This is a genomic window from Streptomyces sp. NPDC005898, from assembly GCF_040629635.1.
Taxonomy (GTDB): domain Bacteria; phylum Actinomycetota; class Actinomycetes; order Streptomycetales; family Streptomycetaceae; genus Streptomyces.
On record NZ_JBEXWC010000001.1, the window covers coordinates 454721 to 511915 of the forward strand.

At 72.8% G+C, this 57195-nt stretch carries 52 protein-coding genes and 1 tRNA gene (2 of these 53 only partly in view); 33 read left to right on the plus strand and 20 right to left on the minus strand.

The features are described 5' to 3' along the window. Positions 1-418 carry the 3' end of a phytanoyl-CoA dioxygenase family protein gene (locus ABZ385_RS01785; RefSeq protein WP_358590278.1) on the plus strand. 443 nt of this gene lie to the left of the window's left edge, so only the last 418 of its 861 coding nucleotides appear in the window; its start codon lies off the left edge, out of view; the stop codon is at positions 416-418. Positions 419-436: 18 nt separating this feature from the next. Here the strand turns inward: ABZ385_RS01785 and ABZ385_RS01790 are convergent, their stop codons facing one another. Continuing rightward, a complete protein-coding gene (locus tag ABZ385_RS01790) occupies positions 437-1387 on the minus strand; it encodes a Gfo/Idh/MocA family oxidoreductase (protein WP_358909101.1) in 951 nt (316 codons plus the stop codon). Positions 1388-1412: 25 nt separating this feature from the next. Continuing rightward, on the minus strand, positions 1413-2414 hold the full coding sequence (locus ABZ385_RS01795) for a zinc-binding dehydrogenase (RefSeq protein ID WP_358909103.1): 1002 nt from the start codon (positions 2412-2414) through the stop codon (positions 1413-1415). A 236-nt stretch (positions 2415-2650) separates the two neighbouring features. Between ABZ385_RS01795 and ABZ385_RS01800 the strand changes: the two genes are divergently transcribed. Continuing rightward, positions 2651-4162, plus strand: a complete 1512-nt coding sequence (locus ABZ385_RS01800) for a glycoside hydrolase family 3 N-terminal domain-containing protein (protein WP_358909105.1) — start codon at positions 2651-2653, stop codon at positions 4160-4162. Positions 4163-4193: 31 nt separating this feature from the next. On the opposite strand, the gene ABZ385_RS01805 is transcribed toward ABZ385_RS01800, so the two are convergent. Together ABZ385_RS01805 and ABZ385_RS01810 are read right to left on the minus strand one after the other, a co-directional pair. Beyond that, positions 4194-6527 (minus strand): collagenase, encoded by a 2334-nt coding sequence (locus ABZ385_RS01805; protein ID WP_358909107.1) that lies wholly within the window; start codon positions 6525-6527, stop codon positions 4194-4196. A 299-nt stretch (positions 6528-6826) separates the two neighbouring features. Continuing rightward, positions 6827-8017 carry an MFS transporter gene (locus tag ABZ385_RS01810; RefSeq protein WP_358909306.1) on the minus strand — a complete coding sequence of 397 codons (1191 nt, stop codon included), beginning with the start codon at positions 8015-8017 and terminating at the stop codon, positions 6827-6829. Between the two features lie 633 nt (positions 8018-8650). Here ABZ385_RS01810 and ABZ385_RS01815 point away from each other — a divergent pair. The 12 genes from ABZ385_RS01815 to ABZ385_RS01870 all read left to right on the plus strand — a co-directional run bounded on the left by ABZ385_RS01815 (position 8651) and on the right by ABZ385_RS01870 (position 18367). Further along, on the plus strand, positions 8651-9445 hold the full coding sequence (locus ABZ385_RS01815) for a helix-turn-helix transcriptional regulator (protein WP_358699741.1): 795 nt from the start codon (positions 8651-8653) through the stop codon (positions 9443-9445). Positions 9446-9584: 139 nt separating this feature from the next. After that, positions 9585-10763 carry an FAD-binding oxidoreductase gene (locus ABZ385_RS01820; RefSeq protein WP_358909308.1) on the plus strand — a complete coding sequence of 393 codons (1179 nt, stop codon included), beginning with the start codon at positions 9585-9587 and terminating at the stop codon, positions 10761-10763. 175 nt (positions 10764-10938) lie between these two features. Further along, positions 10939-11229, plus strand: coding sequence for a (2Fe-2S)-binding protein (locus ABZ385_RS01825; protein ID WP_358909310.1), 291 nt, complete (start codon positions 10939-10941; stop codon positions 11227-11229). Next, entirely contained in the window at positions 11210-12937 is a 1728-nt protein-coding gene (locus tag ABZ385_RS01830) for an NAD(P)/FAD-dependent oxidoreductase (protein WP_358909109.1), read from the plus strand. Before ABZ385_RS01825 ends, ABZ385_RS01830 begins: the two co-directional genes overlap by 20 nt. Then, complete coding sequence (locus tag ABZ385_RS01835) at positions 12934-13842, plus strand: dihydrodipicolinate synthase family protein (protein ID WP_358909111.1); 909 nt, start codon at positions 12934-12936, stop codon at positions 13840-13842. The genes ABZ385_RS01830 and ABZ385_RS01835 overlap by 4 nt, the downstream gene beginning before the upstream one ends. A gap of 81 nt (positions 13843-13923) precedes the next feature. Further along, complete coding sequence (locus ABZ385_RS01840; RefSeq protein WP_358587867.1) at positions 13924-14928, plus strand: proline racemase family protein; 1005 nt, start codon at positions 13924-13926, stop codon at positions 14926-14928. 127 nt (positions 14929-15055) lie between these two features. After that, the gene (locus ABZ385_RS01845) at positions 15056-15718 is read left to right on the plus strand and encodes a GntR family transcriptional regulator (RefSeq protein ID WP_358587869.1); all 663 of its coding nucleotides are present in this window, start codon (positions 15056-15058) and stop codon (positions 15716-15718) included. Between the two features lie 142 nt (positions 15719-15860). Continuing rightward, positions 15861-16082, plus strand: a complete 222-nt coding sequence (locus tag ABZ385_RS01850; RefSeq protein ID WP_358909113.1) for a hypothetical protein — start codon at positions 15861-15863, stop codon at positions 16080-16082. After that, positions 16066-16590, plus strand: coding sequence for a DUF6879 family protein (locus ABZ385_RS01855; RefSeq protein ID WP_358697762.1), 525 nt, complete (start codon positions 16066-16068; stop codon positions 16588-16590). Before ABZ385_RS01850 ends, ABZ385_RS01855 begins: the two co-directional genes overlap by 17 nt. Next, positions 16580-17422, plus strand: a complete 843-nt coding sequence (locus ABZ385_RS01860) for a helix-turn-helix transcriptional regulator (RefSeq protein WP_358909115.1) — start codon at positions 16580-16582, stop codon at positions 17420-17422. The genes ABZ385_RS01855 and ABZ385_RS01860 overlap by 11 nt, the downstream gene beginning before the upstream one ends. Positions 17423-17580: 158 nt before the next feature. Further along, positions 17581-17811: a DUF397 domain-containing protein gene (locus ABZ385_RS01865; protein WP_358909117.1), complete on the plus strand. Its 231-nt coding sequence runs from the start codon at positions 17581-17583 to the stop codon at positions 17809-17811. An 85-nt stretch (positions 17812-17896) separates the two neighbouring features. Continuing rightward, on the plus strand, positions 17897-18367 hold the full coding sequence (locus tag ABZ385_RS01870; protein ID WP_358909119.1) for a hypothetical protein: 471 nt from the start codon (positions 17897-17899) through the stop codon (positions 18365-18367). Positions 18368-18443: 76 nt separating this feature from the next. Here ABZ385_RS01870 and ABZ385_RS01875 read toward each other — a convergent pair. After that, a tRNA-Leu gene (locus tag ABZ385_RS01875) sits at positions 18444-18531 on the minus strand. Positions 18532-18806: 275 nt separating this feature from the next. On the opposite strand from ABZ385_RS01875, the gene ABZ385_RS01880 reads away from it, so the two are divergent. After that, on the plus strand, positions 18807-19235 hold the full coding sequence (locus ABZ385_RS01880; RefSeq protein ID WP_358587877.1) for a PaaI family thioesterase: 429 nt from the start codon (positions 18807-18809) through the stop codon (positions 19233-19235). Between the two features lie 58 nt (positions 19236-19293). Here ABZ385_RS01880 and ABZ385_RS01885 read toward each other — a convergent pair whose 3' ends face one another. After that, positions 19294-20241 (minus strand): beta-ketoacyl-ACP synthase III, encoded by a 948-nt coding sequence (locus tag ABZ385_RS01885; RefSeq protein ID WP_358587879.1) that lies wholly within the window; start codon positions 20239-20241, stop codon positions 19294-19296. Positions 20242-20568: 327 nt separating this feature from the next. On the opposite strand from ABZ385_RS01885, the gene fdhD reads away from it, so the two are divergent. Beyond that, the gene (gene fdhD, locus ABZ385_RS01890; protein ID WP_358587881.1) at positions 20569-21417 is read left to right on the plus strand and encodes a formate dehydrogenase accessory sulfurtransferase FdhD; all 849 of its coding nucleotides are present in this window, start codon (positions 20569-20571) and stop codon (positions 21415-21417) included. Between the two features lie 122 nt (positions 21418-21539). Here the strand turns inward: fdhD and ABZ385_RS01895 are convergent, their stop codons facing one another. Next, positions 21540-21980 (minus strand): MarR family winged helix-turn-helix transcriptional regulator, encoded by a 441-nt coding sequence (locus tag ABZ385_RS01895; RefSeq protein ID WP_358909120.1) that lies wholly within the window; start codon positions 21978-21980, stop codon positions 21540-21542. A 107-nt stretch (positions 21981-22087) separates the two neighbouring features. Between ABZ385_RS01895 and ABZ385_RS01900 the strand changes: the two genes are divergently transcribed. From ABZ385_RS01900 to ABZ385_RS01910, 3 genes are all read left to right on the plus strand, one after another. Continuing rightward, a complete protein-coding gene (locus tag ABZ385_RS01900; RefSeq protein ID WP_358909122.1) occupies positions 22088-23011 on the plus strand; it encodes a zinc-binding dehydrogenase in 924 nt (307 codons plus the stop codon). A 338-nt stretch (positions 23012-23349) separates the two neighbouring features. Continuing rightward, the gene (locus ABZ385_RS01905) at positions 23350-25251 is read left to right on the plus strand and encodes an exo-alpha-sialidase (RefSeq protein WP_358909124.1); all 1902 of its coding nucleotides are present in this window, start codon (positions 23350-23352) and stop codon (positions 25249-25251) included. Between the two features lie 10 nt (positions 25252-25261). Continuing rightward, the gene (locus tag ABZ385_RS01910; protein ID WP_358909126.1) at positions 25262-26527 is read left to right on the plus strand and encodes a hypothetical protein; all 1266 of its coding nucleotides are present in this window, start codon (positions 25262-25264) and stop codon (positions 26525-26527) included. Here ABZ385_RS01910 and ABZ385_RS01915 read toward each other — a convergent pair. After that, the gene (locus ABZ385_RS01915; protein ID WP_358909128.1) at positions 26463-27560 is read right to left on the minus strand and encodes a bile acid:sodium symporter family protein; all 1098 of its coding nucleotides are present in this window, start codon (positions 27558-27560) and stop codon (positions 26463-26465) included. The two genes, ABZ385_RS01910 and ABZ385_RS01915, sit on opposite strands and share 65 nt — an antisense overlap. Positions 27561-27727: 167 nt before the next feature. On the opposite strand from ABZ385_RS01915, the gene ABZ385_RS01920 reads away from it, so the two are divergent. Further along, entirely contained in the window at positions 27728-28633 is a 906-nt protein-coding gene (locus ABZ385_RS01920) for a LysR substrate-binding domain-containing protein (RefSeq protein WP_358584415.1), read from the plus strand. On the opposite strand, the gene ABZ385_RS01925 is transcribed toward ABZ385_RS01920, so the two are convergent. Further along, complete coding sequence (locus ABZ385_RS01925) at positions 28630-29610, minus strand: AsnC family transcriptional regulator (protein WP_358909130.1); 981 nt, start codon at positions 29608-29610, stop codon at positions 28630-28632. The genes ABZ385_RS01920 and ABZ385_RS01925 overlap by 4 nt on opposite strands. A gap of 121 nt (positions 29611-29731) precedes the next feature. On the opposite strand from ABZ385_RS01925, the gene ABZ385_RS01930 reads away from it, so the two are divergent. The 3 genes from ABZ385_RS01930 to ABZ385_RS01940 all read left to right on the plus strand — a co-directional run bounded on the left by ABZ385_RS01930 (position 29732) and on the right by ABZ385_RS01940 (position 34364). After that, positions 29732-31243 (plus strand): MFS transporter, encoded by a 1512-nt coding sequence (locus ABZ385_RS01930; RefSeq protein WP_358909131.1) that lies wholly within the window; start codon positions 29732-29734, stop codon positions 31241-31243. 289 nt (positions 31244-31532) lie between these two features. Continuing rightward, positions 31533-33356, plus strand: a complete 1824-nt coding sequence (locus ABZ385_RS01935; RefSeq protein WP_358909133.1) for an AMP-dependent synthetase/ligase — start codon at positions 31533-31535, stop codon at positions 33354-33356. 216 nt (positions 33357-33572) lie between these two features. Then, positions 33573-34364 (plus strand): aldo/keto reductase, encoded by a 792-nt coding sequence (locus tag ABZ385_RS01940; protein WP_358699707.1) that lies wholly within the window; start codon positions 33573-33575, stop codon positions 34362-34364. Positions 34365-34467: 103 nt separating this feature from the next. On the opposite strand, the gene ABZ385_RS01945 is transcribed toward ABZ385_RS01940, so the two are convergent. The 4 genes from ABZ385_RS01945 to ABZ385_RS01960 all read right to left on the minus strand — a co-directional run bounded on the left by ABZ385_RS01945 (position 34468) and on the right by ABZ385_RS01960 (position 37159). Further along, positions 34468-34830, minus strand: coding sequence for a CU044_2847 family protein (locus ABZ385_RS01945; protein WP_358699706.1), 363 nt, complete (start codon positions 34828-34830; stop codon positions 34468-34470). A gap of 136 nt (positions 34831-34966) precedes the next feature. After that, on the minus strand, positions 34967-35809 hold the full coding sequence (locus tag ABZ385_RS01950) for a class I SAM-dependent methyltransferase (RefSeq protein WP_358909311.1): 843 nt from the start codon (positions 35807-35809) through the stop codon (positions 34967-34969). Positions 35810-36095: 286 nt separating this feature from the next. After that, positions 36096-36845: a class I SAM-dependent methyltransferase gene (locus ABZ385_RS01955; RefSeq protein WP_358909135.1), complete on the minus strand. Its 750-nt coding sequence runs from the start codon at positions 36843-36845 to the stop codon at positions 36096-36098. Between the two features lie 8 nt (positions 36846-36853). Beyond that, a complete protein-coding gene (locus ABZ385_RS01960; RefSeq protein WP_358584406.1) occupies positions 36854-37159 on the minus strand; it encodes a 4a-hydroxytetrahydrobiopterin dehydratase in 306 nt (101 codons plus the stop codon). 65 nt (positions 37160-37224) lie between these two features. Between ABZ385_RS01960 and ABZ385_RS01965 the strand changes: the two genes are divergently transcribed. Further along, a complete protein-coding gene (locus ABZ385_RS01965; RefSeq protein WP_358909137.1) occupies positions 37225-38079 on the plus strand; it encodes a helix-turn-helix transcriptional regulator in 855 nt (284 codons plus the stop codon). 63 nt (positions 38080-38142) lie between these two features. Here the strand turns inward: ABZ385_RS01965 and ABZ385_RS01970 are convergent, their stop codons facing one another. Next, positions 38143-38559: a hypothetical protein gene (locus ABZ385_RS01970; protein ID WP_358700397.1), complete on the minus strand. Its 417-nt coding sequence runs from the start codon at positions 38557-38559 to the stop codon at positions 38143-38145. 280 nt (positions 38560-38839) lie between these two features. Here ABZ385_RS01970 and ABZ385_RS01975 point away from each other — a divergent pair, with 280 nt between their 5' ends. From ABZ385_RS01975 to narI, 4 genes are read left to right on the plus strand one after another with little or no spacing between them, the layout of a single operon-like run. Next, positions 38840-42523: a nitrate reductase subunit alpha gene (locus ABZ385_RS01975; protein WP_358909138.1), complete on the plus strand. Its 3684-nt coding sequence runs from the start codon at positions 38840-38842 to the stop codon at positions 42521-42523. After that, entirely contained in the window at positions 42524-44164 is a 1641-nt protein-coding gene (narH, locus tag ABZ385_RS01980) for a nitrate reductase subunit beta (protein ID WP_358909140.1), read from the plus strand. Further along, positions 44161-44736, plus strand: coding sequence for a nitrate reductase molybdenum cofactor assembly chaperone (gene narJ / locus ABZ385_RS01985; RefSeq protein ID WP_358909142.1), 576 nt, complete (start codon positions 44161-44163; stop codon positions 44734-44736). Before narH ends, narJ begins: the two co-directional genes overlap by 4 nt. Continuing rightward, positions 44736-45458, plus strand: coding sequence for a respiratory nitrate reductase subunit gamma (narI, locus tag ABZ385_RS01990; protein WP_358909144.1), 723 nt, complete (start codon positions 44736-44738; stop codon positions 45456-45458). The genes narJ and narI overlap by 1 nt, the downstream gene beginning before the upstream one ends. A gap of 97 nt (positions 45459-45555) precedes the next feature. Here the strand turns inward: narI and ABZ385_RS01995 are convergent, their stop codons facing one another. From ABZ385_RS01995 to ABZ385_RS02005, 3 genes are all read right to left on the minus strand, one after another. Continuing rightward, complete coding sequence (locus tag ABZ385_RS01995; RefSeq protein ID WP_358698906.1) at positions 45556-45981, minus strand: OsmC family protein; 426 nt, start codon at positions 45979-45981, stop codon at positions 45556-45558. 196 nt (positions 45982-46177) lie between these two features. After that, on the minus strand, positions 46178-47752 hold the full coding sequence (locus ABZ385_RS02000; RefSeq protein WP_358584398.1) for an MFS transporter: 1575 nt from the start codon (positions 47750-47752) through the stop codon (positions 46178-46180). 69 nt (positions 47753-47821) lie between these two features. Then, positions 47822-48295, minus strand: coding sequence for a MarR family transcriptional regulator (locus ABZ385_RS02005; RefSeq protein WP_358584397.1), 474 nt, complete (start codon positions 48293-48295; stop codon positions 47822-47824). Positions 48296-48446: 151 nt separating this feature from the next. On the opposite strand from ABZ385_RS02005, the gene ABZ385_RS02010 reads away from it, so the two are divergent. The 3 genes from ABZ385_RS02010 to ABZ385_RS02020 all read left to right on the plus strand — a co-directional run bounded on the left by ABZ385_RS02010 (position 48447) and on the right by ABZ385_RS02020 (position 52003). Next, positions 48447-49124: an SAVMC3_10250 family protein gene (locus ABZ385_RS02010; protein WP_358909146.1), complete on the plus strand. Its 678-nt coding sequence runs from the start codon at positions 48447-48449 to the stop codon at positions 49122-49124. After that, positions 49125-51158, plus strand: a complete 2034-nt coding sequence (locus ABZ385_RS02015; RefSeq protein ID WP_358909148.1) for a HEAT repeat domain-containing protein — start codon at positions 49125-49127, stop codon at positions 51156-51158. A 119-nt stretch (positions 51159-51277) separates the two neighbouring features. Next, on the plus strand, positions 51278-52003 hold the full coding sequence (locus ABZ385_RS02020) for a hypothetical protein (protein WP_358909150.1): 726 nt from the start codon (positions 51278-51280) through the stop codon (positions 52001-52003). On the opposite strand, the gene ABZ385_RS02025 is transcribed toward ABZ385_RS02020, so the two are convergent. The 3 genes from ABZ385_RS02025 to ABZ385_RS02035 all read right to left on the minus strand — a co-directional run bounded on the left by ABZ385_RS02025 (position 51916) and on the right by ABZ385_RS02035 (position 56124). After that, positions 51916-53328 carry an amino acid permease gene (locus ABZ385_RS02025; protein WP_358909152.1) on the minus strand — a complete coding sequence of 471 codons (1413 nt, stop codon included), beginning with the start codon at positions 53326-53328 and terminating at the stop codon, positions 51916-51918. The genes ABZ385_RS02020 and ABZ385_RS02025 overlap by 88 nt on opposite strands. Before the next feature lie 83 nt (positions 53329-53411). Then, on the minus strand, positions 53412-55562 hold the full coding sequence (locus tag ABZ385_RS02030; protein WP_358909154.1) for a phage holin family protein: 2151 nt from the start codon (positions 55560-55562) through the stop codon (positions 53412-53414). Positions 55563-55695: 133 nt separating this feature from the next. Then, complete coding sequence (locus ABZ385_RS02035) at positions 55696-56124, minus strand: hypothetical protein (protein ID WP_358701599.1); 429 nt, start codon at positions 56122-56124, stop codon at positions 55696-55698. An 82-nt stretch (positions 56125-56206) separates the two neighbouring features. On the opposite strand from ABZ385_RS02035, the gene ABZ385_RS02040 reads away from it, so the two are divergent. After that, on the plus strand, positions 56207-56983 hold the full coding sequence (locus ABZ385_RS02040) for an MBL fold metallo-hydrolase (protein ID WP_358590577.1): 777 nt from the start codon (positions 56207-56209) through the stop codon (positions 56981-56983). Then, a protein-coding gene (locus tag ABZ385_RS02045) for a DedA family protein (RefSeq protein ID WP_358590579.1) crosses the window boundary here: on the plus strand, positions 56980-57195 show its 5' end (the start). 402 nt of this gene lie beyond the right edge of the window; only the first 216 of its 618 coding nucleotides appear in the window; its start codon is at positions 56980-56982; its stop codon lies beyond the right edge, outside the window. Before ABZ385_RS02040 ends, ABZ385_RS02045 begins: the two co-directional genes overlap by 4 nt.

A 57195-nucleotide genomic window follows, 5' to 3' on the forward strand; every position in this document is an offset into this window, starting at 1 on the left:
CGCCTCGCGCGCCCATGTCGACTTCGACTACATGGACCGGGGTTCGCCGCGCGTCGTCACCCTGTGGATCCCCGTCGGCGACTGCCCGCCCGCGACCGGCGCGCTCGTGTACCTGGAGGGCTCGCACCGGCTGGCACCGGAGGAGTACGCGCCGCTGCGCGACATCACCGACCGGCCGGGCGACCGCCGCCAGATCTGCCACGACCTGGCGCTCACCGCCCGTACGCTGGGCCGCCGCTGGCTCTGGGCGGACTTCGCGGCGGGCGACGTGATGGTGCACCTGCCGCACATCATCCACGCGTCCCTGGACACCACGACGGACGCGATGCGCCTGTCCGTCGACGCCCGCTTCGTACGCCGCGACGACCGACCCGACCCGCGCTGGCTGCGGCCCTGGTCGGCGGACGACGGGGCGTGAGGTGCCCGTCGTGGGCGATCAGGTTCCGAGCCGGATCGGGCGGGCGCCCATCGCGTTCGAACGCTGTGCCGCCGTGATCACATCATCCACCAGCCGGGCCTCCGCCACCGGGCACACCGGCGCCCGGCCCTGTCCGACGGCCGCCGCGAAGTCGGCGAGCAGCGGCTGGTGGGGGTTGGCCGCCGGGGGCAGGTGGAGCGGGGCCCCGGTCAGCCCCACGAGCCGTCCCGCGTCGAGCGGGTCGAGCGTCACGGCGCGCCCGCCCCCGGTCAGCTCGACGCGGTCCACGGGCGGGCCCTCGCCCCACTCCAGGAGGCAGCGCGCCCTCAGCCCCGACGGCCAGGTCAGGGTGAGGTCGGCCCGCCGCTCCGCGCCTTCGGGGAAACGGTCGCCGAGCCGCGCCGTCAGTTCGTACGGCTGCCCGAAGAGGTGGAGCAGCAGGTCGACGCGGTGGCTTCCGGCGTCGGCGAGTACGCCACCGCCCGAGACGGCGGGGTCGGTGCGCCAGCGCATCGGGTCGCCGGGGCCCGGATCGAAGGGGCACCGGAAGCGCACGTCGACCCGCTCGGGCGTCCACCGGGCGAGTTCCGCGCGCAGTCGGCGCGGGGCCGGCGCGAGCCTGCGGTAGTACGCGACGCCCGCGCACCGCCCGGCCGCCGCCAGCGTGCCGCCGGTGGCGAGGCCCCCGGCGAGCGGCTTCTCGACGAGGACCGGCAGCCCGGCGTCCAACGCGGCGCGGGCGAGCGGCACATGGCTCGCGACGGGCGTGGCGACGTACACGGCGTCGACGCCCGTGAGCAGCAGCCCGGGGTCGGCGCCGGACCTGGCGACGCCGAACCGCCGGGCGACGCGCGCCGCGCGGTGCGGGTCGCGGCCCCACAGGGCGGCCGGTTCCTCGCCGAGCGCGCGCAGGGCCGGCAGCGCGCGGCGCGTCACGATGTCGCCGTATCCGGCGATGGCCCACCTCACGGGTTCAGGGCGCACGCCCGCGGGTTCACGGGACGATCGCCACCTTCAGCGTCTCGCGCGGCGGCCCGGCGTAGGGGGCGTGCTCGCCGTCGGGGTACAGGGCGCGGCTCGCGGAGAGCTGCTCCATGGCCTTCGGCAGCTCGTCCAGGGGGTAGGTGTGCGTGTGCAGGTCGGGAAGGCGCAGGGCCTCGGTGCGGCGGTGGGCGAGGCGTTCGGCGGCGGCGAGGGCTTCGGCGCGCGCGGTGTCCAGGGGTTCGGCGGAGCTGTGCACCCGCAGTCCCTTGCGCTCCCAGGTGACCAAATCGAGGGTGACGTGCGTGTCGATGTGATGGGTGCCGAGGAGGACGACGAGACCGTTCTGGCGTACGAGTCCGACGCAGGCGTTGAGCGTGGTGGGCGTGCCGACGGCGTCCACGGCGACGTCGAAGTCCGCGCCGATCGCCGCCAGTTGTTCGCTGCCGCCGTCCACGCGGCGTACCGCGTCGGCGCCCGCGGTGGACGACCGTTCGAGGCGCCACACGTCGAGGTCGGCGACGACGGCCTCGGCGGCGCCGCGTGCCAGCGCGACACGCAGCGCCAGCTGCCCGACGGGACCCTGTCCGACGATCGCCACACGGTCGCCGAGCCGCACGCCGCGGGTGGCGTGCACGGCCAGCGGCAGCAGTTGCAGGATCGCGCCCTGCTCGAAGGGGACGGCGTCGGGCAGCGCGCCCACGGATATCTCGCGGGCCAGCGCGAAGTCGGCGTACCCGGTGGTGAGCGGGGTCCGCACGAAGACCCGCTGCCCGGGCACGACCCGGCTCACGCCGGCGCCGGTCGCCTCGACGGTCCCGGCGATCTCATGACCGAAACAGCCCTCGGAGCAGTGCGCGCGCAGGCCGTAGTAGTGGAAGTAGGCGAGGTCGCTGCGGTTGCAGACCGTGCAGGCGCGCACGCGCACGAGCACCTCCAGCGGCCCCGGCTCCGGCACCGCCACGTCGGTGACCAGTCTGATGTCGCGCCTGCCGACGAGTTCATACCTGCGCATGGCCTTCCCCCCACCGGTTGCGATCAGCGGACGACTCCAGCATCGCCCAACTTCTCCTCGCGGGAGCTCGATTCGCCCGCCTCGGCCGGTTCCGGCTTCTTGACAGCTCCGATCGCCGCGCGCCAATATCCACTATCCGATTGGCCTGGACCAATCTGCAGGAGCCCCGCTGGGTGCCCCACGTCCCACGGGCCACGCCCCGTACGCCACGTACCCGCACCTTCGGAGGTCGCGCCATGGCACCGAGCAGTGACCCCACTCTGGAGCAGCTGGCCAACTCCGTGCTGCAGCCCGGCTTCGAGGGCACCACGGCCCCCGACTGGGTGCGCCGCCGCATCGCCGAGGGCCTGCGCTCCGTCGTGCTGTTCGCGCGGAACATCGAGACGCCCGAGCAGGTCGCCCGCCTCACCGCGAGCCTGCGCGCGGAGAACCCGGACCTCATCGTCGCCATCGACGAGGAGGCGGGCGACGTGACCCGTCTGGAGGCGTGGACGGGCTCGTCCCGGCCCGGCAACCTCGCCCTCGGCGCGGTGGACGACATCGACCTGACCGAGCGCGTGGCGCACGACATCGGCCGCGACCTGCACGCCGCCGGCGTGTCCCTCAACTTCGCGCCCAGCGCGGACGTGAACTCCAATCCCCTCAACCCGGTGATCGGCGTACGCTCCTTCGGCTCCCGCACCGACCTCGTCTCCCGTCACACGGCCGCCTGGATCCGCGGCCTGCAGAGCGCCGGCGTCGCCGCCTGCGCCAAGCACTTCCCCGGCCACGGGGACACGGTGGTCGACTCGCACTACGGTCTGCCGCAGGTGCGGGGCTCCGCCGAGGAGATCGCGCTCACGGCGCTGCCGCCGTTCATCGCCGCGCAGGAGGCGGGCGTCCGCGCGGTGATGACCGCCCATGTGCTGGCTCCCGCGTACGACCCCGACCTGCCGGCGACGCTCAGCCACCGCATTCTGGTGGACCTGCTCCGCGGCGAGCTGGGGTTCGACGGGCTCCTGGTCACCGACGGCATCGAGATGGGCGCCGTCACCGACCGCTACGGCATCGACGGGGCCACCGTCCGGGCGGTCGCGGGCGGGGTGGACGCGGTGTGCGTGGGCGGCGAGAGCGCCGCGGAGGCCACGGTCGACCTGCTCGCCACGGCCCTGGTCAAGGCCGTGCTCGGCGGCTCGCTCCCCGAGGAGCGGCTGGCGGCGGCGAGCGCCCGGGTCGCCGCGTTCGCCGCGTGGTCGGGCGAGCGCTCCCGGGCCGTGGCGGGGGCGGTGCGGGACTCGGACATCGGCCTGGTCGCGGCGCGCCGCGCGGTCCGCGTGCGCCACCGCTCCAAGACGGTGCTGCCCCTCACGGGCGCGCCGCACGTGGTGGAGCTGTCCCCCACGATGAACCTCGCCGTCGACGGCCACACCCCCTGGGGCGTCGCCGGCCCTTTGCGCGACCTGCGTCCGGGCACGACGTCCGTACGCCTGACCGAGCCTGAACTGGCGCACGAGGGCGACCTTTTGGAGCGGGAGGCCCTGGCTCCGGCGACGGGCCGGGCCTTGGTGGTGGTGGTCCGCGACGCGGCCCGCCACCGCTGGATGACCGACACGCTGACCCGCCTCCTGCGCAGCCGCCCCGACGCGCTGGTGGTCGAGATGGGCGTCCCGGGGGGCGACACGCCGGGCGCCGCCCATCTGATCACACACGGGGCGACCCGGGTGTCCGGGATCGCGGCGGCGGAACTCCTGGTGGGGGCCGGCGCCTGACCCGCCCCGCCGGGCGCCGGCCCCGTACGGTTCAGCCCTTGAGTGGGCCCTCGCAGTCGTAATCGGCGCTGCCCGCCCGGCCGTTGGACCAAATCTCCACCTGGCCGAACGAACAGTTCATGTCGGCGAGGTTGTTGTGCCCCGCCTCGGCACGGTCGAGCAGGTAGTAGTCCACCGTCTCCGACATGTCCTCGAACACGGCGTCCGGATCACCGGACGCGCTCAGGTTGGCGGTGATCCGCCCGGTGCAGAGGTAGCGGGGGCGCTCCGGGGCGCCGTTCGAGCGGCACTCGGGCGTGCTGCCCGTCGTCGCCTTGAAGGAGTCGCGGACCTGGGCGGCCGTGGTGTCGCGCAGCCGCGCCACCGGCACGTACGTCGTGTCCGGCACGAACAGCTCGTCGACGTGGGCGATCTGCCGGTCGAGGAAGGCGTCGTACGCGCTCTGCAGCCCGCTGTCCTTGCCGAGCCGGTCGCGCCAGGCGTCGAAGCCCGCCGGGTCGTCGGCGCGCAGCAGGGCGTACATCTCCCGGATGAGGGTGGGCCGTTCGCTCCACAGGAACTCGAAGAAGGTGCCCGCGTAGTCGTAGAAGCGGAAGCCGTCCCCGTCGTACGTGGCGTGCAGGAGCCGGTCGACGCTCATCCTCGGGCCGCCGCCCGCCGTGTCGTCGATGATGCCCTGGACCAGTGACTTGCGGACCTTGACGCCGTCGTCGCGGGTGGCGCCGTCGAAGAACTCGGCGGTGCCCTCGTCCATCGCGGTGGTCCGGTCGCCCTCGTACCAGGGGCCCTCGCCGAAGAAGCCGGGCACCGCCCAGCGGCCGTTGAGATAGTGCGTGTACTCGTGCCGGAAGAGCTCTTCCAGGGTCAGTGTCGAGTCCTGCGGGACGCGCCGCTGGTAGGTGTAGAAGGTCGCGCCCTGCTCGATGTAGACGCCGCCGTTGTTCGTGTCCATCCCGGTGAGCAGCGGGTGGTAGTTCTCGTAGTCGGCGCGGGAGGCGTAAAGCACCGTGGTCAGAGTGGTGTTGGGGTCGCCGGCGAGTGGTTCCCGGGTGCCGATGACGCGGTGGAACTGGGCCTTGACCTGCTTGCTCGCGTAGTAGAGCTGGTCGACGGTCCCCCGGTCGAGTGCGGTACGGGCCTTCATCCCGCCCTTGTCGTACGTGAAGGTGCGCGGGAAGAGGCGGCGTTCGATGTCCGCCTTGCAGACCTTGTACGGCGCGCAGGCCCCGTATTCGTTCAGCCAGGTGGCGACCTTGGCCCAAGGGGCGCTGCCCTCGCCGAAGTTGCGCGTGGTGACGGCGACCAGGCCGCCGAGTCCGGAGACGATCTCGTTCCTCAGCCCCTCGACCTGGCCGAACCTGCCGTACTCGCTGAGCGCGTCGCGGACCACCCAGGCGTTGGCCGTGCCCTTGAGGTGGGTGTGGCCGGCGAAGGCCTTGAAGGCGGCGCGGTAGGACGGGTCGGCCTTGACCGCCGCGTGGAAGGCGGTGTCCTGGTTGCCGGGATACACGCCCAGGTAGTTCAGCGACAGCGCGGCGAGCGCCGACCCGGCCCAGGAGGTGTCCTTGGCGGTCTCGGGGTGCGCGGCGTCCATGGTGGCCAGCACCCTTTTGACGAGCGGGAGTTGGTGCTGGCGCAGCCCGGGGGCGCTCGCCGCGTAGAGGGCCTCGCGCAGGGACTCGGCGTTGGAGCGGGTCACGTCGAAGGTGCGGGGGGCCGTGCCGTACGCGGCGACGGCCCGGCGCATGGCGTCGACGGTCGGGGCGTCGGTGACGTCGATCTCGTCGTGCGAGAAGTCCTGGTAGGCGACGGCGTGGAGGTAGGTGAGCAGCTCCAGGAGGTTGCTGCCGTTCTTGCCGTCGTGGGTGGCGGCGAGCCGGGTGACGCGGGCGGAGACGGCCTGGACGTGCGCGTCGGACATGACGGGGGCGAGTCGCTGGTCCCAGTTCCAGATGAGCCCGCTCAGACAGCCGTTGGCGGTGACGGCAGGGTCGGCGAGGAAGTCGGTGAACCGCTCGGGGGACAGACCGGTGACGCCGTCGAGGGTGCAGGGGGCCACCGCGCCTTTCGCCCCGGCGCCCTGCGATTTGGCGGTACGGCCGGGGGTGCCGCCGCCCGTGAGGCCACCGGGCGCCGGGATCTTGTACACGCCGGGCCTGAGGGCCTTCGCCCGGCGGTCGACGATGTCCAAGGGGTTCGGTTCGGCCGCCTTGCCCGTGGCGACGGAGGCGGAGGCGTGGCGGGGGGCCGCGGGGGCGGGGTCGGCCGCCGCGTATCCGTACTGGGCGGCCGTGGCGCAGAGGGTCGCCGCTATCGCGCCGGCGAGCGCGGATCTGCGCAGAGTTCGTGGACGTGGCTGGGACACCGATGGCTCCTGTGTGGGGTGGGGAGGTACTGCCTCGGTCAACTGCCTTGTGCGCGACGGCCCTTGAGGTTGCGTGCGGGTGACGTGTGCATGGCTGCCGCCTGACCATGTGATGCGTAACGTAGTAATGTGATATTGCACTGACAACCCCTCAGGAACGAGGAAACGGGAAATCTCCCGGGTCCCGGGGACTCTGCGGATCGCCCCGCTCGGGGTCACGCGGGGTCACGTGGGGCGGGGCGTGGCCGGTCAGGGCGGGTCGGGGCAGGTCAGGTCAGGTCAGGGTCATTCATGGCCGGTCATGGCTGCGAGGCGGCCTTCTCACCCGGCTCTCCCGGCTCCCCCAGCTCTCCCGGCTCTCCCGGCTCTCCCGGCTCGCGCAGGGTGCGCAGCAGGAACCGGCCGAGGGCGGGCAGGGCGATCAGCGGTACGAGGGCGGTGCGCAGGGAGGTGGCGTCGGCGAGTGCTCCGACGAGGGGACTCGCGAGGCCGCCGATGCTCACCGTCAGACCGAGCGTGACCCCGCTCGCGGTGCCCACGCGGTGGGGCAGATAGTCCTGGCCGAGGGTGATGTGCAGGGAGAACGGCACGTAGAGGCCGGCCGACGCGAGAACGACGAAGGGCAGGAGCAGCGGCGCCGGGGCGAGGACGACGCCCGCCACGGCGAACACCGTCAGGGTGTACGACCAGCGCACCACCGGCAGGCGTCCGTGGCGGGCGGCGAGCTTCCCGCCGGCGACGGTGCCGACGGCGCCGCCGAGGTAGAGGACGAAGAGCGCGAGGGTGCCCGCGGTCTCCCCGCCGCCGGTGCGCTGCCGCACGTACAGGGCGATGAACGTGCTCAGCCCGGTGAAGACGATGGAGCGGCAGGCGATGGCCGCGGACAGCCGCCGGAATGAGGGCCAGTCGTCCTCCGCGAGGACGGGGTCCGGCGCCCCGCTCGGGGCGGCGGCCGTCTCGACCGCCCGGATGCCCCGCAGTGCCGCCACGCACAGCGCCGCCCCGGCGAGGGCCGGGACCACGAGGAGCGGGGAGGCGCGCAGGCCACCTGTGGCGACGACGGCGGCGGTCAGCAGGGGCGCGGTCGCGAAACCGAGGTTGCCGCCCAGGGAGAACCAGCCCATGGCGGTGTGATCGCCCCGGCCGGCCCGCCGCGCCACGCGTGCCGCCTCCGGGTGGTACGCGGCGACGCCGATCCCGGACACGGCGACGACGAGCAGCGTCAGGACGTAGTGCCCGCCGACCCCGGCGAGGGCCACCCCGGCCCCGCCGACCAACGTGCTCACCGGCAGCAGCCACGGCATGGCCCATCTGTCGGTCAGCGCGCCGAACAGCGGCTGCACGAGGGAGGAGAGCAGGGACGCGGCGAGCACGATGCCGGACGCGGCGGCGTAGCTGTAGGCACGCTCCGCCACGAAAAAGGGCACGAGCGCGGCGACGGCGCCTTGATAGACGTCCACGCAGGCGTGACTGAGGGCGAGGAGGAGGATGGGGCGGGGGCGGCGAGTGGGGCGGGGGCGGTCGACGGTTCGGGAACGGCGGGTAAGGCGGGGGCGGCGAGTGGGGCGGGGGCGGTCGACGGTTCGGGAGCGGCGGGTAAGGCGGGGGCGTTTGGTGCCGGTGCGGCGAGTGGATTGGGGTCGTTGGGGGCGGCGGGTGAATTGGGCGTGGCGGATGCTCCGCAGAGGCCCGCCGACTCGGGAATGGTTCACCGCCTCATCGTCGCGACCCGTTCCGCTGGCGCGCTTCCGATAAAATGCCAACTCATGCCGGACAACCGCCACTCTTCGCCGGAGCCGGACATTCACCATCCCGGGCCAGTGCCGGGCACCGCCCAGCCCCCGCTTGTGCCGGGCACCCACCACGCCCAGCCGGCGCCGGATGTCGCCCACGCCCCGCCCATGCCGGACGTCGCGCACTTCCCGCCTGTGCCGGGCACCCGCCACGTCCAGCCAGTGCCGGACGCCGCCCATCGGCCGCCTCCAGGTACCCAACACCCCCAATCAGCACCGGACATTGGCCACACCCACCCAGCACCGGACGTCGCCCATCAGCCGCCTGTGACGGGCACCCACCACCCCCAGCCAGTCCCGGGCACCCACCACCCCCAGCCAGCGCGCGACATCCCCCACCCCCAGAATCCAGAGCCGGTCACCCCCACCGCCCAGCCGGCCCCCGGCATCCGCCACACCCCCGAGGCTCCCACCCGCACCCAGGCCCTGGCCCCCGGCGAACGCATCGACGCGCACCGCCACGACGACCACCAGATCATCTACGCGGGCTCCGGCGTCGTGGCCGTCACCACCGGCGCCGGCACCTGGTTCGCGCCCGGCACCCGGGCCCTGTGGGTTCCCGCCGGATGCGTCCACGCCCACCGCGCCCACGGCCACTTGGCCCTGCACCTGCTGGGCCTGCCCGCCACCACGAACCCGCTGGGCCTCGATGCCCCGACGGTCCTCACCGTCGGCCCGCTGCTGCGCGAACTGATCCTCGCCTGCACACGGGAGCCGCACGAGGACACCCCTGAGCGCCGGCGCCTGCGCGCGGTGCTCCTGGACCAACTGCGCGCCTCACCCCAGCAGCCCGTCCAGCTGCCCACCCCCTCGGACCCCCGCCTCGCGACCGTCTGCGACCTGCTGCGCGACGACCCCGCCGACCCACGCGGCCTGGCTGAACTGGCCGCCGATGCCGGGGCCGGCGAACGCACCCTCAGCCGCCTCTTCCGCCGCGAACTGGGCATGACCTTCCCGCAGTGGCGCACCCAGCTCCGGCTCTATCACGCCCTGCGGATGCTGGCCGACGGACTGCCGGTCACCACGGTCGCGCACCGCTGCGGGTGGTCGTCCACCAGCGCTTTCATCGACGTGTTCCGCCGCGCGTACGGCTACACCCCCGGCACCCACAACCGACGCGACTGACCACTCCTCCCGACCGCCCCGCCCTCCGCCTGCGCCAACTCCCGTCCCCGCACGCACCCTTGGCAGCACCAGTGCCATGTGAAATATTACTGCCGTGCTGACGGGACACCTTTGCGGACGGCCGGAAACCTCGGATCTCATCGTCGTGGGAGCGGGAGTCGTCGGCGCGGCCTGCGCCTACTACGCCTGCCTCTTCGGCCTCGACGTCACCGTCGTGGACCGCGGCCCCGTCGCGGGCGGCACCACGGGCGCGGGCGAGGGAAACCTCCTCGTCTCCGACAAGGAGCCGGGCCCGGAACTCCAACTGGCCCTGTTGTCGACCCAGTTGTGGCGCGACCTCCCGACCTCGCTCCCCGCACGCGTCGAGTACGAGAGGAAGGGCGGCCTGGTCGTCGCCTCCACCGAGGCCGGGCTGGCCGCGCTGCGGGACTTCGCGGCAGGACAGCAACGTGCGGGCGTCGAAGCGGCCGAGGTCCCGGCCGACCGCCTGGCCGACCTGGAACCCCACCTGGCCCACGGTCTCGCGGGCGGCTTCCACTACCCACAGGACGCCCAGGTCCAACCGGCCCTGGCAGCAGCGCACTTGCTCCGAGCGACGGCCTTGGAAGGAAAAGAGGACGGCGGCGACAGGGGACGCCTCACACTGCGGCTCGGCGAGGAAGTCACCGCGGTACTCACCGGGTCCGGCGGCGCGGTACGAGGAGTGCGGACGCCCCGGGGCGACCTCCGCGCACCGCACGTCGTCAACGCCACCGGCACCTGGGGCGGCCGGCTCGCCCGCCTCGCGGGCGTCGAACTGCCGGTGCTGCCCCGTCGCGGCTTCGTCCTCGTCACCGAACCCCTGCCGCGCGTGGTGCGGCACAAGGTGTACTCCGCCGACTACGTCGCGGACGTCGCGAGCGGCTCCGCCGCCCTCCAGACCTCCGCGGTGGTGGAAGGCACCCCGGCGGGCCCGGTGCTCATCGGGGCGAGCCGGGAGAGAGTGGGCTTCGACCCCACTCTGTCCGTGGAGGTCCTGCGGCGCCTCGCGACCCAGGCCACCCGGCTCTTCCCCGCCCTCGCCGAGGTGCGGGCGATCCGTGCCTACGCGGGCTTCCGGCCCTACCTCCCCGACCACCTCCCCGCGATCGGCCCCGACCCCCGCGTCCCCGGGCTGCTGCACGCGTGCGGCCACGAGGGCGCGGGCATCGGGCTCGCGCCGGCGACGGGCCTGCTCATCGCCGCGATGCTGACGGGCCGTGAACCACCGCTGGACGTGACGCCGTTCGCCCCCGAACGCTTCACGGGAAAGGCCGACGAGAAGGTGCGGGACACATGAGAAGCACGAGGCGCACGAGACGTACGGGGGCGAGCGAATGAGCTGGGCGAGAGGGGCCGGGCCCATGGCAGGTGACGACGTAACATCCACCACCCGAAGGCCCGACGACCGGGACCGGGACGCGGACCAGGACCAGGACCAGAAGTACCCCGGCGGCCGCTCACCCGCAGCGCTCGTGGGCGCCACACCGGACGCCGCCTTCACCATCACCTTCGACGGACGCGAACTGACCGCGCTGCCCGGGCAGTCCCTCGCCGCCGCTCTCTGGTCCGCGGGCATCCTCGCCTGGCGCCGTACCCGGATCGGCGGACGGCCGCGCGGGGCGTTCTGCGGCATCGGCCAGTGCTACGACTGCCTCGCGACCGTCAACGGACGCCCGAACCGGCGGGCGTGCCTGGTCACCGCGCGGCCCGGTGACGCGGTGAGCACACAGGAAGGGGACGGCCATGCCGGGCTCGCCGTCTGAGACGTACGATCTCGCGGTACTCGGCGCCGGTCCGGCGGGCCTGGCCGGCGCGGTGACGGCCGCCGAACTTGGCCTGAGGGTCGCACTGTTGGACGCCGCCGGTCAGCCGGGCGGCCAGTTCTACCGGCACCCCTCACCGGCCACGGGCGCCACCCGCCCCGAGGCCCTGCACCATGACTGGTCCACGTTCGCCGGGCTGCGCGCTCGACTGGCGGCGAGCGACGTCACCCTGCTCTTCGGCCACCACGTCTGGACGGTGACACGCGAGGCGGCCGCCGGCCTGGCACCGTCTGGGGCACCCCTACCGCCCCAGTGGGCCGTCCACGCCCTCACCGGGGATGACCCGGATCACCCGTCCGCCGGGGAAGAGCCCGGCTCGGGGAGGGAGCCGGTCATCGTGCGGGCCCGAACGGTCCTCCTCGCGACCGGTTCGTACGAGCGCCACCTGCCCTTCCCCGGCTGGACCCTGCCCGGCGTCGTCGGCGCGGGCGGCGCCCAGGCCATGCTCAAGTCGGGGCTCGCCCTGCCCGGCCGCCGTGTCGTCGTCGCGGGCAGCGGCCCGCTGCTGCTCGCCGTCGCCGCCTCGCTCACCGCGGCCGGGGCCCGCGTCCCCGAGGTGATCGAGGCCTCGGGATACCTCGGCTACGCCCGCCGCCCCGGCGCCCTCGCCGCCAACCCGCACAAGCTCGCGGAGGCCGCGCTCCACGGCACGGCCCTGCTGCGCCACCGGGTACGCCTGCGCACCCGCACCGCCGTGACCCGAGCGCACGGCACAGACCGGGTGGAGGCCGTGACGGTCACCCGCCTGGACCGCGATTGGCGGCCGATCCCGGGTACGGCGCGCCGCATCGCCTGCGACGCGCTCGCGGTGGGCCACGGCCTCGTCCCGCAGATCGACCTGGCCACCGCACTCGGCTGCGCCACCCGCCGCACCGCCGACGGAACCCACGCCCTCGAACTGAGCCCCCTTCAGGAGACCTCGCTCCGGGGCCTCTGGGCGGCGGGAGAGACGTCAGGCATCGGCGGCGTCCAACTGGCCATATCCGAAGGCGCCTTGGCGGCCCACGCGATCGTGTCCCGCCTGACCGGCGCCCCTCGGGCCCCGCTGTCCCACCTGCGCGCCCTGCGACGGCGTCGCGACCGCGGGCGCGTCTTCGCCGAGACGATGACCGCCGCGCACGCGCCGGGCCCCGGCTGGACGCGGTGGCTGCCCGACGACACGGACGTATGCCGCTGCGAGGAGGTGCCGGCCGGGCGCGTCCGCGAGGCGGTGGCCGACTACGGCGCCCGTGACGCCCGTACCGTCAAGCTCCTCACCCGGGCGGGCATGGGCTGGTGCCAGGGCCGCATGTGCGGGACCGCCGTGGCCTGCCTCGCGGCGCAGCCCACCGGCACCCCCGCGACCTCCGGCACCCCCGTGACCTCCGAGACCCCGGCGCCCCCCACCACCACGCCCCCCGACCGGCGCCCACTGGCCGCGCCCGTCCCCCTCGGCGTCCTGGCCCGCCTGCCCGAGCCACGCCCCGCCCCTCAGGACCCGCCCCCCGCACAAGCCCCACCCGCCACTTCCAGCTCACCCCCGACGACCTCCACCACGCCCAACACACCCGACGCACCGACCCACCCCCCTAAGCGCACACCCCGAACAGAGCCGGACCACCCCACGGGCCACCCCGCCGACGACCCCACAGAAGGGCACCCCTCATGACCTCCGCCACCTGGACCCCGGACCGCCCCTGGCGCGGCATCATGGTCGCCACGGCGCTCCCCCTGCGCGAGGACCTCTCGATCGACTACGACGCCTACGCCGAGCACGTCCGGCACCTCCTCGCGAACGGCTGCGACGGTGTGGTCCCCAACGGCTCCCTGGGCGAGTACCAGACCCTCACCGACGACGAACGCGCCCGCGTCGTCCGCACCGCCGTCGACGCGGCGGGCGACGGAGCGCGCGTGATGCCCGGCGTGTCCGCCTACGGCAGCGCCGAGTCCCGCCGCTGGGCCGAGCAGGCGGCGGAGGCGGGCTGCGGCTCGGTGCTCCTCCTGCCGCCGAACACCTACCGCGCCGACGAAGGTGCCGTGCGCGCCCACTACGCCGAGACGGCCAAGGCGTGGGTGCCCGTGGTCGCGTACAACAACCCGCTCGACACGAAGGTCGACCTGACGCCCGACCTGCTGACCCAACTGCACGCGGACGGCAGCATCGTGGCGGTGAAGGAGTTCAGCGGTGATGTGCGCAGGGCGTACGAAGTCGCCGAACTGGCGCCTGAGCTGGACCTGTTGATCGGCGCGGACGACGTCCTCGTCGAACTGGCCCTCGCGGGCGCGGTCGGCTGGGTCGCCGGCTATCCGAACGCCTTTCCCGCGTCCTGCGCGGAGTTGTACCACGCCGCCTGCGCGGGCGATCTGGAAACGGCGCTCCCGCTCTACCGGTCACTGCACCCGCTTCTGCGCCAGGACTCCAAGACCGAGTTCGTGCAGTCCATCAAGTTGTCGATGGACATCGCGGGCCGCTTCGGCGGACCGAGTCGCCCCCCGCGTCCCGCGCTGACCGGCGCCACGGAGGCTCTGGTGCGGTCGGCCACGGAAAAGGCACTGGCGGCCGGCCACCACTAGCCCACCAACCACCAGCCACCCGCCCCCCCTATCCCCCTGCCCCGTCACGTTTCCACGTCTCTACACTCCAAGAGGAGACGCATGCGCACTCGTCACGTCTTCCACGCCGTCGACTCGCACACCGAGGGCATGCCCACCCGGGTGATCACCGGGGGTGTGGGGGTGATCCCCGGGGCCACCATGGCCGAGCGCAGAGTCCACCTCATCGAGCACCTCGACCACCTGCGCACCCTCCTGATGCACGAGCCGCGCGGGCACTCCGCGATGAGCGGCGCGATACTCCAGCCCCCGACACGCCCCGACGCCGACTACGGCGTCCTCTTCATCGAGGTCTCCGGGGTGCTGCCCATGTGCGGGCACGGCACCATCGGGGTGGCCACCGTGCTGGTCGAGACCGGCATGGTCCCGGTCACCGAGCCGGTCACCACGGTCCGCCTGGACACACCGGCGGGCCTGGTCCGCGCCGACGTGCAGGTGGCCGACGGCGTGGCGACGTCCGTCACCTTCACCAACGTGCCGGCGTTCTGCGTGGCCCTGGACCGCGAGGCCGAGGTGCCGGGCCTCGGCACGGTGGCGTATGACCTGGCCTTCGGCGGCAACTTCTACGCGTTCGTCCAGCTGGACGCGCTGGGCCTGCCGTTCGACCGGGCGCACAAGGACGATCTCCTCGCGGCGGGACTGGCCCTCATGGAGACGATCAACGCCTCGCCGGACCGTCCGACGCACCCCGAGCAGCTCGACATCGCAGGGCTGAAGCACGTCTACCTGGCCGCGCCCGGCTCCGACGCACAGCGCTCGCGGCACGCGATGGCGATCCACCCCGGCTGGTTCGACCGCTCCCCGTGCGGGACGGGCACCTCCGCGCGCATGGCGCAGCTGCACGCGCGCGGCGAACTCCCGCTGGACCGGGACTTCGTCAACGAGTCCTTCATCGGTACGGAGTTCACCGGCTGCCTGATCGCGCGCACGGAGGTGGCGGGCCTGCCGGCGGTCGTGCCCCGGATCACCGGCCGCGCCTGGATCACCGGTACGGCCCAGTACTTCCTGGACCCCACCGACCCGTTCCCGGCCGGCTTCACCCTCTGACCCCCGGCCGGAACGGTCCCGGCCGGAACGGTCCCGGCCGGAACGCTCCCCGCCCCCCCGCAACTCGCAACGTGACATTGTACTTTGGTGATCCGCGCGGGCGCGGGCATCACCGGAGGGGAGCACCATGGGGCACCTGAAGCAGAAGAACCTCATCACGACCAGGGAGCGGCTGCGCGACCAGGTCGCCCATGCTCTGCGCGCCGCCCTGATCTCCGGCGAGCTGCGGCCGGGCGAGATCTACTCCGCGCCGGGCCTCGCCGAGGACTTCGGCATCTCGGCGACGCCGGTGCGCGAGGCGATGCTCGATCTGGCCCGCGAGGGCCTGGTCGAGCCCGTCCGCAACAAGGGCTTCCGCGTCACGGAGGTCAACGAGCGCGACCTCGATCAGTACACGGAGATCCGGGCCCTGATCGAGATCCCCATGGTCGGCCGGATCACCCGCACCGCGGCCCGCGAGGACCTGGAGGTGCTGCGCCCGGTCGCGGAGGAGATCGTCCGGGCCGCCCGCGAGCACGATCTCATCGCCTATCTGGAGGCGGACCGCCGCTTCCACCTGTCGCTCCTCGCCCTCTCGGGCAACGACCGCCTGGTCGAGACCGTCGGCGAACTCCGCAAGCGCTCCCGCCTCTACGGTCTCACCGCCCTGGACGAACGGGACCAGCTGACCCCGTCGGCCGAGGAGCACATCGAACTCCTCGACCTGATGCTGTCGGGCGACGCGACGGCAGCGGAACAATGCATGGCCCGCCACCTAGGCCACGTCCGCTCCCTCTGGGCCACGTCCTGACGCCCACCTCCTGCGGGGGGGCCAGCACTTCAGGTTTATGCGACAACGCAAATATTGGCGCGATCGCGTGGACGGCGATGGGACACCCTCCGTACGGTCATGGAGCCGCCCCGCGAAGGGGCGGGGGACAGGGGGTTTCACCATGGCTCGTGAGGAACTTACCCGGCTCACCGGAAACGGCAACGGAAATGGCAACGGGGGGCCGTGCGGAAAGGACGACTGCCCGAACGTCTACCGCACCGCGTCCGGCTCCATCGTCGTCCAGGGCGACGTGTCCAAGGCATTCCAGCCCGCAAAGGGGGAAGGACTTGTCGAGATCCCCGAGGACGTTCTGAGGGAGGCTGTCCGTGCTCTTGGCTGGTGAAGACTGGGCCGCGCGCTTCGAGGGCTTCCAGCGGGAAGCATGGCGTCTTGAGACCCTGCCGCAGTACCTCATGCCGCAGGAGGCCGAGGAGCTTCAGGCGTTCCGCTACGGTGCGCGCATCGACCCCGCAACGGTCCACAACGAGTACACAGACCGGCTCCGCAGACAGGCCACGGAGGGCCGCGTTCAAGGACGCGTCCATATCGTCACTCAACCTCTGTCCGAGTACCTGCGGTTCGAGTTCTCCCAGTACTACCGGCCGCACCTCTTGGCCGGGGAGCAGATCCGCATCCTTGACGTGACCGACAGAACCAACCCGCTTGAAGGGGTCCAAGACTTCTGGATGTTCGACCGATCGGAAGTCGTGCTCATGAACTATGAACCTGACGGGAAGCAGATCAACCGCGAGATATTCGTGGGCGACGTGGCCCCGTTCATCGAATACCAGCGAATCGCGGTAGCTGAGTCCGTGCCCTTCGAGGAGTTCGTGAAGGGTCTTGAACTTTGAGCCTGAACGGCTAGGCCAGTCCAGGTCGGACCTAGCGGAAGCATTGCGAAGCCTGCGGAAGCGAGCCGGGAAGACTCAGACCTGGCTCGCTCGCCGCTGCAACATGTCACAAACCAAGATCAGCAACATGGAGAGCGGGAAACTCACTCCCGTCGTTGTCGACGTAGAGCTGATTCTTGAAGCACTTGGGACCGATGACCCGGCAGCCTCGCAGATCCTCGAACTGGTTCGCACCGCGAATACCGAGTGGCAGGATCATTGGTCTTCACGGCGTCGAGGCCTGGACAAGAAGCAGAATGAGCTGGCCAGGATCGAAACGGTCACAACAGAGTTCCGATTCTTCCTCCTCTCGGCGATCACAGGGCTACTGGCGACGCCGGAGTATGTGCGTGCCAGCATCGCGGACACTCCCGGAGACCAGTCCAAGACCATTGCGAAGAAACTGGAACGCCAGAGCGTCCTCTATGACTCGTCGAAGTCTTTCACGTTCCTACTGACGGAACAGGCCGTTCGCTGGCCCTTGCTGCCACCTCTCGCCATGGCAATGCAGCTCGACCGACTGGCTTCGGTATCTCGAATTCCTGGCGTTCGGCTCGGGGTCATCCCCTTGGCGGGCCACATTTCGGAGATGCCGCTGAACACTTTCACGGTATACGACCGGCGACTGGCCACCGTGGAAACCGACACCGGTGCATTGATCCTGCGGGACCATCGCGACGTGAACGCGTACCACGAGTACTTCGAGAGGTATGAGTCGTACGCGGCGTTCGGAGACGAGTGCCGGAAACTCCTGAACAAATGGTCCGAGACTTTTACCCGACCACACGAATAGAGCTAGAGGTTCCTGGCCTGCGGGCCGAAGATGTGCCCATGCCGACCTATCCGAATTCGGGAGTCGGCCACAGCGACGACCCCGGCGTTACGTGCCGAAGTCAGAGCGACCCCAGTTCTGAGCCTGCCCCGTAATTGATCTCACAGGAAGGCACACTCATGCCCGAAACCGATCTGTACGGCCTGCCCCTCGACGGCGCTACGTTCTTCAAGGCGTGTGGGGGCAACACGCACCCCGACGGTGAGTCCTGCGCCACGCTGGCGAAGATCGGCCCCGGCGCGTGGGCGTTGGGCGACAGCAAGCGGCCCGGCGCGGAGCCGTTGCGCTTCACCACCGAGGAACTGACCGCGGCCGGTATCGACCCGGCCCGCTTCGGCCTGTCCGCCTGACAGCCATGCGTGCCCCCGGCTCTGGCTCGCCCCGAGAGGTGGGCCGGGGGCGCTTCTCTTCTTCCTGTACTGAACGGGACGGCAGTTGCACCACCACGGCTATCTGTGGACCGGCTCCAAGCAGCGGTTCGACGACGAGGCACTGAGACGGCCCCCGCACCCCGCACCACCACCGGCCGACAAGCCGGAGCTGATCGCGCGGTACAAGGAAGTGAAGGCGGAATTCCCGACCGTGGACCTGCCCCCGCTGGAAACGGCCCACTGGCTGATCAAGCCCGCGAAACTGGTGCGCGGCACCTGGGAGGAGCCGAAGGAAGCGGCGGACTGGCTCGGGCAGCGGCTGGCGGAATACGCGCCCCGGTTCGCCTCAGAGTCGGACCGCGACAGTACACGGCTGGCACTACTGGTTCAATCCGCTGTTGATCGGCTGGGTTGGGGTGGAGACGTGGCCCACGGCTTCTACCTCGAACGGCCTTCGTACCTGTCCCTGGCCCTGGTGTGCTGCTCACCGCATCGCAGCATGCCGGAACTCGACTGTCCGGCGAGGCGGCCGTGACCAGGGCATTCGCCGGGCTGTTGGTCCCGCCGCACCCCGGAAACGCAGAAGACCCCACATGAAGTGGGGTCTCAGCTGGTGTCCGAGGGGGGACTTGAACCCCCACGCCCGATAAAGGGCACTAGCACCTCAAGCTAGCGCGTCTGCCATTCCGCCACCCGGACCAGGTGTCTGTCGCCGTGTGGTGTTCCCCGCGGCGACATGGACAACAATACCAAGGTTTCGGAGTGCCTTTCACCTGCGTATCGGCCCGCCGACCGCCGGATGCCCGGCGGGTGTCCCGGCTCGCGCGGGTTCTCACCCGGAGTGATGATCCCTTCACGGTAGGGGGATGAAGGCGGCCCGGTGATCCCGGCCGGTTTACCTCCGGGGTAATCGACGGCCGCCGCCGGCGTGCCGCACCATGGGGTCGCCACGCCCCCCAGCGGAAGGTCACCCCATGTCGGACACCCTGCCCCAGAACGACGATCCGCGCGCCCAGCTGCTCGCCGCCGTTCCCTTCGCCGGGCACCTCGGCATCACCTTCGCCGAGACGCGGCCGGACCGTGTGGAGGGCACCCTGCCCTGGTCGCCGGAGCTGTGCACGGCGGGCGGCGTGCTGCACGGCGGAGCGGTGATGACGCTCGCTGACACGGTCGGCGCGGTGTGCGCGTACCTCAATCTGCCCGACGGCGCGGCCACGTCGACGATCGAGTCCAAGACCAACTTCCTGCGAGCCGTGCGCTCCGGGACGGCCCGCGCGGTGGCCCGTCCGCTGCACATCGGCGGCTCCTTCATCGTCGTACAGACCGAGATGTACGACGATCAGGAGCGCCTCGTCGGGCAGACCACGCAGACCCAGGCGGTCCTCGCCGCCCGCGGCGCCTGAGCCCCAGCGACCTGAGCCCCGGCACGGGGCCCCCGTAACACGCCGCGCGCCCCCGCGCTCACGGACAGCGCACGACCTGCCCCGCGTACGAGAGGTTCCCGCCGAAGCCGAACAGCAGGACCGGGTCGCCGGAGCGCAGTTCCCCGCGTTCGACCAGCTTGGACAGGGCCATCGGGATGGAGCCCGCCGAGGTGTTCCCGGAGTCGACCACATCGCGGGCGACGACGGCGTTGACCGCGCCGATGCGCTCCGCGAGCGGCTCGATGATGCGGAGGTTGGCCTGGTGCAGGACGACCCCGGCGAGGTCGGCGGGGGTGAGCCCGGCGCGTTCGCAGGCCGTGCGCGCCAGCGGCGGCAGCCGGGTCGTCGCCCAGCGGTAGACGCTCTGGCCCTCCTGGGCGAAGCGCGGCGGGGTGCCCTCGATGCGCACGGCGTTGCCCATCTCGGGCACCGAGCCCCACAGCACCGGGCCGATGCCGGGCTCCTCGCCGGGCCCGCAGGCCTCGACGACGACCGCGCCCGCCCCGTCCCCGGTCAGCACGCAGGTAGTGCGGTCCGTCCAGTCCGTGACCTCGGACATCTTGTCGGCGCCGATGACCAGGGCCCGGGTGGCGGCCCCGGCCCGCAGCGTGTGGTCGGCGGTGGCGAGCGCGTGCGTGAAGCCCGCGCACACGACGTTGATGTCCATCGCGGACGGCGAGGGGATGCCGAGCCGGGCCGAGACGCGGGCGGCCATGTTCGGTGACCGGTCGATGGCCGTGGAGGTGGCGACCAGGACCAGGTCGATCGCGTCGGGGGTCAGGCCCGCGGCGGCCAGGGCCTTCCCCCCGGCGTGCGCGGCCAGCTCGTCGACCGGCTCCTGCGGGCCCGCGATGTGACGGGTGCGGATGCCCACCCGGGACCGGATCCACTCGTCGCTGGTGTCGACCAGGCCCGCGAGATCCTCGTTGGTGAGGATCTTGGCGGGCTGATAGTGGCCGATGGCGACGATGCGCGAGCCGTGCATGTACGGGTCCCCCTTGTTGCCGGAGATGCGGGACCCTCCAGTCTGGTCAGCGACTCACCGGTAACCGGGGGTGTAAAGCGACAGGAAAGGCGCGTGTGCTTTGGATGCTTCTCATGATCCGGTCACCCTCCGAAGAACTGTGTGACCTTATGTGCGAGTTTTCACGACTTGCCACGAGTTCCACGCGTCCCGCGTGTACGAATCGCGTCCCGCGTGTACGAGTACCGCCGCGGCCTCGGCCGCGGGGGCACGTCTCGCGTGCAGGACAATGGCAAGGTGACGGCCACCTCGGCCGCCAGCACGTACAGAACCGGGGCTGATCAGGACATGGGACGAGTCACGGAGCGACGCAAGGTCATCCGGATCCGGGACGGGCACGTCTCCGAGCGGCCCGACACCCTGGTCGCCGAGGAGCCCCTGGAGATCCGGCTGAACGGCGGGCCGCTCGCCATCACCATGCGCACGCCGGGCGACGACTTCGCGCTCGCGGCGGGTTTCCTGGTGAGCGAGGGGGTGCTCGGGGGCGCCAAGGACCTGCGGAACATCGTGTACTGCGCGGGCGCCACCGAGGACGGCTCGAACACGTACAACGTGGTGGACGTCCGCACGACGCCCGGCCTCCTCCTGCCCGACATCACCCTGGAGCGCAACGTCTACACGACCTCGTCCTGCGGCCTGTGCGGCAAGGCGAGCCTGGACGCCGTGCGCACCACCGCCCGGTGGCCGATCGCCGACGCTCCCCCGGTGCGCGTCGGCACCGAGCTGCTGGCGGGTCTGCCCGACCGGCTGCGCGAGTCCCAGCGGGTCTTCGACCGGACCGGGGGCCTGCACGCGGCGGCCCTGTTCGACGAGGAGGGGCGGCTGCTGGACATACGGGAGGACGTGGGGCGGCACAACGCCGTCGACAAGCTCGTGGGCCGGGCGCTCCAGGACGGGCGGCTCCCGCTGTCGCGCGCGATCCTGCTCGTCTCGGGCCGCGCCTCGTTCGAGCTCGCCCAGAAGGCGGTGATGGCGGGCATCCCGGTGCTCGCCGCCGTCTCCGCGCCGTCCTCCCTCGCGGTCGACCTGGCCGCCGAGACCGGTCTGACGCTGATCGGTTTCCTGCGCGGCTCCTCCATGAACGTGTACGCGGGCGAGCACCGCGTCGCCCTGCGGGCCCCGGCCGCCCAGGGCTGACCCGGCTCCGAACAGCGGCACGGCCCTGACCCGGCCCCGACCCGTCCGGCCGGCCGGGCGGACGGCGGGACGGGCGGACGGACGGACGGGCGGACGGACGGACGGCCAGCCAACCGGTCGCTTCAGGACACCCCGGAGATCCGGGTGAGCATCTCCAGGAACCGGGTACGCTCGGCGTCCGACAGCGGCGCGAGGAGTGTCCCGTTGGCCCGCTCGGCCGCTTCGGTGCAGCGCGCCACGAGACGCCGCCCCTTGGCCGTGATGGTGATCGCGTTCTTGCGGCGGTCCTTCGGGTCCGGGGCGCGGTCGACGAGTCCCTCCGCCTGGAGGTCGTTGAGGACGCCGACCATGTCCTTGGGGTCGAGCAGCACGCTTCGGCCCAGTTCGGCCTGGGCGACCGGGCCGAGGTCGGCGACGGCCGCGAGCACCACGTGGTGCCACATCTTCAGGCCCTCCTGGGCCAGCGCGTCGGCGACCAGGGCACGTCCACGGGCGGCGGCGCGGCCGAGCAGCCAGCTGGGGAGGGTACGGATCGCGCTGGGGGCGGGTGGCGTCGTGGGCATGGGAGGAGCCTAGCGAGAGAGGAACGAAATCATTGGACCTCCCTATGAAATTTCCTATACCGTTGGGACCTCCAATGATTTTCTGATCCACTCCGGAGGTGGTGCGGATGCGTCGCGTCCGTTACGAACGCAGCGGCGGTCCCGAGGTCCTGTTCGTGGGGGAGGCGCCCGTCCCCCCGCCGGGCCCCGGCGAACTGCTCGTCCGCGTGGAGGCGGCCGGTGTGACCCTGCCCGTCGTCCGCAAGGTCCGCGAGCCCCGCGAGCCGATCGCCCTCGGCGGCGAGATCGCCGGAGAGGTCGTCGCACTCGGCGAGGGCGTCACCGGCCACGCGGTGGGCGACCGTGTCACGGGGCTCGTCTTCGGGCACGGCTACGCCGACTACGCCCTGCTCCACACCGCGATGGCCTCCCCCGTGCCGGGCGGCGCGAGCGCGGTCGACGCCGTCGCGCTGGTGCGCCCCGGGCTCGTCGCCAGGGGCGCGCTGGAGGCCGCGCGCCCCGAGCCGGGTGAGGCCGCGCTCATCACGGCGGCGGCGAGCGGCGTCGGCCACCTGGCGGTGCAGCTCGCGCGGGCGAAGGGGGCCGGGCGGATCGTCGGCGCGGTCTCCGACGCCGGCAAGGCCGACTTCGTGCGCGGACTCGGCGCCGACGACGTCATCACGTACGACCGCAAGGACTGGGGCGAGCCCGTCGACTACGCCCTGGACGCGGTCGGCGGCGACCTGCTCGCGCCCGCCGTGGCGGCCCTCGCCCCGCACGGGCGCCTGGTGGCCTACAGCTCGGGCGGCGGCACCGTGGCGGCGTACGACCTGCTCGTCGGCGCGAAGTCCGTCATCGGCTTCCAGATGGCGCTCATCGCCCGCGGGAAGCCCGCGCTGTACGAGGCCTGGCGGCGGGAGCTGTGGCAGCTGTACGCGGCGGGTGAGCTGCGGCCCGCCGTGCACGCCCGGTACGCCCTGGAGGACGCGGCCCTCGCCCATGCGGCGATCGAGGAGCGGGCCAACCTCGGGAAGGTGGTCCTCGTCCCGTGACCGCCCGGCCCGTGCCCCCCGCACGTCGAAGGGGGAGCGGCACGCGGGGCTCCCCCGGCGCACGGTTCTTGTGAGGTGCGGTGGGCGCCAGTACCGTCTGTGGCGCGCACGTAGGACGTGGGATGTCAGGACGTCCCGTCGCCGTCGCCGCTCCGGAGTCACCGCGCCGCTCCACCGCCACCGCTCCACCGTCACCGCCGTCGCTCCATCGCCTTCACCGTCGCTCCCCCGCCACCGCCGTCGCTCCATCGCCTTCACCGCTGCTCCGCCGCCATCGCTCCATCACCACCGCCGTCGCTCCGTCGCCATCGCCGTCGCCAGGAAAGGCGGGCCGCACCATGTCGTCGAGGTCGTCGAGTTCGAGCCTCCGTGTACGCCTCAGATCCCTTGGGCCCACCGCCGCCGCCGTGCTGGCGCTCGCCGTCGGCGCCCTGCTGCCGGCGCCCCTCGCGCGGGCGGCGGCCGAACCCGAGCCGCCGTTCGAGCAGCAGGTGCTGTTCAAGGCCTCCCAGGATCCCGGATACACCTGCTTCCGCATCCCCGCAGTCGTGCGGACGACGAAAGGCACCCTCCTCGCCTTCGCCGAGGGCCGGGTCAACGACTGCAGTGACGCGGGAGACATAGACCTGGTCCTGAAGCGGTCCGACGACGGGGGCCGCACCTGGGGCCCGCTCCGCGTCATCAACGAGGGCGCCGGCGACACGCACGGCAACCCGGCGCCGGTCGTCGACCGCGAGAGCGGCCGCGTGCTGCTCGCGGAGACGTACAACACCGGCCGCACGGACGGCAAGAACTGCGAGGTGCCCTGCGACCGCACCCCCCACCTCCAGTACAGCGACGACGACGGCCACAGCTGGTCGGCGCCGCGCGACCTGAGCGAGGAGATCCTGCCGAGGGAGTGGAACTCCTGGTACGCGACCGGTCCCGTGCACGGGGTCCAGCTCTCCGGGGGCCGGCACGCCGGACGGCTCGTCCTGGCCGTCAACGCCGAGACGTGGGACGGCAGCCGGATAAGCGCCAACCACGCCGCACTGGTCGTCAGCGACGACGGCGGCGACCACTGGAAGGTCGGCGCCACCGACTCGTACCCGGTCGGCGCGGACGGCACGTTCCACCAGAAGCCGTCGGAGATGACGGTCACCGAACGGCCCGACGGGGCGGTGTACGTCAGCGGGCGCGAGCAGGACGGCACCGACCTCGGCCACCGCACGCACACCGTGAGCCGTGACGGCGGCGACACCTTCGCCGCCCCCTTCGAGGCGATCCCGGACCTGTACGCCCCCCAAGTGCAGTGCTCCACGCTCCAGTTCGGCCGCCGGATGCTGCTCGGCTGCCCCGGCGACCCCGACCGCCGCCGCACGATGCAGATCCGCTCCTCCTACGACGGCGGCCGCACCTGGGACAGCGTCGACCGGGGCACGACGGTGACCGCGGACTGGTCCGGCTACTCCGACCTGGTGCGGGCCGACGGCGCGCACGTCGGCCTGCTGTACGAGGGCGGCACCGTCGACGCGCGCGACGAGATCCGCTTCGCCCGCTTCACCGAGGAGTGGCTGCGGCCGCGCCGCGGCCCCGACCCGACGACCCGCGACCACGCGCCGGGCGCCCGTGCCGCGGCCGTGCTCGGCGGGGCGCGCGAGACCAAGGGCCGCTTCGGCGGCGCCCTCGCCCTCGACGGCACCGACGACGCCGTACGGCTGCCCTTCCGCCGCCGACTGGCCCTCGGCTCGGGGGACTTCACCGCCTCGATGTGGTTCCGCTACTCCGCGACCACCGGCGAGCAGCCGCTGCTGTGGATGGGCGGCATCGGCACCAACCAGCCGCAGGTGTGGCTGCGCGGCGAGCCGGCGAGCGACCGCGTCACGGGGCTGATCACCACGCGGGACGGCGCGGCGCCCCCGAGGTCCGCCGCCGTGCGCACCACGGGGGCGTACAACGACGACCGCTGGCACCACATCGCGTTGCGCCGCGGTGACGGACGTCTGACGCTGTTCCTCGACGGGACGCGGGTCACCGCCGCCGACGTACCGGGCTCGGCCAGCCGCAACTCGCCGTTCGGCGTACACATCGGGCAACGCCTGGACAGCCGCGCCCACTTCACCGGGGCGGTCGACGACGTGCGGGTGTACGACAGGGCCCTGAGCGACGCCGAGACGGACGCCTTGCGCACCACCTGCGACGCTGTGACACACGACACCGTCGCCCGGCTCCCCATGGACCGCGTGCGCGGCAGGAACTAACGTCCCGGGCGTGTCCGACCAAGAGCGTCACGGCGGGGCGAGCGGCAGGATCTGGCTGATCCTGCCGCTCGCCCTGGCCTGCGCGGCCGTCCTGCTCGTCGCCCTGCCCGGCCGCGACCGCGAGGGCGACGACACGCGGGCGGCCGCGTGCCGGCCGCGCACGGTGGCGTCCTGGTCCGCCGACGACCGATCCACCGGGGAGTTCGCCCGCTACGGCGACGACCCGGCCCGGGCCGACGACTGGACCGGCGGTGACGGCACCCACTCGGTGCGGCTGCCGGACGGGCGCGTGCTGTGGCTGTTCTCCGACACCTTCCTCGGCCAGGTCCACGCGCCGCCCAACCCGGCGGGCCAGCCCCACCCCTGGCGGGACGCCAACGCGCCCATGGTCCGCAACTCCGCCCTGGTCATGTCCCGCTCCGGCACCCTCCAGCGCACCCTGCCCGCCCCGCTCTTCGCCGACCCGGGGCCCCAGCAGTGGCGCTGGCCGGTGGCGGCCCGTGTCGAACCCCGCTCACCGGCCTCGCGGGAGCGGGTCGTACGCGTCCTGCTGTGGAGCCGGATGACGGGTCAGGGCCCCTGGATCTACGGCGTCCCCATGGCCACGGAGGTCGCCACGCTCTCCCTGCCGGACCTGCGCGTCGAGGGCATCGTGAAGGTGTCCGACCAGCAGCGGGTCGCGGACCCCGAGAAGCGGGTCCTGTACGGCACGACGACGGTCGAGGACGAGCGCTGGACGTACGTCTTCGGCGGCACGGACGCGCAGGCCGCCTCACGGCCCACCTCGCACGCGCACGTCGCGCGCGTCCCGCACGGCCGGCTCGCCGAGGCCGGCGCGTGGGAGTACTGGGACGGCGAGGGGTGGGGCCGCGAGAGCGCCTCGCGGGCGGTCCTCGGCAACGGCGGACACAAGGGGGTGGGCAGCGCGTTCACGGTGGTGCGGGACAAGGGGACGTACGTGCTGTTCACCATGGCCGCGGGCGCCGAGGGGCTGACCGACGTCACGTCGTACTGGGCCTGCTCCCCCACCGGCCCCTGGCACGGCCCGGCCAAGGCGTTCGAGGCGCCCCTGCCGAAGGACGGCGCTGCGCGCCAGGACACGGCCGCCTACAACCCGCAGGCCCATCCGGCGCTCGGCGGGGACGGGCGCGTCGTGCTGAGCTACGACGTGAACTGGCTGGACCCGGTGCCCGCGAGCGCGCAGGCGAACGTCAATCGGAACGTGTCGCTGTACCGGCCGCGCTTCGTGTCGCTGCGGCTGGCGGAGCCCCGCTGACGGGGTCCCGCCCGTCGAAGTCGGTCACGCCGTCGGTCGGGTCCGAGTCGGTCACGTCGGAGTCGGTCAGATCGCGCGAGCGGCGCTTGGCGATGACCGCGCAGACCATGAGCTGCATCTGGTGGAAGAGCATCAGCGGCAGGACGGCGAGGGAGGCGTGCGCCCCGAACAGCACGCTGGCCATGGGCAGGCCGGCGGCGAGGGACTTCTTCGACCCGGCGAACTGGATCGCGATCCGGTCGGCGCGCCCGAAGCCGAGCCGTTTCGCGCCGTACCAGGTCAGCGCCAGCATCACGGTGAGCAGTACGGCCTCGACACCGAGCAGCGCGAGCAGCCGCGGCCAGGTCACCTGGTGCCAGATGCCCCGGACCATGCCTTCGCTGAAGGCGGTGTAGACGACGAGCAGGATCGAGCCCCGGTCCACGCGTCCGAGGACCTTCTTGTGCCGGGTGAGGAAACCGCCGACCCAGCGCCGCAGCACCTGGCCGGCGACGAACGGCACGAGGAGCTGGACGACGATCTTGACGACGGAGTCCGCCGAGAAGCCGCCACCCGTGCCGCCGAGCAGCGCCGCCGCGAGCAGCGGGGTCAGCACGATGCCGGCGAGCGAGGAGAAGGAGCCGGCGCAGATCGCCGCCGGGACGTTGCCCCGGGCCATGGAGGTGAAGGCGATGGACGACTGGATCGTCGACGGCACCAGGGTGAGGAAGAGGAAGCCGCTGTAGAGGGCGGGCGTCAGGACGTGGGGCACGAGCCCCTTCGCGGCGAGCCCGAGCAGCGGGAAGACGAGGAACGTACAGGCGAGGACGGTGAGGTGCAGCCGCCAGTGCCGCAGTCCGTCGAGCGCCTCCCGGGTGGACAGCCGGGCCCCGTAGAGGAAGAAGAGGAACGACACGGCGGCGGTGGAGGCCCCGGAGGCGACCTCGGCGGACGTGCCCCGCGCGGGGAGGAGGGCCGCGATGCCCACGGTCGCGAGCAACGCCACGATGTAGGGGTCGACCGGCATCCAGGACGGCCACTTCAGGCGTTTCACGGCGCTCCATGCTCTCGGTGCGGGGGTGTGGTTCCGGACGGTCCCGGCGCCGGGATGGCCGGAACGTCTCGTCCCCCCATGCTCCTCCCGAGTCGTGCGATCGGGAAACCTGTACACCGCTCTGACTGCCATCACGGAACACGATGGGCGTGGCTAGGCTGGTGCGGGTGTACGACCCTTCGCAGCTGCGCACCTTCCTCGCGGTCGCCCAGACGCTGAACTTCACGCAGGCCGCCCGGCGCCTCGGCCTGCGCCAGTCCACGGTGAGCCAGCACGTGCGGCGCCTGGAGGAGGCCACCGGCCGGCAGCTGTTCACCCGCGACACGCACAGCGTCGAGCTGACCGAGGACGGCGAGGCGATGCTCGGCTTCGCCCGCCGCATCCTCGTGGTGCACGAGCAGGCGGCGGCGTTCTTCACGCGGACGCGGCTTCGCGGGCGGCTGCGGTTCGGGGCGTCGGAGGACTTCGTCCTGACCCGGCTCACCGACATCCTGGAGGCCTTCCGGCACGACCACCCGGACGTCGACCTGGAGCTGACCGTCGAACTGTCCGGCACGCTCCACGAGCAGCTGGACGCGGGCAGGCTCGACCTGGTGCTCGCCAAGCGGCGCCCGGAGGATCCGCGCGGCGAGCTGGTGCGCCACGACGAGCTGGTGTGGATCGGCGCGGAGCGGCTGCGGCTGGATCCGGAGCGTCCGGTACCGCTGATCGTCTATCCGCCGCCGGGCATCACCCGCGCCCTCGCCCTGGAGGCGCTGGAGCGGCGTGGCCGGGCCTGGCGGGTGGCGTGCACCAGCGGCAGCCTCAACGGCCTGGTGGCGGCGGCCCGCGCGGGGCTCGGGGTGATGGCGCACTCGCGCGGTCTGATCCCGCCGGGCCTGGTCCGCGTCCCGGACCGGGCGGGCCTGCCCGAGCTGGGCCGGGTCGACTTCGTCCTGCTGCACGGCGAGCGCCGCGCCGCCGACCAGGGCGCCGCGGACGCGCTGGCGGCGGCGATCCTCGCGAGCGGCGACCGGCTGCGGCACGGGGCCGGCCCGCCGGGCGGACGACCGGAAAGGGACGGCACGCTCTAGCGCAGGGGCCGCGGGTAGGTGAGTTCCTTGAAGCGGCGCAGGAGGGGGGCCGTCTCGATGTGGCGCACGCCGTCCAGCGGGCCGAGCCTGCCGCTCACATAGCGGTACAGCTCCGCGGTGTCGCGGGTCAGGACGCTCGCCATCAGGTTGGCGGAGCCGGAGGTCGCCGAGACATGGGCGACCTCGGGGTGTGCGGCCATCGCCCGGCCCACCGCGTCGAGGGCGCCGGGCGCGACGGTGACCCACAGGATCGCGGCGGTGGCGAAACCGAAGCACGCGGTGTCGTACTCGGTGTCCAGGTAAAGCGCCCCGGAGCCGAACAGCGCGGCGACGCGGCGCTTGACGGAGGACTCGGACAGGCCCGTGCGCCGCTGGAGTTCGGGGTAGGTGGCGCGTCCGTCGGCCTTCAGGGCGGCGACCAGGGGCTCGTCGTCGGGGGCGATGCGCACGGGACCCGGGGGCGCGGCGGCCGTGGCCGGGCGCAGGGCGGCGGCCTGTGCGTCGGTCAGCGGGCGGTGCTTGCCGATCCAGCCGGTGCGTCCGCCGTAGAAGCGGTGCATGAGCTGGTGGGCGGTGATCTCGATGAGCTTCCGGGTGCGCAGGAGCTTGCCGAAGAGCAGGTCGTCGTAGTCGCCGGGGGTGTGGGGCAGCGACATGCAGACGACTTCGGTGCCCGCCGACGTCAGGTGGACCCAGGCCGTGTCGGGGCGGCGGGCCAGGGCGGCCGCGATGGCCTCGGCCCCGTCCGGTGTGCAGCGCAGCCGCAGCATCCACTGGTCCCTGCCGAGCAGCGCGCTGTCCCGGACGCCGATGACGCGCAGGCCCGCGTCGGCGCGCAGTCGGCGGAAGCGGCGCGCGACGGTCTGGTCGGAGACGCCGAGCACGCCCGCGATGCGGCTGAAGGACGCCCTGCCGTCGATCTCCAGGGCGTGCACCACCTGGCGGTCCAGGGCGTCGAAGACATCGGATTCCACCACTGAGCCCTCCTCTGTGTCGGATCCATGCGCGCAGAGGCCTCCAGGCACCGGGACCGGTCGCCGCCGCCTCATCGTACGGATACGCACACGTGCTCGTACGACAAGTCGGAGGAAGAGGGAAATGCGCAGATGGGGGCCGCTCACGGCGGTGTCTCTCGGGACCTTCATGCTTTTGCTGGACGTGACCATCGTGGTGGTGGCGCTGCCCGACATGGCGCGGGCGCTGGACGCCTCGCTCAGTGACCTCCAATGGGTCATCGACGGCTACGCCCTCGCCCTCGCCGCGCTGCTGCTCGGGATCGGCGCCGCCGCCGACGTGCTGGGGCGGCGGCGGCTCAACGTGGCGGGGACCGCGCTGTTCGCCCTGGCCTCACTGGGGTGCGGCCTGGCGTCGGACGCCGAGCTGCTGGTGGCGGCCCGGGCGCTGCAAGGAGTGGGCGCCGCCGCCATGTTCGCGACGACCCTGCCGCTGCTCGGCGCCGCCTACCAGGGGCGCGAGCGGTCGGTCGCCCTCGGCGTGTGGGGCGCGGTGAGCGGGGCGTCGGCCGCGCTCGGCCCGATCGTCGGCGGGGTGCTCGCGGAGGGGCCGGGCTGGCGCTGGATCTTCTTCGTGAACCTGCCGGTGAGCGTGGTGTCGATCTGGCTGACGCTGCGTGTGGTGCCCGAGTCCCGGGCCGCCGCCGGGCGGCGGGTCGACTGGGCGGGGACGGTCGCGTTCGCGGGCTTCGCGGGGGCGGGGACGTACGGCGTGCTGCGCGGCGGCGCCGAGGGCTGGACGTCGGCGCCCACCGCCGCGGCCTTCGCGCTCTCCGCGCTCGCGCTGCTCTGCTTCGTGCTGGTGGAGCGGCGGGTCGCCCATCCGCTGCTCGATCTGCGGCTGCTGCGCAAGCCCGCGTTCACCGGGGTGCTGATCGGCGCGCTCGGCTACAACGCGGCGGCGTTCGGGGTCATCCCCTATTTCTCGCTGTGGCTCCAGACCGTGCTCGGCCTGAGCCCGGTGCGCGGCGGACTCGTGCTGCTGCCGCTGGCGGCCACGTCGTTCGTGGTCGCGCTGATCAGCGGGCGCCTGCTGCACGGTGTGGCGCCGCGCCTGGTCATCGGCGTCGGTCTGCTCCTTGTCGGCGCGGGCGGCCTGTGCACGGCGATACTCGACGCCTCCTCGTCCTGGACGGCGCTCGCCCCCGGGCTGACCCTCGCGGGGCTCGGTACGGGGCTGGTGGCGCCGGGGCTCGCCGGGGCGGCGCTGGCCGCGGTGCCGCCCGCGAACGCCGGGATGGCGGGCGGCGCGGTCAACACCTTCCGCCAGCTCGGCTACGCGGTCGGGGTCGCCCTGTTCGGCACGGTGCTGACCTCGCGCATGGCGGACTCGCTCGGGCATGACGCGGCACACGCCGTCGCGGGCGGCGGCGCGCGGGACCCGCACGGCACCCTCTCCGAGCACGCGGTGCGGGCGGCCTTCGCGGACGGGCTGAACGGGGCGTCCCTCGCGGCGGGCGTCACGGGGCTCGCCGCCGGGGTGCTGGTGCTCGTCCTGGTGCGGACGCCGGGGCGGCGGCCGGGGGCGGCGGACGCGGTTGCCTCGGGCGCGTCCCGCGACGAGCGGGAGCCCGCCGCCGCCCGGCAGCGGGCGTAGGCACGGCGGCGGGCGGCGGGCGGCACCCTGCGCGCGCGGAGTGCCGTCCGCGCGGGGATCCGAGCCGGGGGGTGCCGCGCCTCTGCACGCCACGTACAGATTCGGTGGAGATTACGGTACCGAAACTTACTCAAGCGTAAGTAATCTGTCCCGCCGTTCCCCTTGTGGCCGCATTTCCACCTGCTGACCTGTGCTGATGGTCCGTACCGCCCGCCCATCGGCCCCCTCCCGCGACGCCGTGGCGTGAGGTACGGTCACGGCGCTGTGCGGAGCGCCACGAGGAGCATCATTGCGCGAGTTCACGAACCCTCCGACGGCGTCGGCGCCGCCGGCGGGCGGTCTTGCCGACGCTGTCTTCGACCATGCCCGTGCGGATCCGACGCGCGTCGCCCTGGGCCGCAAGTCGGACGGACGGTGGCACGACGTCACCTCGGGAGAGTTCCGTGACGAGGTGCTGGCCCTGGCGAAGGGCCTGATCGCGCAGGGCGTACGGTTCGGCGACCGCGTCGCCATCATGTGCCGCACCCGCTACGAGTGGACGCTGTTCGACTTCGCGCTGTGGACCATCGGCGCCCAGGTCGTGCCCGTCTATCCGACCTCCTCGGCCGAACAGGTCCACTGGATGCTGCACGACGCGGGGGTCAGCGCCGCGATGGTCGAGCACGAGGACCACGCGATGACGATCGGCTCGGTCGTCGACCGGCTGCCGCAGCTGCGCCGCCTGTGGCAGCTGGACGCCGACGCCGTGGCCGAACTGAACGGCGCGGGCCTGGACATCGACGACGAGGTGGTGCACCGCCACCGCCGGGCGGTCACCCCGGACTCGGTCGCCACGATCATCTACACGTCCGGCACCACCGGCCGCCCCAAGGGCTGTCTGATCTCGCACGCGAACCTGATGTTCGAGGCGGATGTGATGGTCGCGCGCTGGGAGCCGGTCTTCCGCGCCAAGCGCGGCGAAGAGGCCACGACGCTGCTGTTCCTGCCGCTCGCGCACGTGTTCGGCCGGATGGTGCAGGTCGCCGCCGTGCGGGGGCGGGTCAAGATGGGGCACCAGCCGAACCTCAGCGCGGCGGCGCTGCTGCCGGACCTGGCCGCGTTCCGGCCCTCGTTCATCCTGGCCGTGCCCTACATCTTCGAAAAGGTGTTCAACGCGGCGCGGCGCAAGGCGGAGAAGGAGGGCAGGGCGGGTCCGTTCGACAAGGCCGTCGAGTGCGCGGTGCGCTACGCGGACGCGATGGAGGCGAAGGCCTTCGGCTCGGGCCCCGGCCCGTCGGCCGCCCTGCGCGTGCAGCACCAGCTGTTCGACAAGCTCGTCTACGCCAAGGTGCGCGAGGCGATGGGCGGCCGGGTGCGGCACGCGATGTCGGGCGGCTCGGGCATGGACCGGCGGCTCGGCCTGTTCTTCGCGGGCGCCGGCGTGGCGATCTACGAGGGGTACGGGCTGACCGAGTCGACGGCCGCCGCGGCCGCCAACCCGCCCGAGCGCACCCGCTACGGCACGGTGGGTCAGCCCATCCCCGGGACGACAGTGCACATCGCGGAGGACGGGGAGATCTGGCTGCGCGGCGACAACGTCTTCCAGGGCTATCTGAACGCCCCGCAGGCCACGGAGGCGACCCTGCGCGACGGCTGGCTCGCCACCGGCGACCTGGGCTCGCTCGACGAGGACGGCTACCTGACGATCACCGGGCGCAAGAAGGAGATCCTGGTGACGTCCGGCGGAAAGAGCGTCTCGCCGGTCCAGCTGGAGGAGCGGGTGCGCGACCATCCGCTGGTCGCGCAGTGCATCGTCGTCGGCAACGACCGCCCCTACATCGCCGCCCTCGTCACCCTGGACAGGGAAGCCGTCGAGCACTGGCTGACGATGCGGCGCAAGCCGCTCCTTCCCGCCGGCGAGCTGGTGCGGGACCCGGATCTGGAGACGGAGGTGCGGCGGGCCGTCGTCGCCGCCAACACGCTCGTCTCGCAGGCGGAGTCGATCCGTACGTTCCGGATACTGGCGCATCAGTTCAGCGAGGAGCACGGGCTGCTCACGCCTTCGCTGAAGCTGAAGCGGAAGGCCATCGAGGACCTCTACGCGGCCGAGGTCGACGCCCTGTACCACGTCTGACCAGGCACTTCCCTCGCCGGCCCCGCGCATCGGTGGCGTGATCGTGGGCACACGATGGCATGTGGTCTCACGTCCGGGGCGTGCGGGACCGCATGCTTCCGTCTCAGGAATGCGGCGTCGCCCCTCATCGTTGACCATGGGAGAACCACCCGACGACTGAAGGATCGAGAGCTCGTGAGCAAGGTCCCCCCGATCATCCTGAACAACGGCGTCGAGATGCCGCAGCTCGGTTTCGGCGTGTGGCAGGTGCCGGACGACGAGGCCGAGGCGGCCGTCACGACGGCACTGGAGGCCGGGTACCGCAGTATCGACACCGCGGCGATCTACGGCAACGAAGAGGGCACGGGCAAGGCCATCGCCGCCTCCGGTGTGCCCCGTGAGGAGCTGTTCGTCACGACGAAGCTCTGGAACAGCGACCAGGGTCACGACGCGACCCTGCGTGCCTTCGACACCTCGCTCGAGAAGCTGGGGCTCGACCACGTGGACCTGTACCTCATCCACTGGCCGATGCCGTCCAAGGACACCTACGTCGACACGTACAAGGCCTTCGAGAAGATCCAGGCCGACGGCCGCGCCAAGTCCATCGGCGTGTCGAACTTCCTGCCGGAGCACCTGGAGCGGCTGATCTCCGAGACGTCGGTCGTCCCCGCCGTCAACCAGATCGAGCTGCACCCGCACCTCCAGCAGCGCGCCTCGCGCGAGTTCCACGCCGAGCAGGGCATCGCCACGGAGGCGTGGTCGCCGCTCGGCCAGGGCAAGGGGCTCCTGGACGTCCCGGCGATCGTCGCCATCGCGCGCAAGCACGGGCGCACGCCCGCGCAGATCGTGCTGCGCTGGCACATCCAGCTGGGCAACGTGGTGATCCCCAAGTCCGTGACCCCGTCGCGGATCAAGGAGAACATCGACGTCTTCGACTTCGAGCTGGACCCCGAGGACATGGCGGCGATCTCGGCCCTGAACGAGGACCGCCGTCTCGGCCCGGACCCGGCGACGTTCGACACGGTGTAAGCGGTGTAAGCAGTGCAAGACGGGCGGGCGGCCCCGGACAGGCAAGGGTCCGGGCCCGCCCGTTCACATACCCGGGCCCGCCCGGGCCCACCCACTCCCGCTCCTACCCCGCGTCCTGATCCGTCCGCCCGCCGCCCTGCGGCTCAGTGCGGCGCGACCAGGTCAGCCGTACGGTCAGGTGGCCCTCGGTCGCCGTCCTGGCGATGACCGCGCCGGCCGCCACCGTGAGTTTGACGCCGAATTCGAGCTCGATCGTGTCCGGGTCCAGGGCCCGCTCCCGGAAGGTCCGCAGCGCCGACAGCGCGGCGCCCCGCACCTGCCCGAGCGCCGACTCGAAGCGCCCCTCGACCTCGTGGACCTCACCGGCCTCGCCCCGCCGCGACACGGACCGCAAGCCCGGGTCCGTGGACTCCACTTCGACCACGACGGGCCCCTGCTCGGACTCCCAGCGCACCAACTCACCCACGTGCCGCTCCCCCTCCACGGTTCGGGCCTCGCCCGGCGTTGCCCCCCGCTCTCGAAGGTAACGTCAACAGGGCTTCCGGTAGCGGGTGTTCGGCAGATACGTGCGCCACTGGGCGCGCCCGAGCCGCTGCTGACCCCTACGTGTCGGCCGGGTCCTTCACCGCCACGTGCACCGTCTGCGCCGAGAGCAGGAACAGATCGGGGCGGTGGTGCAGGCTCTGCGGGTCGTCCGCGTCCAGGAGGCGGTCGAACGTGGCGAGGTCCTCGGGGGTGAAGCGCTCCTCGTGCATCTCGCGGCGGCGGGTGAACTCCTCGATCACGTGGGCGCGGGCGTCCTCGGGGAGCGGCGCCGGCAGATCGAGGAGGAAACTGCGGGTCGCCACGTGGCGCAGGCCCGCGCCGGTGAGGAGCGCCGGCCAGTCCTCCGGCGCGTCCTTGGTGTCCGGCAGGCTCTCCCGCATGCCGGCGAACCACGCCTCGTCGGAGGCTTCGAGGCGGGAGAGGAGGCCGGGGCGACCGAAGCCGATGTCACGGGGGAGGTAGCGGGCGTTCAGGCCGCCCTCCAGGAGGGCGATCGCGCCGCCCGGGGCGAGGCGGCCGGCCAGCGCGGCCAGCGCGGCGCTCTGGTCGCCGACGTGGTGCAGGGACTTGCACAGCCACAGGAGGTCGGCGGTCGGCACGTCGCCGATGTCGTCCGGCAGCGCGGCGCGCACGGCGTCGAAGCGGCCGGTCAGGCCCTCGCGGGCGGCGCGCTCGCGGGCCCGCTCCAGGAGGGGTTCCTCGGGGTCCGCCGCGACGATCCGCGCCGTGGGGAAGGCCTCCGCCAGCAGGAAGGAGACGGCGCCCGGGCCGCTGCCGACGTCCACGACGACGCCGGGCTCCGGGACCCAGGCGCGCAGCCAGGCGGCGACCTCGCCGTACAGCGGCGCGGCGATCCGCGCGTAACGCTCCAGCATGGTGCCCATGGCGGCCCAGTCCATGTCCTTGCCGTCATGGCCGTGACCGTGACCGTGACTGTGACCGCTGTGGCTGTGGCCGCTGTGGCCGTGCCCGCCTCCGTGGCCGTCGCTCTTGTGGCCCGCGCCCACACCCTCCCCCCGGGCGTCTCCCGGCGCCTGGTTCTCGTCCTGGACCTGTCCCTGCCGCTGCGCCATCGCTGTGCCGCCTTCCGGTTCTCTGCCCTCGTGGTGGTCAGGGACCAGCCTGCTCCCGCCTCCCGGTTTTCGCCCACTCACGTTGCCGATACCGCAAAAGACGGCAGGGCCCTCACGCGGCTCGTGTCCGTTTGCGGAACGCGCGCAGGCCGAAGCGCGGGTCGGGGCGCGGCACGTCCTGGTCGGGGAGCGCGGCGAGCCGGGCCGCGAGGCGCGCGGCCAGTGGCCCGTCGGGCGGGATCTGCGTGAACCAGCCCCGGCGGAGGTCGTCGGCGGTGGAGCGGGGCGAGCGGCCCTGGCCGTGGCCGGTGAAGCGGGACCGGCCGGCGGGAGCCATGCCGTGCTCGGCCGCGTACACCGCGACGGCCTCGGCGCGGTCGACGGCGGGGCGCACCGGTCGCGGGGCGAGCACGACGTCGATGTCGCTGCAGACGTCGTGCGAGGCGGCCTTGTCGACGGTGGTGACATAGGTGCCGCCGGGCCGCAGCACGCGCGCGCACTCGCCGACGACCGCCGCCGTCTCCTCGGGCCCGGGCATCAGGTGCAGCAGCCACACGGTGCTCACCGCGTCGAACGTGTCGTCGGGGAAGGGCAGTCGGCGGCTGTCGCCGAGCACGATGGCGCCCGGCAGCCGGTCCGCCGCCATCCGGGCCATGCGGTACGTCGCGTCGACCCCGGTCACCCGCAGGCCCTCATGGGCGGCGAGGCGGCGCGTGACCAGGCCGGTGCCGCAGGCGACGTCGAGGAGGGTGCGGGTGGGGGACGGCAGCAGGCCGAGGACGGCGGCCGCGGCGGCCGCGGCGCGGGGTTCGCCGCCACGGGAGGCGTCGTAGCGGTCGGCTTCCTCGCTGTAGTCCAGCATGGCGAGGCTCACTCGGCGCCGTGGGCCGGGGCCAACCCCTCGACCCTGCGGGCGAGTTCGAAGTCGAGGGCGGTGAGCGCGCCGCCCGCGCTGTGCGTGTGCACGGACAGCGTGACGGTGTGGTGGCCGAGGGTCAGGTCGGCGTGGTGGTCGAGTTCGTCCTGCGTCCGCGCGATGTGGACGACCAGGCCGGTCGCCGCGAAGTGCGAGCCGAGCCGGTAGGAGCGGGTGAGTTTGCCGTCGGCCAGGGACCAGCCGGGCAGCTCGGTCAGACGGTCCTCGATCTCTTCGGGCGGGAGCGGTGCGCGGGACATGGGGGATGGTCCTTCCTCGGGGTCGCTCCCACCTTGCCACAGCCCCTTTGGACTACCGTCTACGTATGACCACCGCCGCGCCCGCCACGGGGACCATCAAAGGCAAGGCCAAGGGCAACGACATCAGGGGGAACGCCACCGGAGTGGGCCCGCTGCTGCGCTGCTGGCGCGAGCGGCGCCGGCTGAGCCAGTTGGAACTGGCCCTGCGCGCCGACTCGTCCGCGCGGCACATCAGCTTCATCGAGACGGGCCGCTCACGCCCGAGCGAGGAGCTGGTGCTGCGCCTCGCCGACCACCTCGACGTGCCGGTGCGGGAGCGCAACTCCCTGCTGCTGGCAGCCGGTTACGCGCCGCGCTTCCGGGAGACGCCGCTGGAGGACCCCTCGATGGGGATGCTCCGCGAGGGCCTGGAGCAGCTTCTGACGGGGTATGAGCCGTATCCGGCGCTGGTGGTCGACGCGGCGTACGACGTGGTCGCGGCGAACCGCGGCATCGCGCTGCTGCTGGAGGGCCTTCCGGAGCGTCTGCTGGCGCCGCCCCTGAACGCCATGCGGCTGACCCTGCACCCCGAGGGCCTCGCCACCAAGATCCGCAATCTGCGGGAGTGGCGCGGCCATCTGCTGCACCAGATGGAGCGGCAGATCGCGCTGCAGCGCTCGGACGCCCTGCGGAAGGTGTACGAGGAGGTGGCCGCGTATCCGGTGCGCGATCCGGGGGTGGACGCCTTCGAGGCGGGGACGGACGTGCCGTACTTCGCGCTGCCCCTGCGGATCGAGCACGAGGGGCACGTCCTGTCCTTCATCTCGTCGATCTCGACGTTCAACACCCCCATGGACGTGACCGTCGCCGAGCTGGCCATCGAGACGCTGCTCCCGGCCGACCCGGCGACGACGAAGTTCCTCCAGACCCGGATGGCCTGAGAGACCAGGGTGGCCTGAGAAACCCGGATGGCCTGAGCGACCGGATGGCCTGAGGGCCCCGGCTCAGGCCCGCGCCGCGCGCAGCGCCGCGTACTGGAGCGCCGCGAAGCCGCCGACGGTGACGGCCTGCATGGGGATCCAGACCGCGCCCGCCGTGCTGGGCGACAGCCACAGGGCGAGGGCGAGGACGCTGAGCAGGGCCCAGGCGGCGTTGCCCTCGATCACCGCGCGCACGCCGAACGTCGGCGGGCTCTTGCGGGCGGCGAGGTAGCCGACGCCCGCGCCGTAGGCGGTGAGGAAGACGCCGAGGCCGAGCAGCAGCCCGGAGTCGACGCCGAGGAAGCGTCCGAGGGGCCCCGAGGCGGCGACGTACGCGAGGCCGTTGCCGGCGGTCACGAGGGCGTCGAGGCCGAGGAAGCGGCGCAGCATGGTGGTCGGGTCGGTGGTGCGGGCGAGGGCGGTGAGCTGGTAGGTCGTCATGGCGGGCTGCCTCCGGCTGTGCGGGGTGGATGGTGCGGGGCGCCGGATCGGCTCCGCGGTGCCGCGGTCCCGATCCGGTGACACCACTGTGCCGAGCGCGCGCCGCCCGGTCGATTACGTCACAGGTAATGCCGCCCATGACCTCCCGGAACCCGCGCCGGACCGCCCGCGCGGCCGGGCCCGCGACCCGTACGGGCGCAACCCGTACGGCCGCCACCGGAAGGTGCCCCGGCCGCCCCGCCCCTAGGTTCGTGGCAAGGCAGACCTAGGGAGCCCCACGGTGACAGAGACGACCGAGCCCGCCGCGACCCTGCTGCGGGCGGGGAAGTTCTTCCGGCGCGGCACCACCGCCCCCGACCTGCACAGTGTCGCGCTGACCGGCGGCCGGGACGCGGACGCCTTCTACCGGGACCGCTGGAGCCACGACAAGGTCGTGAACTCCACGCACGGCGTGAACTGCACCGGGTCCTGCCGCTGGAAGGTGTACGTCAAGGACGGCATCATCACCTGGGAGACGCAGGCGACGGACTATCCGAGCGTCGGTCCGGACCGCCCGGAGTACGAGCCGCGCGGCTGCCCGAGGGGCGCCGCGTTCTCCTGGTACACCTACTCCCCGACCCGCGTCCGCTACCCCTATCTGCGCGGCGTCCTCGTGGAGATGTACCGGGAGGCGAAGGCCCGCCTGAAGGACCCGGTGCTCGCCTGGGCGGACATCCAGGGCGACCCGGAGCGCCGGCGCCGCTACCAACAGGCGCGCGGCAAGGGCGGGTTGGTGCGGGCCGGCTGGGACGAGGCCGTGGAGATCATCGCGGCGGCGCACGTCCACACGATCAAGACGTACGGTCCCGACCGCGTCGCCGGTTTCTCCCCCATCCCCGCGATGTCGATGGTCTCGCATGCCGCCGGCGCCCGCTTCATGGGTCTGATCGGCGCGCCGATGCTCTCCTTCTACGACTGGTACGCGGATCTCCCCGTGGCCTCGCCGCAGGTGTTCGGCGACCAGACGGACGTACCGGAGTCGGGTGACTGGTGGGACGCCGCGTATCTGGTGATGTGGGGTTCGAACGTGCCGGTGACGCGGACGCCGGACGCGCACTGGATGGCCGAGGCGCGCTATCGCGGGCAGAAGGTCGTGGTCGTCGCGCCCGACTACGCCGACAACGCCAAGTTCGCCGACGAGTGGCTGCACCCGCATCCCGGCACCGACGGCGCGCTGGCCTTCGCGATGGGGCACGTCGTCCTGAAGGAGTTCTTCGTCGACCGGCAGACGGAGTTCTTCACCGACTACGTGCGCAAGTTCACCGATCTGCCCTTCCTGGTGACGCTGACCGAGCGGGACGGCGCGTACGTGCCCGCGAAGTTCCTGCGCGCCGCCGACCTCGGCGAGGACGGGGAGGGCGGTGACTGGAAGACGGCGGTGCTGGACGCGCGGACCGGGCGGCCCGCCGTGCCGAACGGCTCGCTCGGCTTCCGGTGGACCGAGTCCGGCAAGGGCCGCTGGAACCTCGACCTCGGTGACATCGAGCCGCAGCTGTCGCTGCACGGCTCCCCGGTGGCGGCGGGCGTCGAGGTACTGCTGCCGCGCTTCGACACCGAGGGCGGCGCGCACGGCCAGGGCCGCGGCGAGGTCGTGCGCCGGGGCGTGCCCGCCACCCGCCTCGGCGGGCCGGACGGGCCGCTGGTCACCACGGTCTTCGACCTGCTGCTGGCGCAGTACGGCGTGGGGCGCGAGGGGCTGCCGGGCACCTGGCCCGCTTCGTACGAGGACGCCTCGCAACCGGGCACGCCCGCCTGGCAGGAAGCGCACACCTCCGTACCGGCCGCCAAGTGCCTGCGGATCGCCCGGGAGTTCGCGGCGACGGCGGAGAAGTCACGCGGCCGCTGCATGATCCTGATGGGCGCGGGCACCAACCACTGGTTCCACTCCGAGACGATCTACCGCTCCTTCCTCGCCCTGCTCCAGCTGACGGGCTGCCAGGGCCGCAACGGGGGCGGCTGGGCGCACTACGTCGGGCAGGAGAAGTGCCGCCCGGTGACCGGCTGGGCGACGCTGGCCGGCGGGCTCGACTGGAGCCGGCCGCCCCGGCAGATGATCGGTGCCGCCTACTGGTTCCTCCACACCGACCAGTGGCGCTACGACCGGTTCGCCGCCGATGTGCTCGCCTCGCCGCTGGGCGAGGGCCGCTTCGCGGGGATGACGGGCGCCGACTGCCTGGCCCTGTCGGCGCGGACCGGCTGGATGCCTTCGTACCCCACGTTCGACCGCAATCCCCTGGACCTCGCGGAGACCAAGGACGATCCGGTGGCCAACGTCGTCGGTGAACTGAAGGCGGGCACGCTGAAGTTCGCCTGCGAGGACCCGGACGCCCCGGAGAACTGGCCGCGTGTCCTGACGCTGTGGCGCGCCAACCTCCTCGGCTCCTCCGCGAAGGGCGCCGAGTACTTCACGAAGCACCTGCTCGGCACGCACTCCTCGCTGCGCGCCGAACAGGCCGCGCCCGAGGAACGCCCCTCCACCGTGGCGTGGCGCGAGGAGGCCCCCGAGGGCAAGCTCGACCTGCTCGTCTCCCTCGACTTCCGCCAGACGTCGTCCACCCTGCTGTCGGACGTCGTCCTGCCCGCCGCGACCTGGTACGAGAAGCACGACCTGTCGACCACCGACATGCACCCCTACGTGCATGCCTTCACCCCGGCCGTCGACCCGCCCTGGCAGGCCCGCACCGACTTCGACACCTTCCGGGTGCTCGCGGAGCGGCTGAGCGAGCTGGCCGTGGACCACCTCGGGGTCCGCAAGGACGTCGTCGCGACCGCCCTCCAGCACGACACGCCGGGCGAGACGGCGCAGCCCGGCGGGGTGGTCCTGGACTGGCGCAAGGGCGAGTGCGAGCCGGTGCCGGGCAGGACCCTGCCGAACCTCGCCGTCGTGGAGCGCGACTACACCGCGATCGGCGCGAAGTTCGCCGCGCTCGGCCCGCTGGTGGAACAGCTGGGGCTGCCCGCGAAGGGCATCGCGCTCCACCCCGACCAGGAGGTGGCGGAGCTGGGGGAACGCAACGGCGTGGTGGTCGGCGGGCCCGCCGACGGCCGCCCGGCCCTGAACACCGCCGTGAAGGCGGCCAACACCATCCTCGCCCTGTCCGGCACGACGAACGGCCGGCTGGCCACGCAGGGCTTCCACACCCTGGAGGAGCGCACCGGCCAGGAGATGGCGCACCTGGCCGCCGAGCACGAGGGCAAGCGCGTGACGTACGCCGACACGCAGGCCGCGCCCGTGCCGGTGATCACCTCGCCGGAGTGGTCGGGCAGCGAGTCCGGCGGGCGCCGCTACACCGCGTTCACCCTCAACACCGAGCATCTGAAGCCGTGGCACACCCTCACCGGGCGCCAGCACTTCTTCATCGACCACGACTGGATGCACGAGCTGGGCGAGGCGATGCCCGTCTACCGGCCGCCGCTGGACATGAACCGCCTCTTCGGCGAACCACGGCTCGGCCCCGACGGCGAGAAGGAGGTGACGGTCCGTTACCTGACGCCGCACAACAAGTGGTCGATCCACTCCGAGTACCAGGACAACCTCTTCATGCTGTCGCTCTCGCGCGGCGGCCAGTGCGTCTGGATGGCCCCGCAGGACGCGGACGCGATCGGCGTGCGGGACAACGACTGGATCGAGGCGGTCAACCGCAACGGCGTCGTCGTCGCGCGGGCCATCGTCTCGCACCGCATGCCGGCCGGCACGGTCTACATGCACCACGCCCAGGAGCGCACGGTCAACGTGCCCAGGGCGGAGGCCACCGGCCGGCGCGGCGGCATCCACAACTCCCTGACCCGGCTGATCCTCAAGCCGTCCCATCTCATCGGCGGCTACGCACAGTTGTCCTGGGCGTTCAACTACCTCGGTCCGACGGGGAACCAGCGCGACGAGGTGACGGTCATCCGCCGCAGGTCGCAGAAGGTGGAGTACTGAATGCGCGTCATGGCCCAGATCGCGATGGTGATGAACCTCGACAAGTGCATCGGCTGTCACACGTGTTCGGTCACCTGCAAGCAGGCGTGGACCAACCGGGACGGCATGGAGTACGTCTGGTTCAACAACGTCGAGACCCGCCCCGGCCAGGGCTATCCGCGCCGCTACGAGGACCAGGACAAGTGGCGCGGCGGCTGGGAGCTGAACAAGCGCGGTGCCCTGAAGCTGAGGAACGGCGGCCGGATCAAGTCGCTCCTGGAGATCTTCTCCAACCCCAAGCTGCCCGAGATCAAGGACTACTACGAGCCCTGGACCTACGAGTACCGCAACCTCACCGACGCCCCGCTCGGCGACGACTACCCGGTGGCCGAGCCCCGCTCCCTGATCTCCGGCAAGCCGATGAAGATCGAGTGGTCGTCGAACTGGGACGACAACCTGGGCGGCGCCACCGAGCACGGCCACCTGGACCCGATGGTCGACAAGGTGCGCCAACAGGCGAGCGAGAAGGTGAAGTTCGCGTTCGAGCAGACGTTCATGTTCTATCTGCCCCGCATCTGCGAGCACTGCCTGAACCCGTCGTGCGTGGCGTCCTGCCCGTCCGGCGCGATGTACAAGCGGGCGGAGGACGGCATCGTCCTGGTCGACCAGGACCACTGCCGGGGCTGGCGCAAGTGCGTGACCGGCTGCCCGTACAAGAAGGTCTACTTCAACCACCGCACCGGCAAGGCCGAGAAGTGCACGATGTGCTATCCGCGCGTCGAGGTCGGCCTGCCCACCGTCTGCTCGGAGACGTGCGTGGGCCGGCTCCGCTACCTCGGTGTCATCCTCTACGACGCCGACAAGGTGACGGCCGCGGCCTCCGAACCGGATGAACACAGGCTGTACCAGGCCCAGTTGGACGTCTTCCTCGACCCCGAGGACCCCGAGGTGCGGGGCGCGGCCGAGCGGGCCGGCATCTCGTACGACTGGATCGAGGCGGCCCGTCGCTCCCCCGTGCACGCGCTGATCAGCACCTACCGGGTCGCGCTGCCCCTGCACCCGGAGTACCGCACCATGCCGATGGTCTGGTACATCCCGCCCCTGTCACCGGTGGTGGACGCGCTGACGGAGACCGGGCACGACGGCGAGGACGCCGCGAACCTCTTCGGCGCCATCGACACCCTGCGCATCCCGCTGGAGTACCTCGCGGAGATCTTCACCGCGGGGGACGTGGGCCCGGTGCGGGCCTCGCTGGAGAAGCTCGCGGCGATGCGGGCGCACATGCGGGCCGTCAACCTCGGCGACACCCCCGACGGTGACGTGGCGCGGTCGGTGGGGATGTCGGGGCCGCAGATCGAGCAGATGTACCGGCTGCTGGCCATCGCCAAGTACGACGAGCGGTACGTCATCCCGACCGCGGCCCTCGGCGACGCGCGGCGCCTGGAGGAGTCGGCCCTTCCCGAACTCTCCGACTCCTGCAGCCTCGACTTCGAGGGCGGCCCCGGCATGGGCGGCGACGGGCCGTTCGGCCAGGACTCGGGGCGCCGGCAGCTGCCGCTGGTCACCATCGAGAACTTCCACACGCTCCGCGACCGGCAGACCGCCGACCGGGAGCCGAGCGCCGCCGAGAAGGCCCACGCGGCCGAGGAGGACGACCAGTGACCACCGAGCACGCCGTCCTCCACCAGGCCGCCGCGTTCTGCCTCGCCTACCCCGACGAGGAGTTCCACGCGCGGCTGCCGCTGCTGCGGGCCGCCGCTCCCCCGCCGCTGGCCGGGTTCGTGGCCTACGCCGAGACCACCGCGCCCCGCGAGCTCGCCGCGCACTACGTCCAGGTCTTCGACTTCAAGAACCGCCACAGCCTGTACCTGAGCTGGTGGCGGGACGGCGACACCCGGCGGCGCGGCATGGCCCTGGTCCGCTTCAAGGAGGCCTACCGCGCGCACGGCCTGGAGTTCACCGGCGAGGAGCTGCCGGACTTCCTGCCCGCGGTCCTGGAGTTCTCCGCGCGGGCGGGCCCGGAGCTGCTCATCGAGCACCGCGGCGGCCTGGAGCTGCTGCGGATCGCGCTCGGCGAGTGCGGCACGCCGTACGCGGAGGTGCTCGACGCGGTGTGCGCGACCCTGCCCGGCCCCTCGCCCAAGGACCGCGCCGAGGCGCTCGCGCTGGCCCGCTCCGGGCCGCCGCGCGAGGACGTCGGCCTGCAACCCTTCGCACTCATCGGGGAGCACTGATGGAAACGCTGCTGTGGGGGGCCCTGCCCTACCTCGCCTTCGTGCTGCTCGTCGCCGGCACGATCTGGCGCTACCGCTACGACAAGTTCGGCTGGACGACCCGCTCCTCGCAGGTCTACGAGTCCAAGCTGCTGAACATCGCCTCGCCGATGTTCCACTACGGCATCCTCTTCGTCCTCGTCGGGCACCTGGTCGGCCTGTTCCTTCCCGAGTCGTGGACGGACAAGGCGGGCGTCAGCGAGCACACCTACCACCTGTTCTCGCTGTACGGCGGCACGGCGGCCGGCGCCCTGCTCGTACTCGGCATCCTGCTGCTGCTCTACCGGCGGCGGACCAACACGCCGGTGTTCCGCGCGACGACCGCCAACGACAAGCTGATGTACCTGGTGCTGTTCGCGGCGATCGTCCTCGGCATGGTCGCGAAGCTCTCGCACGCCTCCGGCGACGGCTACAACTACCGTGACTCCATCGCCCCTTGGGCCCGCAGCCTGTTCACGCTCCGCCCGGACATCGACCGGATGACGGGCGTGCCGCTGCTGTACGAGATCCACGCGGTGGTGGGCATGGTGCTCTTCGCGCTGGTGCCGTTCACCCGTCTGATCCACATGTTCAGCGCGCCGCTCCAGTACCTCTTCCGGCCGTACGTGGTCTACCGCGCCCGGGACCCGCGGCGGCTGGGGACGCGTCCGGAGCGGCGCGGCTGGGAGCGTACCGGCTCTTGAGCCGCCTCGCCCGGACCGTCGTCGCCGTCCGACGCGACGATGCCGCCACCCCCTGACGGGGACGGCGGCATCGCGGTGTGCGGCGGGCGGCGGCGCGTCAGGCCAGCTTGGCCGACAGGGTGATGGTCGTGCCGGTCAGTGCCTGGCTGACGGGGCAGTTCGCCTTGGCGTCCTCGGCGGCCTGGGTGAAGGCCGCCTCGTCCAGGCCCGGCACCTCGCCCTCGACGGTGAGGTGGATGCCGGTGATGCCGGTGCCTGGCTGGAAGGTGACGTCGGCCGAGGTGGTCAGGCGGCTCGGCGGGGTGCCCGCGCCGGTCAGGGCGTGCGACAGCGCCATGGAGAAGCAGCTGGAGTGCGCGGCGGCGATCAGCTCCTCCGGGCTGGTCTTGCCGTTGGCCTGCTCGGCGCGCGACGGCCAGGACACGGCCTGCTCGCCGATGCCGGAGGAGTCGAAGGTGACGGTGCCCGAGCCCTCCGTCAGAGAGCCTTCCCAGACCGTGTGCGCGGAGCGCGTGGTTGCCACGATGCAGTTCCCTTCAGTGCGGTTCCGTGAGCGGAGTGCGGTTCCGTGATCGGAGGTTCCGCTGCCACCATCCGATCACACTCGCGGGCAGAACGTTACGTCCGCACCTCCCCGGGTCGCGGGCGGCCGCCCCGCCGCGGGTGTCCGGGCGCGGGTGGACTCCGTCGCCGCGGGGCGCCGCAGCGGGGGCTCACCGTCACCGCGGGGCGCGCCGCACCCCCGCCACGGCGAGGATCGCGCCCAGGAGGCACAGCACTCCGGTGACGAGTACGGCGGTGTGGACGCCGTTCATGAACGCCTGGCCGCTGCCTTCGGTGACCGCGGCCCGCAGCTGTGCGGGCATCTCACCGGAGACGGGGGCGACCCCCATGGCCACCGCGTCCTTGGCCTCGTGCAGCCCCTCGGCCAGGGGCGCGGGCACCCCGGCGGAGGTCAGCTCGCCGGTGAGGGTCGAGCCGACCCGTCCGCTGATCAGGGAGACGAGGACGGACGTACCGAGCGCGCCGCCGATCTGCAGCGCGGTGGCCTGCAGTCCGCCCGCCACCCCGGCGTCCCTGACCGGCGCGTTGCCGACGATCGCTTCGGAGGAGGCCGCCATCACCATGCCGACGCCGAGACCGAGCGCGACGAACGGCGGCCACATCGCGGCGTACGAGGAGTGGACGCCCCAGCCGAGCATGCCGAAGGAGGCGGCGGCCTGGAGGACCATGCCGGCCGGCATCGTCAGGCGGGCACCGAACTTCTCGGTGAGCTTGGCGCCCAGCGGCGAGGCGAGGACGGAGGCGAGGCTGAGCGGCAGCGTGCGGACACCGGCCTCGACCGGCGTGAAGCCGCGGACGTTCTGGAGGTAGAGCATGACGAAGAAGATCACGCCGAGCAGGACGAAGAAGTTGACCGCGGTGATGAGCGTCCCGATGGTCAGCGCGGGGTCGCGGAACAGGCGCATCGGCAGCAGGGGCTGCGTGACGCGTGTCTCGTACCAGCCGAAGGCCAGCAGCACGAGGAGGCCGGCCGCGAGGGTGCCCAGGGTGGGGCCCGAACTCCAGCCCCACGTCTCGCCCTTGACCACGCCGAAGACGACCGCGAGCAGGCCGAGCGCGAGCAGGACGACGCCGGGTACGTCGAAGCGGTGCCGGTCGGCGGGGTTCTTGCTCTGCGGCAGCACCAGCGCGCTGAAGGCGAGGGCGACGACGCCGATCGGCGCGTTGATGTAGAAGACCGACTCCCAGGTGACGTGCTCGACGAGCAGGCCGCCGACAATGGGGCCGAGCGCCGTGGACACGGACGAGACCATCGCCCAGATGCCCACCGCCATACCGAACTTCTTGGGCGGGAAAACGGCGCGCAGCAGGCCGAGCGTGTTGGGCATGAGCAGGGCGCCGAAGAAGCCCTGTACCGCGCGGAAGGCGATGACGCCCTCGATCGAGCCCGCGAGGCCGATGGCGACGGAGGCGGCCGTGAAGCCGAGGACGCCGATCATGTAGAAGGTGCGTCGCCCGAACCGGTCGCCCAGCTTCCCGCCGAGAATCAGCGCGGCGGCCAGCGCGAGCAGGTACGCGTTGGTGACCCATTGCAGATCGGCGGTGGACGCGTGCAGGCCGCGGCCGATCTCCGGGTTGGCGATGGAGACGACGGAGCCGTCCAGGCCGACCATGAACAGGCCGAAGGCGACGGCGACCAGCGTGAGCCAGGGGTTGCCGCGACGGCGGTGCGGCGCGTCGGGCGGGGAGGGTGCGGGCAGGGGTGAGTGATCCACGACGGTGGGGGGCATGGACGTGCCTTGTTTCTCGGAGAGCGGGGCGAGCGGCTGCGGCGCGGACAGGCGCGCGGGCGCCGTCGGTCAGTGGGCGGCGGGGTGAATGTGCGGGGCCAGCCCGCGCAGGGCGCCGAGGGCGGACCCGATCGCGGCGCGGTCCCCGTCGGTGAGGGCGTCCAGCGCCTCGCTGACGTACCCCTGCAGGAGGTCTCCGACCGCGGCGAGGCGGCGCCGCGCCTCGGCGGTGGTGTGCAGGTGGGCGACGCGCTTGTCGTCCGGATCCTGCCGGCGCTCCAGCAGTTCCCGACCGACCAGTTGCGTGACCAGGGCGCTCACGTTGTTCGGCTTCATCAGCAGCTCGTCGGCCGCCTCGCGCACGGTGACGCCGTCCCGCTCCGCGACGAGCCGCAGCAGCGCCAGCTGCCCATCGGGCAGCTTGGCGTGCGGGAAATCCTGGGCCAGCCGCCGGTCGAGCGCCCGGTGCAGCGCGGGCAGAGCGACCGCGAGCCCGGAGGCGAGGCGGCGCGGGTCCTGCTCTGGCGCGGGGGAGGCGGGCATACGCCGATCATAGGTATGGGTACATACCTATGTCAACATAGGCTTCTTGGTTCGGGACCGAGTACGTGACCCGGTGATCCTGGTCCGCGAGTGCGGCAAGTATGGGATGCTGCGGCCGACGTACACACCGTCCGGGGGGGGCTGGTCAGGCGTGCGGTACTACCTCTACGTCTCCACTGCCAAGGTGGACATGCTGTACGGGCAGATCCCGCCGAAGCTGCTGCGGCGTCTCGCCGTCGAGGCCAAGGTCGACCTGAAGGTCGTGAGCGTGGCTGTGCAGTCACCGCGCGCCGACACGAGCGCGTACGACCGTCTCGACCTCGTGGAGGCCTACCTGGAGCGGGAGTTCGACGTCGGCTGGATGACGGAGCCGACGGCCTGGTTCCGCGGGGACCTGGGGTTGCGGATCGCGGGGTACGGCGACGCGAACGGACCGACGCTGATGATGGGCGAGGACGGTGACACGCTGGTCGCGCTCATCGGCTCGGCCCACCACTTGATCGGCTACCAGATCGCGCCCGACACGCCCAGGGTCGGTTTCTCGGGACTGCCGTCGATGTTCGCACTGCTGCGGGACTTCCCGCCCGAATGGGAATCGCAGATGAGGGTCCCCCGGCGGAACGGTAGGCGCACCGCGGACGGAGCCAGCATCATGCGCGAAGTACGCCAGTGCGCCGAGGCGTTGACGGTACCACCGGTGTACGGCGAGTTCCTGGCACGTCAGTTGCTGCGTGGCACCGTGACACGGGAGGACGGGCGGGAGATGACGGTCGTCATCGGGACACCGGTGTACGTGGCGATGTCGGACCCGGCGGGCGGGGAGACCTGAGTGGAGCGGGCGACGTCGTGGGCCGAGCTGGTGCGGATGCGCGTGGAGGGCGATGTCGTGGGCCTGTGCCGGGCCGCACGGTCCGCTGACCGGGACATCGCGGAGTCGGCGGTCCGACTGCTGGGCGGCAGCACGGGATCGCCGGAGGCCGTCGAGGCGCTCCTCGCCTGCCTCCGGCGGAACGACGAGACACATCCTGGACTGCGCTGGTGCGCCGCGGAGTCGCTGGGTCGGCTGCGGGAGCGGCGCGCGGTGCCGGCACTGGTGCGGCTGCTGGCCGAAGGGCGCGACAGTCGCGTACAACCGGTTGAGTCCGTGTGCGAGGCGCTGGCCGCCATCGGGGGTCCGGAGGCCGTAGGCGGACTCCTCCACGTGCTCGACCTGGTGGCGGGCGACCACCACAGGTACACGGCCGTGCCGGTGCTCGACGCGCTGGCCCGGCTGCGCCCGCGCGAGGCGGTGACGCCGCTCCTCGCCTCCCTCTGGCACTATCTGCCCGACCACGCGGGGCACCTGGTGCGCACGCTCGGCGCGATCGGCGACCCGCGCGCCGGCTCCGCGCTCCTCGTCCTCGTGCACTCCCCCACCTCGGACACGCACCTGCGCCGGGCCGCGCTCCGGGCGCTGTACGCGCTGCGGGCCCGCGCCTGGCCGCCCGGACGCCGCTATCCGTCCGCCGAGGAGGTGCTGCGCGAGACGCAGCGCGCCCCGGACCCCGACACGGGCCGCCTCGCGACGGCCCTGCTCTCCCGGACCGGGGGCGGCCGGGAGTTTCTGTGGGGTGTGCTCCGGGCGGCGGCCCACGCACCGCACGACGCCGCGTGCCCGCCGCACGCCGTGGCCGCCGTCTGCGACCGTGTCGCAGACGCCCCCGGCCTCTTCGGCGTGGACGTGCCCGGCCGGTCCGCCTACGCCGCCCTGCTCCGGCACCACCTGCGAGAGGCAGCGGCACCGACCGTGCGCCGGGCAGCCGCCCGTGCCCTCGCCGCCTGCGCGGGCCCCGGAGTGGGCGAGGCGCTGCTGGTGGCCCTGGGCGACGCGCGGATCAGCGACACGGTGGCGGACCTGCTCGCCGGCCTGCGCAAGCCGCCGCTGCGGGAGGCCCTGGCCCTGCTCGCCGACCCGGACCGGCCCTCGGCCCAACGGAGCGGTGCGGCACGGACGTTGGGAGCGGCCCGGTACGCGGCCGCCGTACCCTCGCTGCTGGCCGCCCTGGCGGACGACACGTCCCCGACGGCGGTGCGCACCTCGGTCGTGGACGCGCTCGGCGCCCTTCGGCTCCAGGCGGGATCCGCACCCCTCGCGGCCCTGGCGCGGGACGAGGGGCAGCCCGGCACCGTGCGCGCCCGCGCGGTGCGGGCCCTCGGCCTGATCGGCGCGCCGGACACGCTGCCGGTGGTGTTGGCGTGCGCCCGCTCCCCGCACGAGGCGATACGGGGGCGGGCCGCGACGGCGTTGGGCGGTTTCCCGGTGCCGGCGGCGGCCAGGGCGCTCGGGGAGGTCGTCGCGCACGACCCGGAGCCCGACATCGCGCGGGCCGCCGCGCGCGCCCTCGGCCGGATCGGCGCCGCGGCCCTGCCCGTCCTCGTCCGGCTCGCGGATGACGTACGCGAGGTCGCCGCGGACCAGCTCGTCGCGGCGCTCGCCGTTCGCTCCGAGGCCGAGGCGACGCGGGCGCTGGGCCGGCTGGCGGCGGTGCCCCCGACCCGGGAGGCGGCGCGCGCCGCGCTGTGTGAGCGGGGCGCACCGGACTGCGTCGAGCCCCTGGCCGCGCTGCTCGACGCCGACTTGCATCCCCACACCCAGGAGACCGTCGTACGGGCGCTGCTGCGGATCGGCACCGACGAGGCACACGAGCGGCTGCTGGACCACTGCCTCAGGGCCACGCATGTCCAGCAGTGGCACATCGAGGTGCTGGACGTCATGGCCCGTGCACGCATCCGTCCCCGCGCGTGGCCCACGCCGGAACCGGCGGCCGGCCGCCGGGAGGCCCGCGGCGAAAACGGGCCGCGTGCGGTCGGCGCCGGTGCCTGAGGTGTTCGAGGCGGCGGCGCAGGTGCGCGGGAGCGGATGCGAACAAGGGGTGTGGGCCGCCGCGCCACAGGGGCTTCTGAGGTGCGGGAACAGGCACGTGGCGGGGGCCTATGGCCGGAATGGCAGCTGGGCTGCCCACCGACCGCGCCGTGGAGGCGGCGCGCGCGTTCGCCGAGCGGCACGCGCAGGGCGCCGGGCTGGTCGTCGACAGCGTGCACGACCCGATGCAGAACTCCGGGACGAAGGACGGCTCCGAGATCGGGCGCCCGGTCTCGCTGGAGACGCACGTGACGTTCCGGCAGGTCTTCGACGGCGTGCCCGTCATCACGCCGGGCCAGGGCCTGATCCGTGTCGGCCTCGACAACGACGGGACCGTCGTCCAGGCGCAGCTCGCCACCCGCGAGGCGACCGGCACGACGCGCGAGCCGAGCACGGACGTCGCACCGCCCGAGCCGGGCGGCGGCAAGCCCGCGGCGGCGCCGGCGGAACGCGACCCGCGCACCGCGCTCGACGCGGCCCAACGGACGCTGCTCGCCCACTTGGCGGCGGTCACCGCCGGCGACGAGGGGCCGGGCGCGGCGGCGCGGCAGGAGCCGCGGGTCCAGGACGTGCCCGGCACCTTCGAGGTCGGCTACGAACTGGACGGCGACGAGGCGTACCCCGCGGCCCGCAAGCTGATCGAGATCGGCTCGCCGGACAGCATGTTCCGGACGCGGCGCTGGGTCGTCGCCCCCCCTGGCGAGGTAGGCCCCGGGGCTCAGGCGCGAGAGGTGGCGGTCCGCTGCTTGCGGGCCGCCATCACCGCGTACACCAGCACCCCGAGGAACAGGAAGAGCACGCCCTGATAGACGGCCGCGTACCCGGAGCCGGCGACCAGCCACAGGGAGAACGCGAACGCGACGCCCGCGAGGAGCCCGTCGCGCACCAAACGCCCGCGGTGGACGCGCTCGCCCTGCCCGGAGACCAGGAAGTAGATCTGCGCGACGGTCGCCAGCAGGTAGGGCACGGTCGCGGTGAACGTGGTGATCAGAACCAGGGACTCGAAGACGCCGCCGGAGCCCGCCGTGTAGTTGTAGACGGTCAGCAGCGAGGCGAGGACGACGGTGACGAGGACACCGACGGTCGGCACGCCGCGCTTCTTCTTGGCGAACGCGCTCGGGAACAGGCCGTCCCGCGCGGCCGCGTACGGCGTCTGGGCGCTCAGCAGCGTCCAGCCGTTGAGGGCGCCGACCATGGAGACAAGGGCGGCGAGCGCGACGGCGGTGCCGCCCCAGGAGCCGCCGAACATGGCGTTCACGGCGTCCGAGAAGGGCGCGCTGGAGCCCACCAGCTCGTCGTGCGCGACGGTCCCGAAGACGGCGAGGGTACCGAGCAGGTAGACGAGCGCGGCGCCGAGCGTGCCGAGGATGGTGGCGCGTCCGACGTTGCGCCGGGGGTCGCGCACCTCGCCGGCGCTGACGGCGGCCGACTCCACGCCGAGGTAGGAGAAGAGCAGGATGGCGGCGGCCGCCGAGACGGCGCCGACCGGACTGTCGTCGCTCGCCCGGAAGGGCCCGAGATTGGCGCTGTCGAAGAAGAAGAGGCCGCCGACGGCGACGAGCAGCAGCGGCAGGAACTTCAGTACGGTGGCGACGAGCTGGACCGCGCCGACGTACCGGGTGCCCGCGAAGTTGGCGAGGGCGGGCAGGAGTTGCAGGGCGAGGGCGGCGAGGCAGGCGGTCCACTTGTGCTCGTCGACGGGGATGAGCACGTCCAGGTAGCCCACGGCGGCGACGGCGAGGGCCGCGTTGGAGACCCAGGTGGTGATCCAGTACGACCAGGCGGCCAGGAAGCCCGCGAAGTCGCCGAAGGCCTCGCGGGCGTAGACGTAGGGGCCGCCGGTGCGCGGGTCGCGTTCGGCCAGGCGCCCGAAGACGAGCGCCAGGGCTATCGCGCCGACGGTCAGGACTCCGAAGGCGACCAGGCTGATCGTGCCGAACGGCGCGACGGAGGCCGGGAGCAGGAAGATGCCGCCGCCGATGATGTTGCCCGTCACGAGACAGGTGGCGATCGGCAACCCGAAGCGCCTGGCGTGCTTGCTGGGTGCCTGTTCCGCCGGTGCCGGTGCCGGTGCCGCCAGTGCCTGTTCGGGGGCCGGAGCCGACTGCGGTGCGGTTCCGGTGTCGTGCATGGGGTGCTGCGCCTCTCGTCGTGCCCGGGTGCCCGGGATCGCCGGGCGAAGCCATGGTCGGGTACGGCGGACGCTGCTCCAAATCAGCGTGTTTTGTCCTGCGCGGCCGGGTCGGCGGCCGCAAAAGCTGTGCCGACGGGCTCTTCGGGCAGTGGATCATTCACCGGAACGGGAGCCTCCGCGACGGTCACCGGCACCTCGGGCCCCAGCGCCTCGCCCAGCCAGCGGCGCAGCACCCGGTGGACCGCTTCGGCGCCGACCAGCTCCTGCCCGTCCGCGACGGGGGCGGAGAGCACCAGCGGGGACAGCAGGAAGGCACGGCTCTGCGCGCCGCCGAGCCCGCCGTGCGAGCCGATCTGCTCCTCGAAGGCGAGCACCTCGCCCTCGCACGGGTCGTACCAGGAGTTCACCATGATGTCGGCGGCGTGCGGAAAGCCGTCGGTGCGGCGCACCGCGTCCGCCGCCCCCGGCCCGAAGTCCGCGAGCGGCCCGAGGTCGGCCGGCTCCTCGTCCAGGTACACCTCGGCGCCCCGCGCCCCGAGCACCAAGGGGCCGCGCTCCGCACTGCGTACGAGGAGGAAGCCGACGCCCGGGTGGTCGGCGAGGGTGGACAGCAGCGCCGGATGGCGGCGGTCAATCTCCTCGCGGGTCATGCGGTGCCCCACGTCGGGGAAGGACACGAGCCCCAGATTGCCGGAGGCCAGCACGATCGGCTCCGCGTGGTGGGTCGGGCGGTGCTCCCCCGCGCCCTCCTCGACCGGGCGGCGCAGCGCCGCCCGTACCGCGGCCCGGGCCTCGGCGCCGCTGTGCGTGCGCCGCGCCCGGCGCGGCACGGGCAGTCCGCAGCCGGCCCGCACGAGGTCGGCGAGGGTGAGGCCGTAGCGGGCGCGGAAGGTCTCGCCCGGGCTCTGCCCGTGGTCGGAGAGCAGCACGATGCGGTAGGCGCGCGGCGCGTGCTCGGCGACCTGGGCGAGCAGCGCGAGCGAGCGGTCCAGGCGCCGGAGGACCTTCTCCACGTCGGGTCCGGTCGGCCCGGAGTGGTGCGCCACCTCGTCGTAGGCGACCAGGTCGGCGTAGACCGCGCTGCGCCCGGCGAGCATGTCACCGATGACGGCGGCGACCACCACGTCCCGCTCCACGACGGTCGCGAAGGCGCGGATGAAGGGGTAGAGCCCGCCGCGGCCCACGCGCGGGCGGCGGCGCTCGACGCGGGCGCGCGTGGACTCGCTGATCTCCCGGAAGACCTCCGCGACGAAGGAGAGCGCGGTGCGCACGGCGTTGGCGGGATCGGAGAAGTAGGCGAAGTATCCGGCGCGTGAACGGTTCTTCTTGTCCCTGCGCGCGGCCATGGACAGGACGAGCGCGAGCTGCTCGGCGCCCCCGCTGAAGAGGTTGCCGCGGCTGGCCCCGTCGACGGTGAGCAGGCCGCCGTCCCCGGCGCGGCGGACGGCGCGGCGCTGCAACTCGACGGCGGAGGCGGGCCGGTTGCTGACCATGACCTCGCCGGTGTCCTTCTCGTACCACCGGAAGGCGGGCACGTCGTGGTTGGAGCCGTGCAGGATGCCGAGCTGGCTGGCGCCGGTCTGGCTGGACCAGTCGGTGCGCCAGGGGATCAGGCGGTGGGTCGCGGCGCCCTCCTCCCCCAGCCAGCGGCCGACGGTGGGCATGAGGCCCTTGGCGACGGCGCCGCGCAGCACGTCGTGGCCGACGCCGTCCAGTTGGATGAAGACGGTGCCGGGGGCGATGGGGCCCGGCCGCTCCCGGATGCCGCGCCGCTTGCGGCGGTCGGCGAGGCGGTACAGGCGCCGCCGGTAGGCGTCGTCGTCCCGGACGGCGAGGGCGCCGCCCGCGGCCGAGGCGACGGCCGACATCACCGCGGCGACGACGACGGCGGTCTCCGCGCCCGCCTCGCCCCGGTCCTCGGGGATGAGGCTCAGGGCGAGCAGCAGGAGCGAGCCGTTGAGGAAGAAGGCGAGCACGCCGAGCACGAGGGCGGGCACGAGCAGCAGGGCGCGCACCAGCAGCGGCCACACCAGGGCGGAGAGCAGACCGAAGGCGCCGGCGCCGTAGGCGGCGGTGACCGCGATGCGGGTGGCGCTGTCGCCGTCGTCCGCCTGGAGCTTGAAGTCCGGCAGGATCCCGGCGAGGACGAGCATCGTCAGGGTGCTGACCGCCCAGACCGCGACCACCCGCCACAGGGTGCTGCCGACCCTGCGCCACCGTGCTCTCCCCACGCCCTGCCCTCTCGCCCTTCCCCCCGAACCGGACACCAGCGTGTCACAACCCGTCGGGGCGGGGCCCGGCGCCCGTCGATCAAGGACGGCCAGCGGCTCGGTCAGGGGCGGTCAGCGGCCCGGTCAAGGGCGGTCAGCGGCCGTCGTAGCCCGCGGTCGGCATGGACAGGCGGCGGTGCACCCTGGCCTTCATGCGCGCGTCGTACGCGGGTTCGGCGAGGCCCGCCGTCTCCATCCGCACCCCTCGCCGCGCGCACTCCGCGGTGAACTCCTCGGGGCAGCGCAGGGCGCGCTCCAGGACGCGGCGGCTCGGCACGACGAAGAGGTCGACGAGGCCCGCCTCGACATCGGCCCACAGCATCACGTGGTCCGCGCGCACCTCCCGTACCAGGAATTCGCGGGTGATCACATAGCCCTGGTCGGCGGCCCAGCGCGCGCAGAGCGCGTACTGGCTGCGCGAATCGACCAGGAAGGGGTCGGCGTCCAGCTCCTCCAGTGGGGTGAGGCTGGCGATGGCCGCCGCCCGCACCACATGCCCGCCGGCGCCCGGGGCGTGTCCCACGGCGTCCCCCTCACCTCGGTCCCGGCCGCCGACCCTACTCCTGGCCGTAGGCTTTGAGACAGTCGTACGAAGGAGGAACCGGGTGCCCGTCGAGGTCACATGGTGGGGCCACGCCACTTGCACGGTCGAGGATTCGGGCGTCCGCGTACTCACCGACCCCCTTTTCGCCCGCCGTCTCGCGCATCTGCGGCGGCGCAGGGGCGCGCCGCCACCGCCCGGCGCGGCCGTCGCCGACGTCGTGCTCGTGTCGCATCTGCACGCCGACCACCTGCACATTCCCTCGCTCGCGCGGCTCGCGCCGGGCACCCGTGTGCTGCTCCCGCGCGGCGCGGCACGCTCGGTGCCCGGACTGACCCGCAGACTGTCCCACCTGCGCTTCACCGAGGTCGGGCCGGGCGAGGAGGTCCCGGTCGGCGACGTGGTCGTACGCGTGGTCCGGGCGCTGCACGACGGGCGGCGGCTGCCCATGGGGCCGCAGCACTCCCCCGCGCTCGGCTACGTCGTGCACGGTGAGGCCCGCACCTACTTCGCGGGGGACACCGGGCTGTTCGACTCGATGGCGGCCGAGGTCGGGGACGTGGACGTGGCGCTGCTGCCGGTCGGCGGCTGGGGGCCCTATCTGGGGCACGGGCATCTGGACGCGGGCCGGGCCGCCGAGGCGCTCGCCCGCATCGCGCCGCGCAGCGCGATCCCGGTGCACTACGGCACGTACTGGCCGATAGGGATGGACGCGGTGCGTCCCCACGAATTCCACGCGCCGGGGCACGAGTTCGTGCGCCACGCGGCGCGGCTGGCCCCGAAGGTGGCGGTGCACCGGCTCGCCCACGGCGAGAGCGTGCTGCCGGAGGTGTCCGGGTGATCCTCGCCGTGGCGGCCCAGGTGTCGCCGCAGAGCACCCAGCAGGCCGTCGCCTATCCGTCGCTGTTCCTGCTGGTGGTGATCGGCGCGCTGGTGCCGGTGGTGCCGACGGGCGCGCTGGTCAGCTCGGCGGCGGTGGTGGCCCTGCACCGGATGCCGCCGTACGCGCTGCTGATCGTCTTCGGTGTCGCCGCGCTCGCCGCGTTCCTCGGC

Bases quoted from the DNA above. Each gene is read 5' to 3' on its own strand.
- ABZ385_RS01865 (WP_358909117.1), top strand. From the start codon at position 17,581: ATGCCCGAAACCGATCTGTACGGCCTGCCCCTCGACGGCGCTACGTTC.
- narH (WP_358909140.1), top strand. From the start codon at position 42,524: ATGCGCGTCATGGCCCAGATCGCGATGGTGATGAACCTCGACAAGTGC.
- ABZ385_RS01970 (WP_358700397.1), bottom strand. From the start codon at position 38,559: ATGACGACCTACCAGCTCACCGCCCTCGCCCGCACCACCGACCCGACC.
- fdhD (WP_358587881.1), top strand. From the start codon at position 20,569: ATGGGACGAGTCACGGAGCGACGCAAGGTCATCCGGATCCGGGACGGG.
- ABZ385_RS01800 (WP_358909105.1), top strand. From the start codon at position 2,651: ATGGCACCGAGCAGTGACCCCACTCTGGAGCAGCTGGCCAACTCCGTG.
- ABZ385_RS01830 (WP_358909109.1), top strand. From the start codon at position 11,210: ATGCCGGGCTCGCCGTCTGAGACGTACGATCTCGCGGTACTCGGCGCC.
- ABZ385_RS01840 (WP_358587867.1), top strand. From the start codon at position 13,924: ATGCGCACTCGTCACGTCTTCCACGCCGTCGACTCGCACACCGAGGGC.
- ABZ385_RS02025 (WP_358909152.1), bottom strand. From the start codon at position 53,328: ATGCACGACACCGGAACCGCACCGCAGTCGGCTCCGGCCCCCGAACAG.
- ABZ385_RS01905 (WP_358909124.1), top strand. From the start codon at position 23,350: ATGTCGTCGAGGTCGTCGAGTTCGAGCCTCCGTGTACGCCTCAGATCC.
- ABZ385_RS01850 (WP_358909113.1), top strand. From the start codon at position 15,861: ATGGCTCGTGAGGAACTTACCCGGCTCACCGGAAACGGCAACGGAAAT.
- ABZ385_RS01900 (WP_358909122.1), top strand. From the start codon at position 22,088: ATGCGTCGCGTCCGTTACGAACGCAGCGGCGGTCCCGAGGTCCTGTTC.
- ABZ385_RS01885 (WP_358587879.1), bottom strand. From the start codon at position 20,241: ATGCACGGCTCGCGCATCGTCGCCATCGGCCACTATCAGCCCGCCAAG.
- ABZ385_RS01965 (WP_358909137.1), top strand. From the start codon at position 37,225: ATGACCACCGCCGCGCCCGCCACGGGGACCATCAAAGGCAAGGCCAAG.
- ABZ385_RS01880 (WP_358587877.1), top strand. From the start codon at position 18,807: ATGTCGGACACCCTGCCCCAGAACGACGATCCGCGCGCCCAGCTGCTC.
- ABZ385_RS01960 (WP_358584406.1), bottom strand. From the start codon at position 37,159: ATGTCCCGCGCACCGCTCCCGCCCGAAGAGATCGAGGACCGTCTGACC.
- ABZ385_RS01795 (WP_358909103.1), bottom strand. From the start codon at position 2,414: ATGCGCAGGTATGAACTCGTCGGCAGGCGCGACATCAGACTGGTCACC.
- ABZ385_RS01955 (WP_358909135.1), bottom strand. From the start codon at position 36,845: ATGCTGGACTACAGCGAGGAAGCCGACCGCTACGACGCCTCCCGTGGC.
- ABZ385_RS02000 (WP_358584398.1), bottom strand. From the start codon at position 47,752: ATGCCCCCCACCGTCGTGGATCACTCACCCCTGCCCGCACCCTCCCCG.
- ABZ385_RS01845 (WP_358587869.1), top strand. From the start codon at position 15,056: ATGGGGCACCTGAAGCAGAAGAACCTCATCACGACCAGGGAGCGGCTG.
- narI (WP_358909144.1), top strand. From the start codon at position 44,736: ATGGAAACGCTGCTGTGGGGGGCCCTGCCCTACCTCGCCTTCGTGCTG.
- ABZ385_RS01940 (WP_358699707.1), top strand. From the start codon at position 33,573: ATGCCGCAGCTCGGTTTCGGCGTGTGGCAGGTGCCGGACGACGAGGCC.
- ABZ385_RS01930 (WP_358909131.1), top strand. From the start codon at position 29,732: ATGCGCAGATGGGGGCCGCTCACGGCGGTGTCTCTCGGGACCTTCATG.
- ABZ385_RS02005 (WP_358584397.1), bottom strand. From the start codon at position 48,295: ATGCCCGCCTCCCCCGCGCCAGAGCAGGACCCGCGCCGCCTCGCCTCC.
- ABZ385_RS02020 (WP_358909150.1), top strand. From the start codon at position 51,278: ATGGCAGCTGGGCTGCCCACCGACCGCGCCGTGGAGGCGGCGCGCGCG.
- ABZ385_RS01835 (WP_358909111.1), top strand. From the start codon at position 12,934: ATGACCTCCGCCACCTGGACCCCGGACCGCCCCTGGCGCGGCATCATG.
- ABZ385_RS01950 (WP_358909311.1), bottom strand. From the start codon at position 35,809: ATGGACTGGGCCGCCATGGGCACCATGCTGGAGCGTTACGCGCGGATC.
- ABZ385_RS01895 (WP_358909120.1), bottom strand. From the start codon at position 21,980: ATGCCCACGACGCCACCCGCCCCCAGCGCGATCCGTACCCTCCCCAGC.